At 39.5% G+C, this 54,003-nt stretch carries 48 protein-coding genes, 4 tRNA genes and 2 riboswitches; of the genes, 22 read left to right on the forward strand and 30 right to left on the reverse strand.

The features are described from left to right. The first annotated feature begins 150 nt into the window (after positions 1-150). A complete protein-coding gene (locus tag C9J45_RS18870; RefSeq protein ID WP_107205820.1) occupies positions 151-627 on the forward strand; it encodes an N-acetyltransferase in 477 nt (158 codons plus the stop codon). A 354-nt stretch (positions 628-981) separates the two neighbouring features. Further along, positions 982-1,428 (forward strand): GyrI-like domain-containing protein, encoded by a 447-nt coding sequence (locus tag C9J45_RS18875; RefSeq protein WP_107205821.1) that lies wholly within the window; start codon positions 982-984, stop codon positions 1,426-1,428. Between the two features lie 260 nt (positions 1,429-1,688). Here C9J45_RS18875 and C9J45_RS18880 read toward each other — a convergent pair whose 3' ends face one another. Both C9J45_RS18880 and C9J45_RS18885 read right to left on the reverse strand, forming a co-directional pair. Continuing rightward, on the reverse strand, positions 1,689-2,342 hold the full coding sequence (locus C9J45_RS18880) for a nitroreductase family protein (RefSeq protein WP_107205822.1): 654 nt from the start codon (positions 2,340-2,342) through the stop codon (positions 1,689-1,691). Positions 2,343-2,486: 144 nt separating this feature from the next. Next, positions 2,487-2,867: a hypothetical protein gene (locus C9J45_RS18885; protein WP_005367304.1), complete on the reverse strand. Its 381-nt coding sequence runs from the start codon at positions 2,865-2,867 to the stop codon at positions 2,487-2,489. Between the two features lie 213 nt (positions 2,868-3,080). Here C9J45_RS18885 and C9J45_RS18890 point away from each other — a divergent pair, with 213 nt between their 5' ends. Then, positions 3,081-3,362, forward strand: a complete 282-nt coding sequence (locus C9J45_RS18890) for a hypothetical protein (RefSeq protein WP_005367305.1) — start codon at positions 3,081-3,083, stop codon at positions 3,360-3,362. A gap of 43 nt (positions 3,363-3,405) precedes the next feature. Here C9J45_RS18890 and C9J45_RS18895 read toward each other — a convergent pair whose 3' ends face one another. The 4 genes from C9J45_RS18895 to C9J45_RS21850 all read right to left on the reverse strand — a co-directional run bounded on the left by C9J45_RS18895 (position 3,406) and on the right by C9J45_RS21850 (position 7,031). Continuing rightward, the gene (locus C9J45_RS18895) at positions 3,406-3,918 is read right to left on the reverse strand and encodes a hypothetical protein (protein WP_107205823.1); all 513 of its coding nucleotides are present in this window, start codon (positions 3,916-3,918) and stop codon (positions 3,406-3,408) included. After that, positions 3,915-5,030, reverse strand: coding sequence for a cytochrome-c peroxidase (locus tag C9J45_RS18900; RefSeq protein WP_107292870.1), 1,116 nt, complete (start codon positions 5,028-5,030; stop codon positions 3,915-3,917). The genes C9J45_RS18895 and C9J45_RS18900 overlap by 4 nt, the downstream gene beginning before the upstream one ends. A gap of 168 nt (positions 5,031-5,198) precedes the next feature. Beyond that, the gene (locus C9J45_RS18905) at positions 5,199-6,668 is read right to left on the reverse strand and encodes a C69 family dipeptidase (RefSeq protein ID WP_107260723.1); all 1,470 of its coding nucleotides are present in this window, start codon (positions 6,666-6,668) and stop codon (positions 5,199-5,201) included. A gap of 231 nt (positions 6,669-6,899) precedes the next feature. Then, entirely contained in the window at positions 6,900-7,031 is a 132-nt protein-coding gene (locus C9J45_RS21850; protein ID WP_255418466.1) for a hypothetical protein, read from the reverse strand. A gap of 165 nt (positions 7,032-7,196) precedes the next feature. On the opposite strand from C9J45_RS21850, the gene C9J45_RS18910 reads away from it, so the two are divergent. Further along, the gene (locus C9J45_RS18910) at positions 7,197-7,673 is read left to right on the forward strand and encodes a GNAT family N-acetyltransferase (protein WP_107292871.1); all 477 of its coding nucleotides are present in this window, start codon (positions 7,197-7,199) and stop codon (positions 7,671-7,673) included. Between the two features lie 97 nt (positions 7,674-7,770). Further along, positions 7,771-8,247 carry a GNAT family N-acetyltransferase gene (locus C9J45_RS18915; RefSeq protein ID WP_107292872.1) on the forward strand — a complete coding sequence of 159 codons (477 nt, stop codon included), beginning with the start codon at positions 7,771-7,773 and terminating at the stop codon, positions 8,245-8,247. Between the two features lie 240 nt (positions 8,248-8,487). On the opposite strand, the gene C9J45_RS18920 is transcribed toward C9J45_RS18915, so the two are convergent. Next, positions 8,488-8,823 carry a hypothetical protein gene (locus tag C9J45_RS18920; RefSeq protein ID WP_107290381.1) on the reverse strand — a complete coding sequence of 112 codons (336 nt, stop codon included), beginning with the start codon at positions 8,821-8,823 and terminating at the stop codon, positions 8,488-8,490. Positions 8,824-9,082: 259 nt separating this feature from the next. Here C9J45_RS18920 and C9J45_RS18925 point away from each other — a divergent pair, with 259 nt between their 5' ends. The 3 genes from C9J45_RS18925 to C9J45_RS18935 all read left to right on the forward strand — a co-directional run bounded on the left by C9J45_RS18925 (position 9,083) and on the right by C9J45_RS18935 (position 19,351). Beyond that, entirely contained in the window at positions 9,083-13,711 is a 4,629-nt protein-coding gene (locus C9J45_RS18925; protein WP_107292873.1) for an alpha-2-macroglobulin, read from the forward strand. Then, positions 13,701-15,935 (forward strand): penicillin-binding protein 1C, encoded by a 2,235-nt coding sequence (gene pbpC / locus C9J45_RS18930; protein WP_107292874.1) that lies wholly within the window; start codon positions 13,701-13,703, stop codon positions 15,933-15,935. Before C9J45_RS18925 ends, pbpC begins: the two co-directional genes overlap by 11 nt. Before the next feature lie 155 nt (positions 15,936-16,090). Next, the gene (locus C9J45_RS18935) at positions 16,091-19,351 is read left to right on the forward strand and encodes a M66 family metalloprotease (protein WP_107292875.1); all 3,261 of its coding nucleotides are present in this window, start codon (positions 16,091-16,093) and stop codon (positions 19,349-19,351) included. Positions 19,352-19,432: 81 nt separating this feature from the next. Here C9J45_RS18935 and thiD read toward each other — a convergent pair whose 3' ends face one another. From thiD to C9J45_RS18995, 12 genes are all read right to left on the reverse strand, one after another. Then, entirely contained in the window at positions 19,433-20,278 is an 846-nt protein-coding gene (gene thiD / locus C9J45_RS18940; RefSeq protein WP_107260710.1) for a bifunctional hydroxymethylpyrimidine kinase/phosphomethylpyrimidine kinase, read from the reverse strand. Positions 20,279-20,377: 99 nt separating this feature from the next. Next, a riboswitch (TPP riboswitch) is annotated at positions 20,378-20,478 on the reverse strand. A gap of 266 nt (positions 20,479-20,744) precedes the next feature. Beyond that, positions 20,745-20,821 (reverse strand) — tRNA-Val (locus C9J45_RS18945). 40 nt (positions 20,822-20,861) lie between these two features. Further along, positions 20,862-20,938, reverse strand: a tRNA-Val gene (locus C9J45_RS18950). Between the two features lie 40 nt (positions 20,939-20,978). Further along, a tRNA-Val gene (locus C9J45_RS18955) sits at positions 20,979-21,055 on the reverse strand. A gap of 38 nt (positions 21,056-21,093) precedes the next feature. Then, positions 21,094-21,170: transfer RNA gene (locus tag C9J45_RS18960), tRNA-Val, on the reverse strand. 219 nt (positions 21,171-21,389) lie between these two features. Continuing rightward, entirely contained in the window at positions 21,390-21,650 is a 261-nt protein-coding gene (locus C9J45_RS18965; RefSeq protein ID WP_005367367.1) for a DUF5062 family protein, read from the reverse strand. 131 nt (positions 21,651-21,781) lie between these two features. Then, a complete protein-coding gene (locus C9J45_RS18970) occupies positions 21,782-22,864 on the reverse strand; it encodes a DUF3080 domain-containing protein (protein WP_107292876.1) in 1,083 nt (360 codons plus the stop codon). Between the two features lie 92 nt (positions 22,865-22,956). After that, the gene (locus C9J45_RS18975) at positions 22,957-24,327 is read right to left on the reverse strand and encodes an MATE family efflux transporter (RefSeq protein ID WP_107205844.1); all 1,371 of its coding nucleotides are present in this window, start codon (positions 24,325-24,327) and stop codon (positions 22,957-22,959) included. A 225-nt stretch (positions 24,328-24,552) separates the two neighbouring features. Next, on the reverse strand, positions 24,553-25,707 hold the full coding sequence (locus C9J45_RS18980; protein WP_107245340.1) for a hypothetical protein: 1,155 nt from the start codon (positions 25,705-25,707) through the stop codon (positions 24,553-24,555). Continuing rightward, the gene (locus C9J45_RS18985; protein WP_005367375.1) at positions 25,704-26,084 is read right to left on the reverse strand and encodes a GtrA family protein; all 381 of its coding nucleotides are present in this window, start codon (positions 26,082-26,084) and stop codon (positions 25,704-25,706) included. The genes C9J45_RS18980 and C9J45_RS18985 overlap by 4 nt, the downstream gene beginning before the upstream one ends. Further along, positions 26,077-27,099 (reverse strand): glycosyltransferase family 2 protein, encoded by a 1,023-nt coding sequence (locus C9J45_RS18990; protein WP_107205846.1) that lies wholly within the window; start codon positions 27,097-27,099, stop codon positions 26,077-26,079. Before C9J45_RS18990 ends, C9J45_RS18985 begins: the two co-directional genes overlap by 8 nt. A 14-nt stretch (positions 27,100-27,113) precedes the next feature. Further along, positions 27,114-27,749: a riboflavin synthase subunit alpha gene (locus tag C9J45_RS18995; protein WP_107292877.1), complete on the reverse strand. Its 636-nt coding sequence runs from the start codon at positions 27,747-27,749 to the stop codon at positions 27,114-27,116. A 294-nt stretch (positions 27,750-28,043) separates the two neighbouring features. Here C9J45_RS18995 and C9J45_RS19000 point away from each other — a divergent pair, with 294 nt between their 5' ends. Continuing rightward, on the forward strand, positions 28,044-28,652 hold the full coding sequence (locus tag C9J45_RS19000) for a riboflavin synthase subunit alpha (RefSeq protein WP_107205847.1): 609 nt from the start codon (positions 28,044-28,046) through the stop codon (positions 28,650-28,652). 61 nt (positions 28,653-28,713) lie between these two features. Here C9J45_RS19000 and C9J45_RS19005 read toward each other — a convergent pair whose 3' ends face one another. Further along, positions 28,714-28,917, reverse strand: coding sequence for a CPXCG motif-containing cysteine-rich protein (locus tag C9J45_RS19005; protein ID WP_107205848.1), 204 nt, complete (start codon positions 28,915-28,917; stop codon positions 28,714-28,716). A 230-nt stretch (positions 28,918-29,147) separates the two neighbouring features. Continuing rightward, positions 29,148-30,017, reverse strand: a complete 870-nt coding sequence (locus C9J45_RS19010; RefSeq protein WP_107205849.1) for a fructosamine kinase family protein — start codon at positions 30,015-30,017, stop codon at positions 29,148-29,150. A gap of 358 nt (positions 30,018-30,375) precedes the next feature. On the opposite strand from C9J45_RS19010, the gene yqfB reads away from it, so the two are divergent. From yqfB to rplT, 5 genes are all read left to right on the forward strand, one after another. Further along, on the forward strand, positions 30,376-30,702 hold the full coding sequence (yqfB, locus tag C9J45_RS19015; protein WP_107205850.1) for a N(4)-acetylcytidine aminohydrolase: 327 nt from the start codon (positions 30,376-30,378) through the stop codon (positions 30,700-30,702). Between the two features lie 201 nt (positions 30,703-30,903). Next, on the forward strand, positions 30,904-32,835 hold the full coding sequence (gene thrS, locus C9J45_RS19025) for a threonine--tRNA ligase (protein ID WP_107260677.1): 1,932 nt from the start codon (positions 30,904-30,906) through the stop codon (positions 32,833-32,835). A 3-nt stretch (positions 32,836-32,838) separates the two neighbouring features. Next, on the forward strand, positions 32,839-33,390 hold the full coding sequence (gene infC, locus C9J45_RS19030; protein ID WP_107205852.1) for a translation initiation factor IF-3: 552 nt from the start codon (positions 32,839-32,841) through the stop codon (positions 33,388-33,390). Between the two features lie 99 nt (positions 33,391-33,489). Beyond that, a complete protein-coding gene (gene rpmI / locus C9J45_RS19035; protein WP_005367387.1) occupies positions 33,490-33,684 on the forward strand; it encodes a 50S ribosomal protein L35 in 195 nt (64 codons plus the stop codon). Between the two features lie 44 nt (positions 33,685-33,728). Next, positions 33,729-34,082: a 50S ribosomal protein L20 gene (gene rplT / locus C9J45_RS19040; RefSeq protein ID WP_005367388.1), complete on the forward strand. Its 354-nt coding sequence runs from the start codon at positions 33,729-33,731 to the stop codon at positions 34,080-34,082. A 99-nt stretch (positions 34,083-34,181) separates the two neighbouring features. On the opposite strand, the gene C9J45_RS19045 is transcribed toward rplT, so the two are convergent. The 3 genes from C9J45_RS19045 to C9J45_RS19055 all read right to left on the reverse strand — a co-directional run bounded on the left by C9J45_RS19045 (position 34,182) and on the right by C9J45_RS19055 (position 35,294). Beyond that, positions 34,182-34,631: a hypothetical protein gene (locus C9J45_RS19045; protein WP_107292878.1), complete on the reverse strand. Its 450-nt coding sequence runs from the start codon at positions 34,629-34,631 to the stop codon at positions 34,182-34,184. 14 nt (positions 34,632-34,645) lie between these two features. Continuing rightward, positions 34,646-34,903, reverse strand: a complete 258-nt coding sequence (locus C9J45_RS19050; RefSeq protein WP_107205854.1) for a YiaA/YiaB family inner membrane protein — start codon at positions 34,901-34,903, stop codon at positions 34,646-34,648. A 145-nt stretch (positions 34,904-35,048) separates the two neighbouring features. Further along, positions 35,049-35,294 (reverse strand): phenylalanyl-tRNA synthetase subunit alpha, encoded by a 246-nt coding sequence (locus C9J45_RS19055; RefSeq protein ID WP_107205855.1) that lies wholly within the window; start codon positions 35,292-35,294, stop codon positions 35,049-35,051. A gap of 745 nt (positions 35,295-36,039) precedes the next feature. Here C9J45_RS19055 and pheS point away from each other — a divergent pair. From pheS to rlmC, 7 genes are all read left to right on the forward strand, one after another. Further along, positions 36,040-37,023, forward strand: a complete 984-nt coding sequence (gene pheS, locus C9J45_RS19060; protein WP_005367402.1) for a phenylalanine--tRNA ligase subunit alpha — start codon at positions 36,040-36,042, stop codon at positions 37,021-37,023. 20 nt (positions 37,024-37,043) lie between these two features. Further along, the gene (pheT, locus tag C9J45_RS19065; protein ID WP_107245333.1) at positions 37,044-39,431 is read left to right on the forward strand and encodes a phenylalanine--tRNA ligase subunit beta; all 2,388 of its coding nucleotides are present in this window, start codon (positions 37,044-37,046) and stop codon (positions 39,429-39,431) included. 488 nt (positions 39,432-39,919) lie between these two features. Further along, positions 39,920-40,216 (forward strand): integration host factor subunit alpha, encoded by a 297-nt coding sequence (ihfA, locus tag C9J45_RS19070; RefSeq protein ID WP_005367406.1) that lies wholly within the window; start codon positions 39,920-39,922, stop codon positions 40,214-40,216. 203 nt (positions 40,217-40,419) lie between these two features. Next, positions 40,420-41,463, forward strand: coding sequence for a succinylglutamate desuccinylase (gene astE / locus C9J45_RS19075; RefSeq protein WP_107292879.1), 1,044 nt, complete (start codon positions 40,420-40,422; stop codon positions 41,461-41,463). Between the two features lie 100 nt (positions 41,464-41,563). Further along, the gene (gene btuC / locus C9J45_RS19080; protein WP_199186998.1) at positions 41,564-42,556 is read left to right on the forward strand and encodes a vitamin B12 ABC transporter permease BtuC; all 993 of its coding nucleotides are present in this window, start codon (positions 41,564-41,566) and stop codon (positions 42,554-42,556) included. Positions 42,557-42,560: 4 nt separating this feature from the next. After that, positions 42,561-43,319 carry a vitamin B12 ABC transporter ATP-binding protein BtuD gene (gene btuD, locus C9J45_RS19085; protein ID WP_107205859.1) on the forward strand — a complete coding sequence of 253 codons (759 nt, stop codon included), beginning with the start codon at positions 42,561-42,563 and terminating at the stop codon, positions 43,317-43,319. Positions 43,320-43,470: 151 nt separating this feature from the next. Further along, entirely contained in the window at positions 43,471-44,616 is a 1,146-nt protein-coding gene (gene rlmC / locus C9J45_RS19090) for a 23S rRNA (uracil(747)-C(5))-methyltransferase RlmC (RefSeq protein ID WP_107286968.1), read from the forward strand. A 40-nt stretch (positions 44,617-44,656) separates the two neighbouring features. Here rlmC and C9J45_RS19095 read toward each other — a convergent pair whose 3' ends face one another. The 3 genes from C9J45_RS19095 to C9J45_RS19105 form a co-directional block, all read right to left on the reverse strand. Further along, a complete protein-coding gene (locus tag C9J45_RS19095) occupies positions 44,657-45,697 on the reverse strand; it encodes an FUSC family protein (RefSeq protein ID WP_107292880.1) in 1,041 nt (346 codons plus the stop codon). Positions 45,698-45,875: 178 nt separating this feature from the next. Continuing rightward, positions 45,876-47,561 (reverse strand): methyl-accepting chemotaxis protein, encoded by a 1,686-nt coding sequence (locus C9J45_RS19100; protein WP_107245694.1) that lies wholly within the window; start codon positions 47,559-47,561, stop codon positions 45,876-45,878. A 242-nt stretch (positions 47,562-47,803) separates the two neighbouring features. Further along, complete coding sequence (locus C9J45_RS19105) at positions 47,804-48,430, reverse strand: thiol:disulfide interchange protein DsbA/DsbL (RefSeq protein ID WP_107205863.1); 627 nt, start codon at positions 48,428-48,430, stop codon at positions 47,804-47,806. Positions 48,431-48,639: 209 nt separating this feature from the next. Between C9J45_RS19105 and yegD the strand changes: the two genes are divergently transcribed. Continuing rightward, positions 48,640-49,992, forward strand: a complete 1,353-nt coding sequence (gene yegD, locus C9J45_RS19110; RefSeq protein WP_107205864.1) for a molecular chaperone — start codon at positions 48,640-48,642, stop codon at positions 49,990-49,992. A gap of 53 nt (positions 49,993-50,045) precedes the next feature. Here the strand turns inward: yegD and C9J45_RS19115 are convergent, their stop codons facing one another. From C9J45_RS19115 to C9J45_RS19125, 3 genes are all read right to left on the reverse strand, one after another. After that, a complete protein-coding gene (locus C9J45_RS19115) occupies positions 50,046-50,354 on the reverse strand; it encodes a high-potential iron-sulfur protein (RefSeq protein WP_107205865.1) in 309 nt (102 codons plus the stop codon). A 258-nt stretch (positions 50,355-50,612) separates the two neighbouring features. Continuing rightward, positions 50,613-52,007 (reverse strand): sodium:alanine symporter family protein, encoded by a 1,395-nt coding sequence (locus tag C9J45_RS19120; RefSeq protein ID WP_107205866.1) that lies wholly within the window; start codon positions 52,005-52,007, stop codon positions 50,613-50,615. A 77-nt stretch (positions 52,008-52,084) separates the two neighbouring features. Then, positions 52,085-52,177, reverse strand: a riboswitch (glycine riboswitch). Between the two features lie 365 nt (positions 52,178-52,542). Beyond that, positions 52,543-53,868, reverse strand: a complete 1,326-nt coding sequence (locus C9J45_RS19125; protein ID WP_107292881.1) for a glycoside hydrolase family 18 protein — start codon at positions 53,866-53,868, stop codon at positions 52,543-52,545. Positions 53,869-54,003: the final 135 nt, after the last annotated feature.

The raw sequence follows: 54,003 nt of genomic DNA on the forward strand, positions 1-54,003 counted from the left end.
ACATATCGGGTGGATGCTAATTTTTGCGATTAAGGTAATGAAAATAAATGTTTTTATTTATTAGAATGTTGAATATTTGCTGTATTAATAAAGCGTAAAAGTAAGAATGCTTATTAATATACTGTTAGGTGCTTGAAGGAAAAGGTAAGTATGGAAATTGCTTTTCAGCAGATAAACATTGATGATTTCGAATTGTGCGTAGCTGCGAGAAAAGATGCATACTTTTGTAGTTTTGGGCATTACGATGGTTTCGACGACTTCATCAGTGGTTATCGTGAACGAGTATTAGACCGGCTAGCAACATCAGGATGGTTCTATATCCATATATTTGTGGATGGTCAGTTTGCAGGGCAGTTAGAGTTTCGTAGCTTTTCACCCGAGCCGGAGACTGGCTATGTGCATCTCATTTACTTAAAACCGAATTTTCGTGGTTCAGGACTCGCTGCAAAATTGCAGGATTATATTGTAAGCGTATTGAGTACAGCGGGTTGTTTGCGTGCTGTACTTTTAGTAAGCCGAACTAACCATAGAGCTCTCACATTCTACAAGCGCCATGGTTGGGAGTTCGTGCGCAAGAATCCCAAGCACGATGAAACCGACTTTTACCAACTTTGGCTACGCACCTAACAAATAAGGATATGTGTCGCGTAGCCGACACCTATCCGAAGTGTTGGACAAGCCCAAGCTACCTTATATAAGTAAATATTGGAAATAGCATGAAGGGTGATGCCAAAAAGAATTCGAGCATTATCCTTGGTGTGAACCAATAATATTAATGCCCTTGTTTATAATAAAATCCTCTTTAATTATGAAGCGAGAAAGCTATTATCCTTATTATTGAACGTCGGTTATTTGGGTCGAAATATTCCCGTTAATTGCATGACATGTTGGCAGTAGGGGCAAAAGGGTTGGGCTTTTATACGTATCGTTTTATTCGGTGAGGACGCCCGTTATGCTAACGCTATATAAATGGAGTAAAAAATGGAAGTTGTTGAAGTAAAAGGTTTTGAAATCGAAGGTTTAGTTCTAAGAACTCGCAATGAAATTGAGATGAATCCTGAAACGGCGAATATCCCAAAACATGTTGCATACGTTGACTCGAACTTAGTCATCAACTATCAATCGGGGGCAAGGGCTTATAGTGTCTACTGCAATTACGAGTCAGATGTTGATGGCTACTTTGATGTTTTGATGGGGTCAAACGAAATATCTTCTTCAAATGTTGCGCTGTCATCGGTATCTGTTCTTCCTGGCTCTTACCTTAAGTTTGAATCCGAAGGTGAGTTTCCTGCTGCTGTTATCGCCGCGTGGCAGTCAGTTTGGTCGTACTTTGCTTCTTCTAATTGTGCGCATGAAAGAGCTTATACAACAGATTTTGAGCACTACGAAAGTGCTAGTAAAGTTAGCGTCTACATTGCGCTGAAATAATTGACATAACAAATAGCTAAAGCGTGATTCGCACGCGTGGCACATTTACTATGCGTAACGTTTGGTGGTTACAATGGTTTTATATTGTATCGAGAGTTCAAAGCCTGTCTCTCCGCCAAGTTTTAAAAGAAAAAACCACTAATTAATCAGTGGCTTTTTTATAGTTACTAGATTCTCAACCATCGACTGGTTGAAGAATGTCATTAGTGTGTTGGCTTATTATTTAAGTTTCACCTATCACTTTATCATTCCACATGCTGTTAGATTTTATGAACAACGGTTTCTAATGGCATACGAGATTTAGGTAAGCGAGCGTTAAAATCAGACTCATCATGGTAGCCAATCGCGAGTGCGACAGGGCATGAAAATCCATCTAACTCTTGGCTGAATTCTTTCTCAACACGCTTTACGTCAATACCTTCAAGAGGTGTTGAATCTATTTTTAATCGTGCAAGAACGTGCAGAATATTACCGAAAGCCAGATACAGTTGTGCTTTTGTCCAATTAGCATTGTAGCCACTCGGCTCGGTGTATAAGTCTGCAAAGCTAAATTTGCTCACAGCATCATCTTTTTTCTCTGGTTTAATGCGGCCATCAAGAATATTTTTATCAATCACGGCTTCAAAATCTTCAATCGAATAATGAGGGTTGTGAGTAAATAAAATGATATGACTGGCGTTAGTTGCGTGAGGTTTATTGGCTAAAAACTTAGTCTCAAAGGTATTGCTAAATCGTTGTTTAGCATCATCTGATTCTAAAATAATAAAGCGCCATGGCTGCGAGTTGATTGATGATGCTGATAAGCGTAGTGCTTCTGAAATGATGGCAATATTTTCTGTTGAGATGGTTTTATTAGGATCGTAACTCTTGGTGGTATAACGCCAATTTAAGTCATCTAAAATAGGGCTGTTCATCTTACTTTTGCTCTTATTATTAATTGTCGTATTAATAAAATGGGGCTAGTCAGCACAATTTCAAGGTTTAGGCGGTATGTTGAGGCGAGAGGGGGGAATATGACTATGGCATACATCGCGTACACCATAGTAAATAGTATGGAATTATGCGTCAGGGCAGCAAGCAGTGCAGCCTTGTAGCGCAATGTCATGCTCAAGCTCAATCATGCCATCAGCATTCTTGTTTGCTTTGATTTCTTTTTCAATTTCAACAAGGTCGTCTGGATCTACACCTGTTGTTTGCATTTCTTCTTCTGAATAAGCGAAGGCATTTAACAATAGGTAATACTTAGCTTCATCAACAGAACAGGTGATAGTGGTAACAAGATCATCAGGGTAATCATTGCTCGCTGTAATAATGGTATTTACTTGCGCAAGAACCGCTTCATGCATAGCAGGGGTTAGCCAACCTAAGCTTGCTTCTGCTTTTTGTTGACGGCAATCGAAACAAGGTAAAAGGGCGGTATAAAGATTAAAATTGCTCATGGTGAATCCTAAAAATAGCTCTAGCGATGAAGGTTATATTAGCAACGATCATAAACGTATTTGAACCATGCGTATATTAGGAAATTATCCTATTCACGTCTAATCAATAATGAGGCTTTGAATCAGTATCATGTTTATACTAAAACATAAGTAAGAGATGATGTGATATTGTATGTCAAATCATTGAGATAAAGTTGAAATAAAGGATTTTTGATGAAAAAGCAGGTGTTATTTTCACTGATTGCATTTGGGCTAGTGGGTTGCGCTGGAACGCCATCAAATAGCTACACATTAAAAAATGCAGCGGGTGTATCGTCATGGGAACTATGTAAAAACATTGGCTATCATGAGTTTTTTAATCGCACAGAGAAAGCGGCGGAGCTTAAGCAATATGTGACGGAGCGTGGTGATATTGCGCCAGAGTCTTGTGCGGCGGCGGCACAAAAAGGCAAAGAATTTGCTGAGCAAGAATACCACCGCAACACAGGTTTATAAGTTTGAAACAATAAGCCTAAGCAATGATTGCTCAGGCTTGTTTCTACTTATCTGTTGTGATGATTTGTACTTTCACCAACTGGTTTGGCTTACCTGTCAGTTTCAGGGTATAGCTTCCCCATTCGTGGGTGTTTAAGTGGGTCAGGTATTGTGATGGCTCGGCACATTGCAAGTTAACAATATCTGCGCCTTGAATATCAGCTCCCGCCATCGATACGTGGGTTTTTGGTGTGACACCGACGATAAACTTTTCATTCCATTCTTTGATCGCCAATTGAATATAAGCTTCACCTTGGGAATTTAGTTGGGTGGATAAGCCTAATTCTTTATCTAAAATAAATTCTTGTTGGCTGGCCTCTTCAAGTGTTGAAGCTGTCGCAATGTGTTTTGTTGGCAAGTTACATAGTGGCTGATAACTTTTGGCAAAATAATCATTCCGCCCTTTATGTTCAGGGTTAATGTCGGTGTTTGCGCTTACGGCCATTGATTGGCTTAGTAAGGCGCTTAATGTCATTAACTTAATCGTCTTTTTCATGGTCTTGTTTATGGTCTTCATGACTTCACTTTAAAAGGTGGAAGACAGTTCGGGCTGTCTTTTTTATTTTTTAATGGGACTAACTGGCAAAAAGGATCTTGGTGTTGCTGTGTTGGTAGTCGAGTTATGGCTAAGCTATTGAGAAAGGCAACGAGCGCTTTTTTCTCTTTATTCGATAAACTAAAACCTGAGATCTTGTTGTCTTTATTGAGATGATAACGACCATCTCCTGCATTTTTACCTATCGTCAGTATTCGTCCACCGGCGGCATAATGTTCAATATACTGCTCGAGTGATTGTACGCTGCCATCATGTCCCCAAGGTGCTGTTTCGCTCACATTGATCAATGAAGGGATACGGTATTTTCCGTCGTCAGTTTCTTTATGGCTAAAACTGGCTTTGCCACGTTCATTTTCAGGGTATAAGTATTTGCCATCTTTATTTTTTATGCCGTACAAACCTGTGCTGACATAAAGTGGATCGGCGTTGTTTTTAGGGGTATTTAATAGCTCACCACCATGGCACTGGGAGCATTTTAGGCGATCACTATTGAACAGAGCTAATCCTAGCTGTTGCTCTTTATTTAGCGCATCAGTATCACCGGATAAATAACGGTGATAGGGGGTATCAACACTTTGAATTGTTTCTACATACTTCGCTAATGCGTTAATGACTTTTTGGGTTGTGAAATCTGCTGATTGATAACTGGCTTCAAATAGTGGGGTGTAGATATCAGACGCTTGTTGTAAGCGTTGCAGTAATAACGGCTCTGTCATCCCCATTTCTGTTGGGGCTGTGCCAAATAAAGGTAACAAAATAGCTTGTTCTAATGTCTGTAATCCTTCACGACTTTGCATGAATTGATCATAGTGGGCAACATTGAGTAATGCTGGCGTGTTTAGCGTTGTTGGATTGCCATGGATATCTGGCACTTTGCTAAATCGATTGGTCCAACCTAGATCGACGGCATGACAAAGGGCACAACTGCGATTGCCGAGCTTTGACAAGCGAACATCATTAAATAAATAGCGACCTAAGGTGATCTGAGCTTGCTGCTCACTGGTTGTTGCCAATGCAAAATGAGGAACTAAGACAACAAAAATAAGGCTAAGAAAGGTGAGTAGTGGACGCATTGTCGAGAGTGCTCTTAACAGAATGAGCAAATGATATAAGATACGGAAAAAGAATAGGAATAAATATTGTTTCAAAGTGCGACATTAAAAGATAAAACGAGAAATAACCTTTAATTTTATAACCTTGGGCTATCTCTCGTTTATTACTAATGCTGATGTGTTAGCAACTTAAGCGCCTTCAAAGTGATACAGCATATCGGTGTTGTGGGTCATTTTGGTCAATAAGGTATTGGTTAATTTATTGGTTAATGCCAATGCGTTATCAACTGTTTTTTGTTCAAATTGATTAATTAATGCTTGTGCTTTTTTAGGTTGCGTTTTGTATATCGCAAGGTACTGCTTTTCAAGCTCTTGTTGTTTAACGGCTGTTTGTTGCTCAAATTGTTGATAGGCTTTTTGAACAATGGGTGAGAACTCATTCCAGTTGGTCATGGCAATGGTTTGTAACTTACGGAATTGCCAGTTAGCAGATAGATTGTCTGCTTTATCTGTACCAATCGTTAATGCTTTAGGCACTTCTGTCATGCCTTGATAATAAGGAATATAAACGCTAAGTGCTGTCATCCCATACGCCATGTATTCGGTTTCACCGATAGCGATAGGCAGATTAGGACGAACTTGCAATATGTGTGATTCTTGGGTTCTAAATACAGATATTGGTCGGTATGGTTCTTTCGGATTGCTATTCGCGTATGGGTCGTGTGACGTACCTTGGTAGTGATTTCGTAGCCCTTGTTCAACATCTGCAACCGATAATTTATGGCTTGGTTTTAAAAAGACAGGGAAACTCTCACCTTGCGTTATCTTGGTATTTAAGCCTTTTGTATACATGTGTTGTAACGTCCAAACACGGGGGTAATTGTACGTTTGATCATTCTTGGTATCTTGCGAGTAAGCTTTGTGGAAATTGAAAGCCTCTCCTGTAACTGGAGTATATAAAGCATGTTGTTCGGCAAAGCTAACTAGCGTAGGAGAAGCTAAATAATCGGGATTATGCAGTTTATAGGTAGTTAATCGACCTTGGTTAGCTGAAACGAAATATTTATCAGCTGGGATTTTTTGTGCCATCCATTGGTGACCACTGCCGGTTTCTAAATACCAAATACCGGTTTTATCAACGAAGGCAACGCCAAAGCCTTCAGATGCGCCTTGTTTTTCAATGATCTTACCTAACAGTTCAACGCCTTCTTTGGCTGTTTTTACACGTGGCAAAATGACATTTTCAATCGCATCTTCACCAATACCAGTCTTGGTTACATACGGATCCGCCGCGAGTGCTTGAGTACCGTTATAAATGGTTTCGGTTGCAGACATACCAACCCCAGCAGAGTTAAATCCAGCTTCACCCATACTGGTACCATGGGTGTCAAAATCTGACAATGACGTGTATTCCAGTGCATTTTTTGCTGCAGGGTAAGTAAAGTCATTGGCGTTAGATTTGAAATCAGCTTTTTGTTTTGCTTCAGCGGGGTGGTAGATAAACTGTTTTGCATTAGTGGCTTGATAGTCTTCATTACGCGCGACAATAAACGATCCATCAGTTGTTGCTTGGTTACCCACTAAAATCGTAGTGCAGGCAAATGCTGGTACACTAATAGCTGAAGTAATAAGTGCAGAAAGTAATGTAATATTTTTCATTAATTATCGTTAAGTTATTGGCATTGGACGAATATTCTTGCAGTTGAATGAAATATAAAACGTGATATTTGTCATATATTTTTTTTAGCTTGATGCACACTAATATTGCATGGATTGCGGGAGTAAAAATGCGTAATTATTTTGTATAGCGTGACTATGATTTAATGATACATGGCAAATAAAAAGGAGAAAAATAATTAAATACTTTCTCCTTTTTATATAAAGTTGAACCTAAAAAATTATTGTTTTTTTTTCTTCGTTTTCACGATGAATATAACCACCTATCTCTTCATCATGATGATTAATCGACATATTGCTTGCGCGAGTTTGCGGGTTAATTTCATAAATTTGAGAAGTATTCATCAAATCGCGTTGGCTTGTGTGAATGTCAACGTTCGTTGAATTTCTAGAGAATTCAACGTCAATAATAATGATTATATCGCGTATGATAAAGAAAAACTCATAGGTCTTTTTTGCGTGATAAGAATGACTATTAATACATTGGCATAAGTGATTAGAAGGGGTTACGTGTTTACAATTAATAAAGCTAATGATTCTGATTTTGAATCGCTATACGATTTGATCTATCAAAATATGTATCAACTACAATCCGAGCTTGGCTTACCTTGGAATGCCGAGGGTATAAAGCGCCATTATAGGGCTAAAGATAATTGGGTAATTAAAAGTGGCGATATTATTGTTGCTGGATTTTCAATTGAAGCTAATGAAAAGTGTTTATTTATACATTCGCTACAAATTACAAAGTCAGAGCAAGGCGGTTTATTAGGCTATCGGGCATTTAAACACATAGTGAAAGAGGCTACATCACTTCGCGTTCCGTACATCAAGTGTTGTGTGTTTAGCAATAATAAGGCTAAAGAAATGTATAGTGTAGTTGGTTTTCAGAAGTTAAGTGAGTCGAAAGGAATATTGGAGCTTCAGCTTGATTTGAATGACAGGAGTAATCTATTTTTGCGTAGGTTGAGAACAGAAAAAATTGTTTAAGAGGGATTAACAACGCATAGCATTTTCACTATGCGCGGCTTTGGTATTTCGTTGCTCACATCTAAGCGAGCGTTATACGATCAAGGAGAGAAGATAAATGAAGCCTGATTTACAAGGAAATAGAATTGTTTTAAGGTCAATTCAACCGAATGATTCTGATGATTTGTTTGAAATTTATGGCGATATTCAAACAATGGAATTTGCTTCAGACCCCGTTTTCACATCAAAAGATCTGATAGTTCAGATGCTAGAAAGCGTCGTCCGGCTAGAGAAGTCAGGTGAATCATTGGAATGGGCGGTTATGGAGCAAACGACAAACAAAGTTATTGGAACCTGCGGCTTACATAGCTTTAGTGATAACGGTGATTCTTGTGAGGTCGGATGCTTACTAAATTCATCGTACTGGCGACAAGGGTATATGTCGGAAGCTCTTAGTTTATTATTTTTTCATGCTAAATCTTTGGGCATTGAAAAATTGTATGCGGATATTGATGAGGGTAACTTTCGGTCTAAAGCTTTGTTTAACAAATTAGGTTTCAAAGCTAAAAATGGGCAGTTTAAGCGTTTGTTGTGATGCATCGTAAACAAAATGTTCAATGAGGAAGCGTAACGCGTGGCATTTTTACTTTGGTTTAATTTATTAATCACTTGATCCCAAACTCACTTTTCCTCAGTGACAAAATCACAATTAATGAATGTACTAACAACGTGTAAGATTGATAAGATCTAACGGTTAAAGGTGTAAAAAACCGCTTGCTCAAAGCTAATTATCAGCAAGGAGATTTTTGTCTGTACGATATTTATCAATATGGACTCAGCGATTAAGCATAATCACGATCGCGATAATTGTAATGAGAGCAATGACATTGAGTACGCTATATAAGATAGTTTTAGGCATACTAAAAGTCAGGTGGTTAAAGTCGTATTTTGTTCCAATAGAGGTAACAGCAAGAGGGAGCATAACCAGTAAGCCGAACAGCCAACGAATATTGTTAGTCATTAAATAACCAACCTGAACTTCTGCAATAATAAAACCAATTACGGCTAATACTAATGTCGTGATAGATACGGCGAACGTACGATTGTATGAGTCCATTAATTCCGCGAATGCTTTATATTCTTCATCAGTAAAATTAGGTTGATTAGCCATATTGTCGCTACACCTGTAGGTAATATCTTTAAAAAAGTGATGATGATTATAACGGATAATGACACCAAGATAAAAAGGACAATTGCCTGTGTATACAGCTAGCCATGAAGAAATGGCGAAATATATTATTAATTTTATTAGAAAATTTAGAATGTTTTAGAAAACATATAGCGATGTTCGGATGAATATATCTGCTTTTCTGTATAGAATTACACCGTATGCAGTGCATAGAGTTGAGTGGTTCTTAAAGGGGAAAGTGATGCGAATAATGGGATCAGAACGATCGGTAGCGGGATTATATTTAATAGCGTTATTTTTTAGTTTTATGTTGTTTGGCACCGCTTACGCTAATCAAGAGAAAGATCCCATTCGTCAGCCACCGATGGTGGAAGTGATTGGTAATGGCCCTTTAGTTCCGCAATCTCACCACCAATCAATTCCAATTAACTTTATGAATCTTGATAAAGTTGATGTTGAAATTTTACATATAACTGATCCCGACACCTTTTTAAATGACAGTTACCTATTAGATAACCTAAGCCCTTATGGTTTAGAGCGTTTACAACACGCTTATGAAAGTGTTTATGCTGATCGTTTTACACTGCCACCAAGCAAGTTAAATCAACAAACTGCAGCACGTATCCCTCTTTCACATCATTTGCCGTCAGGTTGGTATGTTGTGGTGTTAAAGGCACCTGGCGCGTTTGATGAGCTAAAAGTTAAACATGTGTTATTAACAGATATTGGTATTCAAGCACGGTTAAATACCCACCAAGCGAGTTTTTCTGTGTCACGTTTATCAACGGGTGACGCTGTTACTTCAGGTAGCGTTGATATTTATCGCGATCATAAACTGTTTAGAACAGCACCCATCGACCATAAAGGTGAAGCTAACTTTGATATTGTGGCGAAAAACACCGATATCGTTATTGCTCGTACTAATAAAACAACAGCAGAACGCCAACTCGCTCCTTCATTACAACATAAGTCACAACAAGAGATCGGTATTTTACCTCTGCGTGAAGCGCCCTTAGATTTATCGGATAGCAAAGTAGGAGGGCGAGCTTATCAACCTTATGAAGCGTTTATTTACAGCAACCGTGATTTGGTTAAGCCGGGTGAATCATTACCGTTAAATATTTTGCTGCGTGATCAAGACGGTCTGGCGATTAAAGATCAGCCGATCACATTAACGGTATTAGATCCACGTAATGATGTTGTGTTATCTGAGCAACTCTCTCCGCAAGCAGCGAGTTTTTATTCTAAGCAACTGAACACGACATCTAGTTGGCGTACGGGGCGCTATACCGTTGAAGTAAGGCTCGATCCTGAAGCGCAAAAGCCGATCAGCCAATATTTTTTCGAATTGGAAGAGTTTGTTCCTGAGCGAATGGATTTAACCTTTTCCGATCCTGCAAAGCTTGTTATGGCGGGCAGTCAAACCAAGGTTGAACTAAATGGGCGCTATCTATTTGGTAGCCCAGCGGCAGGTAATAAAGTTACTGCCGAGGTTATGTATAACTCAACGTCGAGCTTTAGCGGTAAATACAGTGATTATCGAGTCGGTAAGCGATTTTCATTGGCTAGCCGTTATCAGCAATTAGATAAGCAAACATTATCAGCAGAAGGGAAAGCAGAGATAGTTTTACCGACACCTTCTGCTGCTAAAATTCAATCACCAGTTAATGCGGTCGTTAATTTCAGTTTATTAGAAACGGGTGGGGCCGCTGTACAACGGGATTTACGTTACACGGTGTGGAAAGATAGTCCAATAGCTGGAGTAAAGCCGCTGCAAAAAAGTGTCGGTTATGATGCTAACCCTCAATTTGATATCGCACTATTAAGCCATGATGGTCAACATCGTCTTGCTGGTGATTTGACCGTAAAAGTGGATTACGATCAGGGGCCTTATTATTGGTTATATGAGCAAGGTGTTGGTTGGCAGCGTAAGAAACAAGCGCGTTGGAAATCGATCTCTTCGCAAACTATTCATGTTGAAGCAGGTAAAAGTCATCGATTATCTTTTGCGACTAAATGGGGTCAGTACCGTATTACAGTGACTGATCAAGCGAGTAAAACCGTTACTGAATATCAATTCTATGCCGGTTGGTATGATGGTTATCAGCAAATAAAAGCCAAGCCTGAACATCTTGATATTGCTTTTGATCAATCACGTTATCACGTAGGTGAAAATATCCGTTCAGCGATCACCGCACCAATTGCAGGTAGCTTATTAGTGACGCTAGAAACAGATAAAGTGATTTGGTCGCAACGCACTAAGATAACGAAAGGCAAACAAGATATTGAGATCCCACTGCCACAGGGACTAAATCGTCACGATATTTATTTAACCGCTACGCTAACAGGTAATGTTGATAATGCGCCGAAACGTTATTTTGGCATTAAGCCAGTTAAGCTTAATCGTGAGGCGCGAAAACTCTCAATCAAAGCGACAATGCCGCCAATTATTCGTCCGTTAACGACCTTAGATATCCCAATTACTGTTGCTGGTATTGAGAAGCAACAAAATGATAATACTTGGGTAACGGTTTCGCTGGTGGATAAGGGCATTATTAACCTCAGCCGTTTTAAACCACAAGATCCATTTAACTACTTCTTTGCACAGCGTCGTTATAGCGCGGATGTGGTTGATCTGTATTCACGTCTTTATGATTTACGTCCTAATCCCTTTGCTCAATCGCGTTTCGGTAGTGATAGCGTTACGCGTACTGATAATAAAAATGACGATTTAGTTGAAAGTAAAACCGTAATTTTAATGTCCAATCCGATAATGGTTAAAAACGGCAAGGCGAATGTGAAATTAGCTATCCCTGATTACAATGGTGAAGGGCAGTTAATCATTACGACATTTAACGATTCGCAAGTGGGTCGAAGTGTATCAAGTAATAAAATTGCAGCACCCGTTGTTGCTGAATTAAGTATTCCTCGTTTTCTCGTAGCGGGAGACAAATCGAGTGTTACGGTAGATATTCACAATATTAGTGGAACAGCGCAGACGTTATCACTGGCATTGAGCGCTAACAAAGGCGTGAACTTAGCGATTGCACTCCTGCCTGCTAAGGTGACATTACAAGATGGCGAGCATATAAGTTACAACGTCCCGTTTACGGTTGACTCACCAATAGTTGTTAACCGTGCAGAGTTCAAACTGCAAGCACACTCGCTGTCACAAAACAGCAACAACAAGATCCATATTGATCGTTCATGGAAAACGCCGATCAAGTCAGTAATGCCGTGGGTTTATAAGATGCATTCGGATCTGTTAGAGCCGCAACAAAAGCTGACAGTGACATCATCATTGTGGCAAGGACTTGATACGATTCCAGATCAATTAGGCTTTGCTTATATCAGCCAAACACCGATGCTAAGCGTGATAGAGCAAGCAAGAGATCTTTATCAATATCCTTATGGCTGTGCAGAGCAAATAACCAGTAAAGCATTACCGTATTTATATGATTTACCAGAATTAACCCGCTTTAAAAAAGCCGCGTTTGAGCAGCGATTGAAAGCGCAAGGAAAAGCACCGAATGCTGAAGCGATGCCATCTGATAGGGATATGATTTATCAAGCGATAATGAATTTGAAACCGATGCAAACATCACAAGGTGGTTTTTCGTTATGGCCAAGTGATGGCTATAGCAGTCGTGTTAACGATCAGCCTTGGTTAACCGTTTATGTGACGGACTTTTTGCTACGTGCTGATAAAAAATTTCCCAATATAGTACCGAAAGCCATGTTGACACGGGCACAGGACGAGATCCTCGAATATGTGAAGAACCCAACACGGATGAAACAATGGGCGTATAACCAACAAAATGCGGATAGTGCATTAACCTATGCGGCATATGTGTTGTCTCAACAAGGGCTGATCCAGTGGAGCGATATTGATAATTTAGGGCTTAAACTCTTCCCATCTGGACTAAGTGAACTACAACTTGCGGCAAGTTATGCCAATGTCGGCGATAGCGATAAGGCACTAGCACTGTTGAATAATTACCATACGGTTAAACGTTACAGCAGTTATTTTCAAGATTATGGCTCTAATCTGCGTGATAGCGCCTTGTCTGTATTGATTTTGCAGCAGCTAAAATCAAATAGTATGTTGGCTCATAAAGCGGCGGAAATTCAAAAGCAGTTATTAGAACAACTTGTAGCAGAGTCAGGCGATAAATTGTGGTTGAGCACCCAAGAGCGTGGTGCATTGTTACAAGCTGCGATATTGACCCAAAGATTGAATAAAGATCAGCCGTTTGATGTGACAATTAATGGTCATGATCAGCAGCATACCGGTCCATTTTCGGTACCATTAACGGAAGGGTTAACAATTACTAACCATAATACCAAACCGCTGTACGTTAAATTACAAGGTGAGGGGTATCAGCAACGTAATAAAGCGGTATCAAATAGTGATAATCCGTTGAATACATTAAAAGTGAATACGCTTTCACGCTCTGTCTATCAATTAGACGGCAAGCCATTTACTGGTAATACAGTAAAAGTTGGTCAACGGTTATTGGTTATATTGAATGTTAATCTCAACCAGCGAATCAATGAAGGCTTACTGTCTAAGATGATCCCAGCAGGTTTTGTGTTAGAAAACCCTGCACTTAATCAAGGGCTTGATGTAGCAGCATTAGCACCCAAAGGTGTGACATTAAGTTCACCAGAGCATAGTGAATATCGTAATGATCGTTATGTAATTTCTCAGTCATTTGATAAGGATAAAACCTATTCATTTGCGTATTTACTTCGTGCTGAAGTACCGGGAACCTTTACCATTCCGCCAATTTTCATGGAGTCGATGTACCAGCCATCACAACATGCTGTGTACTGGCCTAAGCAAGACATGGTAACCATTGAAAAGTAATCATTCTGCTCAACAGCCTGCATCACGCTATAAAACGTGGTTGCAGGCGTGTTGTATAACCATTGTGTTATTTGCAGCTGGTGGTGTGGCGCTTAATTATGCATTTCCATTACCGCCACTCTATCCGAATGGCTCTGCGGTTGTTATTAAAAGCCAAGAGGGAGAAGTGCTGCGCGCTTTTGCAGATAAGCAAGGGGTGCGTCGAACACAATTAATTTCACCGGAGCAAGTTGATCCTTTTTATCGACAAGCGTTATTAACCTATGAAGATCGATGGTTTTATTTCCATCCTGGGTTTAACCCTTTTTCGATCTTTCGTGCTGCATGGCAATGGGGGGTTAATGGGCATGTGGTCTCTGGTGGCTCAACATTAACCATGCAAGTTGCCCGTTTAATCTCACCGCATTCACGTTCATTATCAGGCAAACTAACCCAGTTATTTCGAGCGCTTCAATTAGAGTGGTTTTTTAGTAAAGAGCAGATCTTAACCTTGTATTTAAATCTTGCCCCGTTTGGCGGCAATATCGAAGGGGTTGAGGCTGCGGCGCAACGTTACTTTGGAAGGTCTGCGCAATTGCTCACAAAGTCAGAAGCGGCATTACTGGTGGTATTACCGCAAAAACCATCGTTATATCGCCCAGACCGTTTCCCTGAACGTGCAAAAGCGATGCGTAATAAAGTGCTTGAACGATTAGTGCGTTATAACAAGCTCGATCAATACAGTGCGAACTTTTTGCAACAGGAACCTGTCGTTGTTGCCCCTTATTTTCAACCACTGCAAGCGCCATTATTGAGCCGTATGCTACAGCAAGGTTATCCGCACCAAGCGGTGATTCAAACCACTATTCGAGCGGATATTCAAAAGCGAATTCAGCGACTGCTAACGACGGTTTCTCAACGCTTACCAGCTAAAAACTCTGCGGCTATCGTTGTGGTTGATAATGCGTCTGCCAGTGTTATTGCCTATCAAGGCTCGGCGGATTTTAATGATGTTAGCCGATTTTCTTATGTTGATATGGTGCAAGCGGTTCGATCACCAGGTTCAACGTTAAAACCATTCATTTATGGTACGGCTCTTGATCTTGGGATCATTCATTCTCAAAGTTTACTCAGTGATATTCCGTCATCGTTTTCAGGCTATAAGCCACAAAACTTAAATGGCAAATTTCAAGGCGCAGTGAGTATGAGTGAAGCATTAAAGCAGTCACTGAACATTCTTTTAATACAAGTTTTTAATAAAGAAACACCAGAGGTTTTTGATCAAAAACTGCAACAAGCTGGGATTCAATTACAGCATAAAAAATCAAATTTAGCGGTGGGATTAGGCGGGACAGGAACCAATTTAATTACACTGGCAGCTATGTACCGAACACTGGCAACGAATGGGCAATATCAGCCTTTACAACTGCTACAAAATGCCAAATCCGTTGTGAGTAAACCGCTCCTTTCACCGGCTTCAAGTTGGATTATTTTTAAAACACTGAGTGAAATAAGCGCGCCAGATAGAGTCGTACCATCGATAAGACGTCAAATTGCTTGGAAAACAGGAACTAGCTATGGTTATCGTGATTTTTGGTCGATAGGCGTTAGTCCAGATTTTACAGTTGGCGTGTGGATAGGTCGTCCAGACTCTAGCCCTGTTGTGGGTTATTTAGGCGCGACACAAGCCGCACCTATTATGTTTGATGCCTTTGATCAGTTACCCCGCGATCAACACCAACGAATAAAACCTAAAGACGTTGTGACAAAGACCATTTGTTGGCCGAGTGGGCGTGATAAGCAAATTACGCCTCGTGCACAATGTGTTTCGCAAAGAAAAGCCTATACCGTAAGAGGAATTACGCCACCCACGTTGGAAACTGATGGGCGTTTTTTACGTCCAAGTTTGGATACGGCTCAAACAACGTGGCCGAAACTTCTAGCAAACTGGCAACGGCAACGAGGGGGGATTTCAACGCCTAAAGGGAAAGATGATTCACATAAGGATAACGGAAATGTTGCGCCGTATATCAAGCAAATAGTGACAGGGCAGCATTACTATAAAGATCAATTAGACGTATTACCGCTACAAACGCTAGATGAAAACGTAAAGGTTGATTGGTATGTAAATAACCAACCATTTACTGGTAATGAAATTAAATTAGTGGATTACTCGGGTAAGGTGGGTATCACTGCTTGTATTAATGGAGTATGTGATAAACGTGAAATTGTTGTTCATCCGTAATCGAAAGCGTCAAGAAAACAGTGTTTATCAAGTGGTGTTTTTGACGGTTTATCTAATAATAAATTATTACAAATCAAATAGATAAATTAATTCTAAATTGTATTGTTATTGTTTATATTTCGCCAAATACATATTATTAACATTGTGCGAAAATAATGAAAAAGAAGTATTTAGTCAGCCTATTGCCAGTATTGCTTATGGCGCAATATGGACAAGCAGAAACAATCGGATCCACAGTACCAGAAACACTTTATTTTAATAAAAAAGCGTTGCCATCAGACACTCAAGGCACACTGCAAGGTAGTGTTAGTGTTGCTCAAAGCGTGATCATGCAAACGAGCAATAAGATTGAAAATGATCGCCAACCACATCTTGTTTCTCTTCGTCGTACATTGGTGCTGTTTGAACCTCACGCAGATATGTTAGAGCAAGACGAAGTTGTCACTGTTACTGCTAAAAATAAACAAAACGACGTGGTTTATCACACGGTGATGCGTCAACCACAACAGTTGCCACAAGTGGCGGGTAAGCTTGACAAGTATGTTGAGATAACGAAGCCATCGCAGTTCTCTCTAACTATTACTAGCAATAGCGATCTTCATGACATCTCTGGCGAAGCGGGTACAACACATTTTAAAGCACTACTTGATCAGCACGATACAGTTTTAGTTAAAACTGGAGATGGTCATTGGGCGGGGCATTTTATTTTGCCTGATGATAAAAGCTTTAATAATAAGAAGATCACCTTTATTTCAGATGCTGGCTACAACTCTCAAATTGAATATACACAAGGCAGAGATACGATCAGCCGTGGTAACCAATTTACCTATCAGAATATTGATGGTGTTTGGTATGGTGAGTCGGATATGGCAATCAGCCGAATTTCATATAGCGATAAAGCTTACTCTGCCGTACTTCCAGCAGAAGCCGTTAAACTGGGTTTAAGCTTAACTTTCACCAGTGGAAATAAGAAAGAAGGGACGGTTTCAGATATTAAGATCGGTGCTAATACCAGTATGATCTTAAATACAATCGATATTGGTTTATTAACAGAGCCAAGAGATCAATTTATCTTTATCGATGATCCAGAATTACACCGTCAATATTTCCAAAGTCTTCAGATCAGTAAATTGATCGTTAACCCTTATGAAGCCGTGCATCTTAAAGAGATCATTTTGCCTGATGGTCGCTTACTTCAAGGTGTTGATCCTAGTGATGCAGACGGTTACGGCAGTGATTCACATTACCGTATTGCACGTGAACTGATCTCTTCAGGTATTAACAGTGCTAACTATGGTGTGAATTCATCAAAAGTACGTCCTGCAAGTCAGTGGAACATTGAAGCGCCATACCATGCAACGCAAGTGACTGTGAATAACTCAATTGGTAATTATACTGATGGTTTAATTGCACACGGTATGTTGGGCTCTTACGCAGGTGTAGCTTCTGTCGTGAGTTCAACGGGTAACGAATTTAGTCATGAAGTAGGTCACGAATTAGGAGTCGGTGCACATTATCCTGGTGGCTTTACGGGAGCAATTCACAAAAGTTCTACTGAAGTGAACTCTACATGGGGGTGGGATGTTTATAAAAATATCTTTATTCCTAATTTCACTAAAGGGGTGACGAATCAAGAGTCATGCTACGAAGGGGAATGTGTTGCACCTTTTGAAGGACACAGTTTTGGTTTTGGTACCATGTCTGGCGGTCAACCGCTTTACCCTAAATACAATGCATACACATTACATGCACCGTATGAGCTGAGTGTGTTTCAAGATTTCGTAGAAAATAAAGCGAATTTTGATCCAGAGTCCCCAACAGGTTATAGCAAGTGGGATCATGTAGAACAAGTGATGAAGCCATGGACGCATTCAGTGGTTGATGATTTAGCGATCTCTGTTGTTGTTAGTCCGAATGAAAGCTTAGGGCCTGATGAATTTGGTCCAGAAAGTCACAAGTTTTATGAGCTATTTGAAAAAAATGATCTTGTTTATGTCTTAGTGAAAAACCACGCATGGATTGGTAATGTTCACCTGCCAAGCGATATAGCGTTTGAAGGTAAAACAGCACTTGTTCAAGTGACATCGCTATGGAATACCAATATTCATTATAATGATCAAAGTTTTACATTAGAGCGTGACAAAAAATATGCGTTCACTTACGCCAATGGACAGTGGGTATTAGAAGAAAACTCAACACTGGGCGGTAATATTGATCTTATCCCATACAAGCAAGGCGTACAGGTAACAACCTTGGTAGGGTATTACGATCCACAGAAAACACTACCAAGCTACATCTACCCAGCTCTGCATGGTGCATACGGTAATGTTTACCTTGATAACTTCACGGCTTCAACATGTCAGTTGGATGTGTTGACGCAAAACGGTGGCACCAAAACGTTTAACCTGTATAACCGTCGTTTGCAAGATGGTCACATGAACCGTTTTCACATCAATATTGAAAGTGCACTGAAACCATACCGCGCAGAAGTTAGCTGTGGTGGTGAAGTATTAAATACAATGGATATAGTGCCGGCAAAAGCGTCGTTAAAAGCAAGTATTGTGACAACGGAGGCAGGAAAAGCACCCGTTATCACAGGTGTTGACGATATTGTTGTTGCACATGGTGATTTATTTGCGCCACTTGCAGGAGTAACAGCGACAGATGATTACGATGGTGATGTCACTGCCTCTATCGTGGTTGAAGGTACTGTTGATACCAATAAAGTGGGTCATTACACGCTAACTTACAAAGCTTATGACAGTGCTTTAAGTGAATCTGTTGTTGCGCGTAAAGTTGAAGTGTTTAGTGCAAAACCTGTGTTAGAAGGGATTAGCGATACGACTATTCAACTCGGTGATACCTTTGATGCAAAAACAGGTATTACCGCAAAAGATGCAGAAGATGGCGACATAACGGCCAATATTATTATCAAAGGTGAAGTCAATACGAGCCTAGCTGGTAACTACACTTTGAATTACCGTATTACTGACAGCGCACAACAAACCACAGAAGCGCAACGTGTTGTGACGGTTGAAGGTAGCGCAGTGTGCGAAAACACATGGAGTGCACAAAGTATTTATGTTGCAGGAGATGAAGTCAGCCACAACGGTGTGGTATGGCTAGCAGGTTGGTGGACAAAAGGTGAAGAGCCGGGAACAACGGGTGAGTGGGGTGTTTGGAAACAAATTGCAACCGAAGGTTGTACCTCAGTCAAACCAGAAGTGACGCCACCTGCGCCGGGAGAATATCCAACGTATCAAGCGGGCACAGTTTACCAACAAGGGGATATTGTTCGTGCTAGCGATGAGCAGTTATATCAATGTAAACCGTGGCCTAATTCAGGTTGGTGCTCAAGTGCTTCTTATGCCCCAGCAAGCAGTGCTTATTGGCAAGATGCTTGGACAAAACTGTAATCACATAATATTTACTATATAAATCAAAGCGGTGAGTAAAATCACCGCTTTTTTATATCAGGCTATATGATATTCCACTTATTACGCTCTATTTGGATCATGAGTGAAAAAATGATTCACAGGGCCATGACCACGACCAATATTGAGCTGATCAGCGGCTGAAATGGCAGAGGTAATATATTCTTTGCCACGCTGTGTTGCTTGTTCGATCGAATGACCTTGAGCAAGGTAAGAAGCAATAGCTGAAGAGAGGGTACAGCCAGTACCATGGGTATTGTGGGTATCAATACGTTTTGTTTTTAGCTCGATAATATCGTCACTTAATATCAATAAATCATTACTTTCTGAATCACTTTCTAGGTGCCCACCTTTAAGCAGTATGGCTTTTGTTTGTATGTCACGCAGTTTGCTGACTAATCCCAACATATCTGTATGATTGTGTGGGATCTCGCTGTTTGTCAGCGCAGCGGCTTCAGGTAAATTAGGCGTGATGAGATCAGCTAATGGAAGTAGTTTTTGTTTTAATGTACTAATGGCTGACTGTTGTAATAATAAGTCACCACTGGTGGCAACCATAACGGGATCAATCACAAGATAGCGTGGCTTGTACTCTTTTATTTTGTTCGCAACTAGCGTGATGATGTCACTATCGGCAAGCATGCCTATTTTAACGGCTTGAATGTTGAGATCGGTAAAAACAGCATCTAACTGTTGTTCTATCATCACAAGAGGAATAGGAAGAATACCACTAACACCTTGGGTGTTTTGCGCCGTAATTGCAGTGATCACCGAACAAGCATAGCCACCAGTTGCTGAAATAGCTTTGATATCGGCTTGAATACCCGCGCCACCACTACTGTCAGAGCCAGCAATAGTTAAAACGATAGGCGTTGTAACATGGGATGTATTATTGGTGTGTGATGACATAACAGATTCCTAATTACGCGTTAGGAACCGGTGCCAAGTCTGAAAGGATCGGTTGATGTGAAGTGATGAGATCCAGTGATAACTTGGCTAAACAATACGAATATTGTTTATTTAGTTCCCTCCGCCAGTGTTAACTGGTTCAGGTTCAACGGGTCCCACTTAAATTGTGATCTCAGCATAATGCCCCCCGACTAACTCTCAAATCCTAATAGATAAACGTTTTGTTGTCACGTACTTATAAAATAAGGGGTTACATCAGCTTATAACCGAAAATGTACTCGTATGAGGTATTGTGTTTTGAATACATAAATTACGTGGTTTGGTTTACTTTTTAGTTATGAAATAGCGGTGGAAAGTCGGCGTTGTTTTAGTGGGTAATAACGAAATGGGAACAAGTTTAAAAAAGAATAGACTTTATATTTGAGGACAAAAAAACCTGCTTTTAAGCAGGCTTTTTGTTTAAATTTGGTGCGTCTGAGTGGACTCGAACCACCGACCCCTACCATGTCAAGGTAGTACTCTAACCAGCTGAGCTACAGACGCAAATCGTGTTAATTAATGATTACTGGTTTAAATCATTAATTGGTACGAACGAGTGGACTCGAACCACCGACCTCTACCATGTCAAGGTAGCGCTCTAACCAGCTGAGCTACGCTCGTATAAGATGAACTGATTAAGTGTGAATCACTTCATAATATTTGGTGCGTCTGAGTGGACTCGAACCACCGACCCCTACCATGTCAAGGTAGTACTCTAACCAGCTGAGCTACAGACGCAAATTGTATATTTATGATTTCTGGTTTTAATCATAAATTGGTACGAACGAGTGGACTCGAACCACCGACCTCTACCATGTCAAGGTAGCGCTCTAACCAGCTGAGCTACGCTCGTAATATGTTCTACTGAACGACAAGCATATTAGCGAGTCACTTGTAACGAGGCAAGTATTAAAGTTGGATTTTTTAGTAAATTCAGTGCGTTTGCTTGCACAATAGCCAGTTTTAATAAAATTATGGTGATGAAATAGTCGAAGTCATATTTTTAAGTAGGGCATTGCCAATTAAATGTAATGTGTAGCGCAACAGAATGTGCGCTACACAAGCAGATAGGTTAGTTTAAAAGTTCGTGATCGGGCGGAAGTAAGCGGCTGATCCATAAAACCAGCTTATGTTTCATATGAACGCCGTCCTCTTGATCCACGGCAAGAGGAGTGATTTGTTTACAATCAACCAGTAAGCGATAAATACACTCAACACGGTCGGTAGAGCCAACACTGCGGTCTAAATCGCCAAAACCTTGTTTTTTCGCGAATGCAAAGCCTATTTCTAATGCTTTTTTGAGAAGTTTTGCTTCATTCTTGGTTTTCTTCATGCGTATCTCCTATATCCCTTAGCGAAAATATATACAAATTTATTGTCTTCGCGACTGTAGAAGCTGAGTTTAAATTTTAGTTTAAAGCTCAAATTTTTGAAGCAAAGTTATTCTATCAAATTAGAATAAAGTTATTGTCCAACTTTGAATTTACATTGTTTAAACAGACGTTGCCAGAATTTAACGTGCGCTAATGTGGCTTCATGAAATTGCTGATACAGATCGCCATCAACATAGAATGCTATATAGGTTTGCATCGGTGAGGAGAGGTGAATATTCGGTTGATTCAATTGTTGAAGTATCTGCTGTAAAACGGGCTGTATTTGTCGATATTGTGAATCAAGTGTTGATAAATAAGGCTGGATAGTTGGAACATAAAACTTATAGAAAACATTACGAAGATATTGTGCTTTTTGCTGATTCATATTTTTGCCACACAAAATTGCATCTTGTGACTGAGTAAGTTGTTCTGTAATTGTGTTCAGCAATGTTGTGGTGCGCTGCATTGAATAGAAAAGATCACCAATATATCGGCTATTATAAATTTGTTGTTGGTGCTCAAAAAGATCCTGATATTTATCCTTGTTAGAATAAGGTGCAGTGATGTTATTTGAGCGTTTGATGCTATTTGAAAGTAAATTATTGATATAGCTAAATGCGCTTAGGCTAGCGTTAAATTGAGTGGTTTGATTACTTTCAAGTAGATGATGGCCTAGCGTTAACTGTTTACGCCATTCTTCTCCAGTAAAAAGCGTGTTCCAAAAAACCAATGGGAGCTGCTGTTTCTTTTGCTGATAAATAGGTGCTAGCTCGGTTAATAAATCAGAGTCTTTAGGCAGTGTTTCTAAACAATACTGTAGCCCATCTAATAGTAAAAGTTCATAGCGGAGACCGCGGGTTTTATCTTGAACTTTACCCAAAATCGAATTTCGCTCTGCAATCAATTGGAATAAGCCACATTGCCGTAATTCATAGGCATCAAGTAGACCAATTCTAATATCCGCTAAAGGCTGAATAAGCTCTCGTTTCGCGGGTAAAAGTTGTAAGGGCGTTTCAGGAAAGGGGGTTTTGTCTATATCGAGTACATTAGCCAGACGCTGATGATAGGTATCAAAGGCGTCTTCATTGTTATTGTTTTTACAGCTTATCAACAATATTGAGATGATCAGTAGTAGAGACAGTCTATGAAGGAAAGTAGAGATAGATAAAGGCATAGGCGTCTCTTAAAGCATTAAGTGAATATTCATCATACTGATTATTATCAATATTAGATCAAAAAAGGCGATCTGATGATCGCCTTTTTGTGTTATCGGTATGACATTTCAAGTTGCTTTTCAGCATCAAGTTTATGCACATGGTGTATTCGCCAACCAAGCATAATGGCTGCCGCAGTTAAGCCGAGAATAAAACCAATCCAAAAACCTTGCGGGCCCATTGCTGGCACAATCCAGTTTGTTAGGCCTAAGACGTAACCTGATGGTAGTCCTATTAGCCAGTAAGCGATGAATGTACAAAAGAAAATGGCACGCATATCTTTATAACCACGTAACGCACCTGCAGCAACAACCTGAACGGCATCACTGCATTGATAGATCGCTGCAAGTAGTAATAATTGCCCAGCAAGCACGATGACTTGTGGATTATGAGTATAGAGCTCGGCAATGTCTTCGCGGAAAATAACCGTCATCATAGCGGTACAAATAGCTAAAGCCGTACCGACAATTAAACCGCAATGGCTTGCAATACGTGCACCATCAATATCTTGTTGTCCCATTTTGTGGCCAACACGAATGCTCACCGCTGCACCAATACTCATTGGCAGCATATACACCAGTGATGAGAAGTTCATCGCTATCTGATGCGACGCTACTTTATTTGGGCCTAATGGTGAAATCAGTAAGGCAATAACAGCAAACAGTGAAACTTCAAAGAATAGCGAAGCTGCAACGGGAAAGCCTAGTTTAAATAAACGTGAAAGCGCTTTTAATTGAGGGCGATAAAATGTGCTAAATACCCCAACACTCTTTAACCGTTTATTAATTAAGACATACGCTAGTAACGCAAAAAACATGAACCAATAGACGATAGCTGTTGCCACACCACAGCCGATCCCGCCTAATTCAGGCGCTCCAAACTTTCCGTAAACGAAAACCCAGTTTAGTGGGATATTGGCCAGTAAGCCTAAAAAGCCGATCACCATGCCTGGAATGGTAAAAGATAAACCTTCAGAAAAACTCTTTAGAGTTTGGAAGAACAAAAAAGCAGGTACAGCAAAAAGTACGGCATATAAGTAACCGACCGTTTTTTCTGCTAATACAGGCTCTACATTCATGTAATGGATTAAAGAACCCGCGTTATACAATATCAACATGGTTGGGATGGATATTAAGATCGCAAGGTAGAAGCCATGTTGAACTTCAAACGGAATACGCTCTTTTTTACCTGAGCCGCTAAGTTGTGCCACCACGGGCACAAGTGCCATAAGTAAACCAACACCAAATAAGATAGAAGGTAACCAAATACTTGCAGCAACAGCAACGGCTGCCATGTCAGTCGCACTGACACTACCCGCCATCACTGTGTCAACAAAGCCCATCGATGTTTGTGCAACAGAGGCAATGAGCACAGGCACGGCAAGCTTTATAAGCTGCGCGGTTTCTTTTTTATAGTTATGCACTATTTTTGGCTCCAAAAAGAGGAATATAAAGGGGAGGAGTCAAGTATTAAAATGCTTCTATGGCATTCTATTTTGTACTGCCAATGATTTTTCAGGATTATATAAACAAAAGGCGTATAACCAAAACAGAATATTGGCAATTTACATAATTATTGCTTTGGGGTGGGAATAACAGCAGCTTAGTAGATAGTGTTTACTCATTAAGCTGCTGTTTTATCGAGAAAGTTAAACCGTAAACATCATATGGCTGTAAAAGCCAATCGCGATAAAAGTACTTGCTGCACTAAAGACACATAGCATTGGTGTTTTAATATTCGGATAACGTTCAATAAGTAAAAGTAAGCCAAAAAAGGTTGGATACAACCCAAACGCATAACGAGGCATCGCATTTAAATTTGATGACAGCGGTAATATCAAACAAATGAACATAAATATGGCTTCAGCGTAGTATTTACGCGCGACCAAATAGATATTTAGTATAAACGCGAGTATCGCCATGATGGCTAAGTAAAGCTTAGGGCCGCCTGTTTCAAAACCATAGAGGAGCCAGTGAAACGGATTGGTTAATTGACGTCCCCATGCAATTTGGATGTGTCCAAAAGCCAGCGCATCACCTACATGAAAGTAGAGATAAGCCATATAGGTGAAAAAGCCGAAAGGGATCACCCATATGGCTGAAATTGCTTTCAGTGCCGGGGTTTTTAAGCGAAAAAAGCTATTTATACCGTAGTGTTGAATCGCAATAATGAGTACAGGAAAAACCAAGAACACTCCAAGGTTACGGGTAATAGCGGCTAATAGACCTAAAATAGCGACCCATCCCCATTGTTGGCGATAACTAAACAGGAATACACCAGTCACGAAAACAATGAAGAGCGGTTCGGTATAGCCTGCAGTTGAATACACAGTATAAGGTGAAAAGCACAATAACCAGATAGCAGCAGACTGCGTTGCTTTGCTGAAATTAAGCTGCTTTAACGCCATTAAAATAATCGGCAGGCTGAATAAAAACGCTAAGTTTGACGCTATGACTAAACCTAAGCGGGCATTGTTAATTGGGTTTTCAAAAAAGAAAAATTTTGAAAAAATCCAACCAATAAAGGGCTGTAGAGGCATAAATGCCCAGTTAGCCGCATTCTTTTGACTTAGCCATTGTGGCACTAAATCATAGCCATTTTCGATGATCCGATAAAACCAGACACAGTCAAAGCGACAAATAGTTTGCAATAAAGGCTGTTCAGCATAATGTCCAGAAGCAAACTCGGCTACTCCCCATAAACCTAAACAGTAGATAACGGTGCGACTCACAATAACGGCAAATATAATGGTCAGCCATTCTTGTTGACTAATTTTGATTGAAGGTAAGCTTAATGTAGTCATTTAAACACCCAAAATTTAGCCAAGATGAAGGTAATTACAGGTACGCAAAGGGTTGATATTGTTACCGCCAGCCAACCTGAGAACATTGCAGATTTCAACAATGAAGCAAGGATTAAATTGTTAATAAAAAAGCCCATCAATGATACGGCCAAAAATTTTAAAAATGATCCTTTCTGTCCAAACGTAAAGTGGCGATGTCCAAAGTAAGACACTAAAAAAGCAATACTAAAACCGATCACGTTGGCACTGTATTCTGATGGATCTTGGATTTGGAAAAAATATAGTCTAACAACAGACAAGTGTACGGCTGTTGCAAGTAAGCCAATAATTGCAAATCGATTTAATTGCCAAAAGTGCTTTAAAAATGACTCATTCATTGATGGTTTCTAACTCTTTTTCTGTCTCTGTAACAAGAGGTTGTGTGTTTTTTTCACTATATTTCCCATAGACACCTTCAACAAGGTAAATAGGGCGCTGCTTTAGTTCGGTATAAATGCGGCTGATATAGCCACCAATTACGCCTAATGAAATTAATTGAATCCCCCCAAGGAACAGAACAACGGAAATGGTTGATGCGTACCCTGGTGTATGAATACCAAAGAAAACAGTACTGACTAATACATACATTAAAAAGGTAAAAGATAAACACGAGATACCAAAACCAACAAACCCCCAGACACGTAGAGGCCAAGCAGTAAAACTTGTAATACCATCCATTGCGAAGTTCCATAACTTCCAATAGTTGAATTTAGTATCACCAACATTTCGCTCAGGACGCTGAAAATCGACGCCGATTGAGCGGAATGAAGACCAAGCCAATAAACCTTTCATAAAGCGGTTACGTTCAGGTAATTGTTTTACTGCTTCAATAACACATCGGTCAATGAGACGAAAATCACCGACATTTTCGGGTAAGATTGTTTCTGCAGATAAAAAGTTGAAGAAACGATAGAAACCGCCTGCAGTCACACGCTTTAACAAAGTATCTTGTGAACGGTCAACACGAACACCATAAACTGTATCGTATTCCCCTGTTTGCCATAATTGGACAAATTCAAGGATCAGTTCTGGTGGGTCTTGTAAATCAACATCTAAAATCACAGCAGCATCACCTTTTACGTAATTAAGGCCTGCGGTCATGGCTGCTTCCTTGCCAAAATTACGAGCGAAGTTGATTAAGCTAATTGAATCATCTTTGGCTATTTGAGCTTCAATTACAGACTGTGTTTTATCTTTACTACCGTCATTAATGAAAACAATATCAATATGTGAGCGGATGGAGGAAAGCTTATTATTGATTTCGTTAATAAATGGCTCAATAGCGACTTCTTCGTTATATACAGGAACGATAAGTGACAGGGTATAGTCTGTATTTTTAAGGTTATTATTCATATTATTTACCTTAGTTATTGATCATTAAAAGGTGACGCGATTGTTGCTTGATGACTATCATTTTTAGATAAAAAGGCAAAGTCCACCAACTTAAATGCCAACGGTGTTAATGCCTTTATCTGCAATGTTTGTAATGTATCGCCAGACTTAAATGCAGATGCTGGGATAATGGCATCAAACACATTAGATTGTTTTGTTGGTGCAAAAACGCCATGCCATTGGTTTACTGAAAAGTGCAATGGTGAGGATAGTGAAGATGCTAATGTGATACTGACTTTAACCTTTTGCTTTACCTTATGCGGAAGCGTGAAATAAAACCCGCCAGTACTTGTTAGTAATCGAGCACCATTATCAGCGTCTTCATTCCATCCTGCGCGTGATAAATAGGGAACTTTTGTTGAAAGTTCTAGCGCTGATGGAATCTTTAGAGCAAGGTTAGGCTCTTTAGGCTGCCAAAAGAGAGTCTGAGTTTTAATGTAATACGCCTTATACGCAATACTTACGTTCGGGGTTACTGCTTTATATAAAACCCAAAGATAATAACACGATAAGATCGTAATTAACGTTATTAGCGTAATACGTAATGTTGTACAAGAATGGTTTTTTTTAGTGTTTATTGGCATGGCATCATTAGCGACATCAATAGTCATAATATACCTATATTATTTTGTATTCGTTATCTTATTGCTGTAAGAATACACTTTATAACTTTATTCCCAGAAGGGATATGGATTTCATTGCCAAGTTGTTTTTTTGACAATTAATTGTCATTGGTAAATAACATAGAAAAGGTTAATCAATGCTGTATAAGAAAAGTAAAAGTAAGACATTGAATACTCATTTTTAAATATTGGCTTATTTGATGGTTTTTCTATAAAAAAGAGCTATAAAATCAAGATATTGATTAACAGCCTAAGTTAATTATTAACTCAGTTAGGAGCGTTATGTTTACGGGAATTGTACAGGGAACAGCAGAAATTATTTCGATTAGTAAGAAACAAGATTTTCAAACTCACGTAATACGTATGCCTGCTAATTTATTAAGTAATGTAGAGCTAGGGGCTTCGGTTGCTCACAACGGCTGTTGTCTGACAGTGGCGGAGATTAATGATGATTTGTGGTCATTTGATTTGATGCAAGAGACACTAAATATCACTAATCTTGGTTTAGTTAAAGAAGGTGATGTCGTCAATGTTGAGCGTGCAGCAAAGTTTGGCGATGAAATCGGTGGGCACTCTATGTCTGGACATATTATGTGTACAGCAGAAGTATCTAATGTTGTTACATCAGAAAATAATCACCAGATCTGGTTTACTTTACCGCAAGCACAGATGAAGTATGTATTCACTAAAGGCTATATAGGGATTGATGGTATAAGCCTCACCATAGGTGATGTGGTCGAAAATCGTTTCAATGTGAATTTAATCCCTGAAACATTACAGCGTACAAATTTAAAAAGTCGTGTTATTGGTGATGTGATTAATATTGAAATAGATCCTCAAACCCAAGCGATAGTTGATACTGTTGAGCGTGTAATGGCAGCAAAATCATAAACGAGAGATTAACTAGACCGCTTAGCGTAACTGGTCTAGTTAATTGATCATGGAATTAGTATTAAAAAATTTGCTCGTCATCAGCATCGATAAATAAATTAATGGTTTTGTGGAGATCATCAACCTGCATATTGATATGAATCGGATTACAGCATGCAGAGCAATCATCATAAAACTCTTGGCTACCAGCGCTTGCATCTAATTCAATGCGTATGATTTGTCCACAATGGGGACAGCTAACGCTTTGTTCTGAATAGTTTTTCATTATTGCACTCCTTCACTCGCAGTCAGTTATCAGCAGCAAATTTAATTTAGGTTATGTTGATAATATTCGCTATAACTAAAAATACTATTGATAGCCTAGACGCTGGCAAAAGCGTTTGCAGGTAAACTTATTTTACTGTGGTGATAATAGCTATCAATGAAAACTAATGTACGACGAAAGATATGCAAAAGCTTATACATACCTTACGTCGACACATACATAGAATTTAATTACTCATCTAATAGATTAAGCTTGGCTATAATGTATTCAGCTTGGCCCATATATTCGCCACCAAAGAGTATGCAGTGATTAAGAATATGATAAAGGTTATAAAGCTCTTTACGCTCTTGATACTCGGGGGGAAGAGGATAGACTGAATTGTAACCCTTATAAAAGCTGTTTGGGAAACCACCGAACAGTTCTGTCATAGCAATATCACATTCGCGATCCCCCCAGTATGTGGCGGGATCAAAAATAATTGGGCCAGATACAGTTAGAGCAGTATTGCCATGCCATAAATCGCCATGTAATAAAGAAGGCTTTGGCTGGTGGTTAACTAAGTGTTTAATGACATTGCTAGTAATAATGTCAATATTACCAAATATAATGCCTCTTTCTTCACATAGTTGTAATTGCCATGCGATACGTTGCTCTGCAAAAAAACGACACCACCGGCGATGCCAACGGTTAGGTTGTGGCGTTAAACCAACATAATTATCAAAATCAAAACCGTATTCAGCTTGCTCACCCCATAAATGCAGTTTTGCTAATTGCTGACCTAATTGATAACCAGCATTATCATCGACTTTTTTTGTTGGTAAATAATTCAGTGTGAGGAAGGATTTATCGCGGCATGTACCAACATGGATATACTGAGGTACTTGAACACAATTGGCTTCATTAAGAATACGTAAACTTTCTGATTCAGTTTCAAAGACAACGAGCTGTTCTTTATCATTGAGTTTGAGAAAAAAACGTTGATCACCATCGCTAACGCAATAGCATTCATTGACATCGCCCCCTTCAAGCGTTTGTCGCTCAATAATCTTAAATGGTCGACCTAGTACATCTGACAGTTGGTGAGAAATGGCTTGCCACATAATCATCCTCCGCACTGAAACTTATGTATACAACTTGTCTATCAACATCTTAGACTATATATCGAGTGAAGAAATGTGAACTCAGTGTGATTTTAGTTACTGTTTTTAAAAACTTAGAATTCAGACGATAGAAAGAACAACAAAAACAAAGTATTAAAATAAACCACCGCATAAAATATATGTTCTTCTTTTTTAAATAAAAAATAATCACATCGTAAAAATATGCGTAAATCTTAGATGGCGATTCAATAAAAAGTAATTAGACACTAATTGATAAAGATACTTACAAAACAAAATGTATTCACGTTGAGAATGCAGGTAATCTACAGCACATTACTTTTAGGAAAAGATATAAAATATGAACCAGAAAATCATACCAACAGACATGACATTTTTTGAACGTTTTGAAGCCGATATTCTTTCAGGAAAAAAGACAATCACTATTCGTGATGAGTCTGAAAGTCATTATGTTCCAGGTTCACAAGTAAAAGTCTCCACATTTGAAGATGGCCGTGAATTTTGTACCTTACAAATCGATAGGGTAGAGCCTATCTTGTTTTCTGAACTAAATGATTTTCATGCTAAACAAGAAAATATGACACTCGATGTGCTTAAAAGCGTTATACAAGATATCTATCCTGGGATAGAAAAACTGTACGTTGTTAGTTACACCCTCGTTGACTAAATTATTGTTATTAATTTAAGAGGATTCTTTGCAATCCTTTTAATCCGTTTGCTATAGTACAGCCTCGCTTTTCTTTTAGTGTGCCGCTCAGTATTGCGGTATCGAAAGTAAGGCGTTTTTTATTCGTAAAAGCTTCTGAAAGCTTTATAAATTCAACATGTGCTACTTGGTGTGTGGCACCACTGTTAAAGGACATTATTCATGCCTGTAATTACTCTTCCTGACGGTAGTCAACGTCAATTCGACGCGCCTGTATCAACTATGGACGTGGCACTTTCAATCGGTCCTGGTCTTGCTAAAGCAACGATCGCAGGGCGTGTTGATGGTGTACGCGTAGATGCATGTGATCTAATTGAAAACGACGCAAGCCTTGAAATCATCACTGCAAAAGATGAAGTCGATGGTTTAGAGATTGTACGTCACTCATGTGCTCACCTATTAGGCCATGCAATTAAGCAGCTTTACCCAGATGCGAAAATGGCTATTGGTCCTACAATCGATAACGGTTTCTACTACGATATCGACTTAGAGCAATCACTAACTCAAGAAGATCTTGAAGTGATTGAGAAGCGCATGGTTGAGCTTGCTAAAACCAAATACCAGGTTGTTAAGAAAAAAGTAAGCTGGCAAGAAGCTCGTGATGCATTTAATGCACGCGGCGAAACTTACAAAATTGAAATTCTTGATGAGAACGTAGCGCGTGATGACCGTCCAGGTCTTTACCACCACGAAGAATACATTGATATGTGTCGTGGTCCACACGTACCTCACATGGGCTTCTGTCAAAACTTCAAACTATTAAGCGTTGCGGGTGCATACTGGCGTGGTAATAGCGACAATAAGATGCTTCAACGTATCTACGGTACTGCATTCCACGATAAAAAAGCATTAAAAGCACACCTTACTCGTTTAGAAGAAGCGGCTAAGCGTGATCACCGTAAAATCGGCAAGCAACTTGATCTGTTCCATATGCAGCAAGAAGCACCGGGTATGGTGTTCTGGCATCACAACGGTTGGACTATCTTCCGTGAGCTAGAAGTATTCATTCGTGAAAAACTAAATGAATACGATTACCAAGAAGTTAAAGGTCCTCTAATGATGGATCGTGTGCTTTGGGAACGTTCTGGTCACTGGGATAAGTACGCAGATGCGATGTTCACAACAAGTTCTGAGAACCGTGAATACGCTATCAAGCCAATGAACTGCCCAGGTCACGTACAGATCTTTAATCAAGGTCTGAAATCATACCGTGATCTTCCATTGCGTATGGCTGAGTTTGGCTCATGTCACCGTAACGAACCATCAGGTTCACTTCACGGCATTATGCGTGTACGTGGTTTCACCCAAGATGATGCGCATATTTTCTGTACAGAAGCTCAAGTACAACAAGAAGTTACATCTTGCATCGAAATGGTGTATGATACTTACAAGACATTCGGTTTCGACAACATTGTTGTTAAATTATCAACACGTCCTGAAAAACGTGTAGGTTCTGATGCAATGTGGGATAAAGCTGAATCAGACTTAATTACCGCGCTTGAATCAATGGAAATTCCATTTGAAATTCAAGAAGGTGAGGGTGCGTTCTACGGTCCTAAGATCGAGTTCACTCTTCACGATTGCCTTGATCGCGCATGGCAGTGTGGCACCGTTCAGCTAGATTTTGCATTACCAGAGCGTTTAGGCGCTACTTATGTAGGTGAAGATAATGAACGTCACACACCGGTTATGATTCACCGTGCAATTCTTGGCTCACTAGAGCGTTTCATCGGTATTCTTATCGAAGATTATGCAGGCTTCTTCCCAACATGGTTAGCGCCTCAACAAGCTGTAGTGATGAATATTACTGATGCTCAGTCAGAATATGTGCAAGAAATTGTAGAAAAATTGAAAAAATGTGGAATTAGAGTCAATGCGGACTTGAGAAATGAGAAGATTGGCTTTAAAATCCGCGAACATACTTTGAAGCGAGTACCTTTCATGCTGGTTTGTGGCGACAAAGAAGTCGAAGCAGGCGTTGTAGCAGTTCGTACTCGCAAGGGTAAAGATTTGGGTAAATTCAAGATTGATGAACTTGTTGCATTTATGCAAGAAGAAATTAGCAGTCGTAAGCTCAATATTGTGGAGGAATAAGGTATTAAAGGCGGAAAAAGAACCCAAGCACCAGTTAAGCAAAACGCGCATCGTCTAAATGAAGAAATTCGTGGCGTACGTGAAGTTCGCCTGACTGGCCTTGATGGCGAATCAGTTGGTGTTGTTTCACTTGATGAAGCAATGGAAGTTGCTCTAGACGCTGGTGTGGATCTAGTTGAAATTAGCCCTAATGCCGAGCCACCAGTTTGTCGTGTGATGGACTATGGCAAGTACCTGTTCGAGAAGAGCAAGGCTGCTAAAGAGCAAAAGAAAAACCAGAAACAAATCCAGATCAAGGAAGTTAAATTCCGACCTGGTACAGACGAAGGCGACTATCAGGTAAAACTACGCAACCTGACTCGCTTTTTAGAAGAGGGCAACAAGGGTAAAGTAACGCTACGTTTCCGTGGTCGTGAAATGGCCCACCAAGGCATTGGTATTGAACTTCTAAATCGTATTAAGAGTGAGCTTGAAGAAATCGCGGTTTGTGAAAGCTTCCCTAATCGAGTAGAAGGTCGTCAAATGACCATGATGCTTGCCCCAAAGAAGAAGTAATAAAGGCATTCAAGTAGCTAAAAGCGCTGCTTAAGCAGCGCTTTTTGTTCGCCCTATTACTGTGATTATTAACTATCAACAATGCGGAGTTATCATCTCATGCCAAAGATGAAAACAAATCGTGGCGCAGCTAAGCGCTTCAAAAAAACAGCTGGTGGCTTTAAGTTTAAGCACGCTACTAAGCGTCACATCCTGACTAAACGTACTACTAAGAACAAACGTCAGCTTCGTCCAAATGCAATCCTTCCTAAGTGTGAAGTGGCTGCAGTTGCTCGTATGCTTCCGTTCGCTTAATCGTTTTTAGTTTTATATTTTATTATTTTAGTTAGGAGTCTCCTATGCCTCGCGTAAAACGTGGTGTACAAGCGCGTGCACGTCACAAGAAAGTTCTTAAACAAGCTAAAGGCTATTACGGTGCACGTTCACGTGTTTACCGCGTAGCTTTCCAAGCTGTTACTAAAGCTGGTCAATACGCTTACCGTGACCGTCGTCAGAAGAAACGTACTTTCCGTCAACTTTGGATTGCACGTATCAACGCTGCTGCACGTCAAAATGGTATGTCTTACAGCCGTCTAATCAACGGTCTGAAGAAAGCATCTATCGAAATCGATCGTAAGATCCTTGCAGATATCGCTGTATTCGACAAAGCTACTTTCACTGTTCTTGTGGAAAAGGCAAAAGCTGCACTGTAATTTCTCAGTTTAGTTTTTAAGTTAAAAGGAGAGCCTCGGCTCTCCTTTTTTCGTTGTATATCATACTTATTTCTTCTAAATATTCACTTCTCTATTGATTTATAGATGGCTTGCAAGTAATAGCTCTAACTGTAAACTCAATTGTTCTATTTGCATTCTATGCTCCATATCTAAGTAAGCTTCATTAGATATTGCTTTTTTAAAAAGAATTAAAAGACGTTTAGTCTTCTCCTTATATTTTTGTCGTTTGATGAGATCTTTGTTTAATTGTTGTTGCTGTTTACTTAATGCAAATAAAGCATGGTGAATAGGCTTTGTGCATTTAGGTTTTAATTGAGGGTTATCTTTTAATATTCTTGGTCTAGAAGGGTGAGGCTCTGGTAGTGGATTGTTAATAAGCATTAAGAAATGTTGATCAGCATCGGTAAGTTGCTGCTTGAGGCATTTTTCATCCTCAAGCAACTGACTCTTCTTTACTTCCAATGTTGTTATGGCTTGTTTTAATTGCGAATATTGAAAGTAGAGGTATTTGAAGGAAATATTCGTCATGGCTGATAGCTATGTTATTCATCGAGCTCATTAAGTAATTTAGCTGTTTTCGCTTCTTCTATTCGATTGATTAAACGATTTGATTCAGATTCATCACGAATAGCTTTACTTAAAGTGATCGTTGCACTGACAAGAAATAAGCTACAAATACTGTAATAGCCTTTCACGATTAAATCGCCCGGTAATTTGACGATACTAATGATCATTGCGATGGTCGCAATGACAAAAGTAGCCTTAGCATACGTTAACCAATAGTTATCTTGTTTTTTCATGTTATATCCTAATTAAATAAAACAGTGTTCGATTATGGTATGTGATATTGCTAAATAATTCAACAGTGTATTTTATTTTTATCAGATATAAAAAAACCAGCACTTTAGAAAGAGGTGCTGGTTTAAAAATTAAAGAAAATAAAACTTATGCTTTAATCATACGACGCTGCTTGTTTGCGCGAGCACGAGTTTTAAATAGAAACGCAAGGAATGGAACTAAAAGAGCGTTAAGACCAATGAAGAATACAAGGTTAACAATGTTAAATCCTGCAGCTGAGTTAATAGGCATTGAATGCGCTAGGCCGTAGTTACCAAGAGCAAGTAATGCGGTGCAAAGGATCATTGCAATTGTTGATATTTTTAATAGTGCAGCTAGATCTTTATTGTTCATCAGAGACTTCCTAACTTTGATTTTGATCATAATTTACACTGAAAAATGTAATTTTAAAACAGGTTTGATAATTAATTTCACTATTTATCGTCAGAAGTATAAAAAAAGCGACGATAATGATTGCGTATCTATATTGATATTTTGTTATCAATTTTGGCTTTTATTTAACAAATAAAAGGGTCTCAATGTTGCTGAATATAGTTTTTGGTCTGTGTTTTAGTGTGTTTAAAACTCATTAATAAAGAGATGAGAAATCCCACAAAGAAACCATTAAAAGCAAAGTAATACAGCACATGTATAGAGTTTATATAAAACTGAGTTATTAACGGTTCTTAAACCATAATAGGCATGCTAGAGAACATACCCATATTGGCCATGATTATGAGGGCAATACAAAGCAGTAATGTGACTCTTAAGATTTTTAATAGTGCTGTGAAATCTTTAATGTCCACTGTTATTCCCTCAAAAAAGACGTAATAAAATTACTCTCAGTAGAGAAAGTTTGATACGTAAAAAATGATAAATAGGAATGCTCATACAATGTAATGATTTTCTTATTGTTAGGCGCTAATTGATTGAAATCCTCAATTTTTGCCGTTCAACTGATAAAGACGTTTTTTTTTCGTCCAAACTTGCGCTTTTAGTACGATTCAATTTGGATTTAGACGCTGCTTTCTTTAGTATGTATCAATACGCGATTTTATATCTCCCTTAAGGACGCCACCTGTGGGTGGATGAGGATACGATGCAACATCTAGACGAGATTATTGCCAACGCAACGGCAGCTATTGAGCAGGCTGATTCATTAGTCGCTCTGGACGAAGTCCGAGTTCAATTCCTAGGTAAGAAGGGTCACTTAACTCTTCAACTTCAAGCCCTAGGTAAATTACCACCAGAAGAACGTCGTACTGCTGGTCAAGAGATCAACAAAGCGAAACAAGCAGTGCAAACACTCCTTGTAGAGCGTAAAGATGGCCTACAACGTGCAGAGCTTGAAGCTAAGCTTGCGGCTGAGACTATCGATGTTTCTCTGCCTGGTCGTCGTATTGAAAATGGTGGCTTACACCCAGTAACACGTACCATTGAGCGTATTGAAAGTTTCTTTGGTGAGCTTGGTTTTACAACTGAAGCTGGCCCTGAAATCGAAGATGCTTTCCACAACTTCGATGCGCTAAATATTGCTGAAGATCATCCAGCACGTACCGACCACGATACGTTCTTCTTTAACCCAGATCTAATGCTACGTACGCACACATCAGGTGTTCAGATCCGTACAATGGAAAATGGTCAACCGCCATTCCGTTTCATTGCTCCTGGTCGTGTTTACCGTAATGACTACGATCAAACTCACACACCAATGTTCCACCAAGTGGAAGGTATGTTAGTTGATGAAAACGTAAACTTTGCGCAACTAAAAGGTATTCTTCACGATTTCCTTTGTAATTTCTTTGAAGAAGAAGTTGAAGTACGTTTCCGTCCTTCGTTCTTCCCATTTACAGAGCCTTCAGCTGAGGTTGATGTAAAAGGCAAGAATGGTAAGTGGTTAGAAGTATTAGGCTGCGGCATGGTACACCCTAATGTTCTACGTTCAGTTAACATCGATCCTGAGAAATACTCAGGCTTTGCATTTGGTATGGGCGTTGAGCGTCTAACTATGCTTCGTTACGGCGTTAACGATTTACGTGCGTTCTTTGAGAACGACTTACGTTTCCTAAAACAGTTTAAGTAAGCACTAGGGGCTAGAAATCTATGAAATTCTCTGAATCTTGGCTACGCGAGTGGGTTAATCCTGCAGTAAACAGCGAAGAGCTAGCTCACCAGATCACAATGGCTGGTCTGGAAGTTGACGGTATTGAAGCAGTTGCTGGTGAATTCACTGGCGTTAAAGTGGGTCAAGTGGTTGAGTGTGCACAACACCCAGACGCAGATAAACTTCGTGTTACAAAAGTGGATGTAGGTGCTGAAGAGCTTCTAGACATCGTTTGTGGCGCATCTAACTGCCGTCAAGGTATCAAGGTTGCGGTTGCAACGGTTGGTGCTGTGCTTCCTGGTGATTTTAAAATTAAGAAAGCAAAACTACGCGGTCAACCTTCTCACGGTATGCTTTGTTCATTCACTGAGCTAGGTATTGATGTTGAATCTGACGGCATCATGGAACTTGCAGAGGATGCAGTATTAGGTACTGACTTCCGTGAATTCCTAGGTCTTGACGATGTTACTATCGACGTTGATCTAACTGCTAACCGTGCTGACTGTCTAAGTATTGCAGGTCTTGCTCGTGAAGTTGGCGTACTTAACCGTGCTGAAGTCACTGAGCCTCAATTTGAGATCGTTGCACCTACAGCTGCTGACACTATTGCTATTGATGTTAAAGCACCTGCGGCATGTCCACGTTACCTTGGTCGTATTGTTCGTAATGTTAATGTTCAAGCTGAAACACCATTATGGATGCAAGAAAAACTACGTCGTTGTGGTACACGCTCAATTGATCCAATTGTAGATATCACTAACTACGTATTGCTTGAAATGGGTCAACCAATGCACGCATTCGATCTTGCTAAGATCGACGGTGGCATCGTTGTTCGTATGGCAGAGCAAGGTGAGAAACTAACACTTCTTGACGGTAACGAAGCTGAACTTAACGACAACACCCTAGTCATTGCTGATAACAAGCAAGCACTAGCGATTGCTGGTATCTTCGGTGGGGAGTTCTCTGGTGTTAACACTGAGACGAAAGACGTACTACTTGAGTGTGCATTCTTCGCTCCTGATGCTATCCGTGGTCGTGCTCGTAGCTATGGCCTACACACTGATTCTTCACACCGCTTTGAGCGTGGTGTTGATGCAACACTACAAATGAAGGCGATGGAGCGTGCAACAGCACTTATCGTTGAAATTTGTGGTGGTGAAGTTGCGCCAATCGTTGAAGCTGAATCAGAAGCTGATTTGCCAAAAGCTGCAACGATTGAACTTCGTCGCACTAAGTTAGACCGTCTATTAGGCCACTCAATTGCTTCTGAGGAAGTGGTTGAAATCCTAACACGTCTAGGCTGTGACGTTGAAACTACAGATGCTGGCTGGAAAGCAACAGCACCTGCGTGGCGTTTTGACATGGCAATTGAAGAAGATTTAGTGGAAGAAGTGGGTCGTATCTTCGGCTACAACAACATTCCAAATCAATCGCCAGTTGCTGCACTAAGCATGAACTTACACAAAGAAGCGAACCTTCCGCTTAAGCGTGTACGTGATCTGCTTGTTGATCGTGGTTACCAAGAAGCGATTACTTACAGCTTCGTTGAGCCTGAGCAACAAAAACTTATCGTGCCTGAAATTGAGCCATTGATTCTGCCTTTCCCAATTTCTGCAGATATGTCAGCAATGCGTTTAAGCTTGTGGACTGGCTTACTAAATACAGTTGTGTTCAACCAGAAGCGTCAGCAACCACGTGTTCGTCTATTTGAAGCGGGCTTACGTTTTGTTCCTGAGCAATCAGCAGAAAACGGTATGCGTCAAGAAATGATGCTTGCTGGTGTGATTGCAGGTAACCGTAGTGATGAGCACTGGGATATTGCAACTAACACTGTAGATTTCTTTGATCTTAAAGGTGACGTAGAAGCCGTACTTGAGCTAACAGCTAATGAAGCAGCATTTAGTTTCAAAGCCGCTAAACACCCAGCACTTCACCCTGGCCAATCAGCAGCAATCGTTGTTGACGGCAAAGAAGTTGGTTTCATTGGTACTGTACACCCAGAGCTAGAGCGTAAGTTCGGTTTGAATGGTCGTACAATCATGTTTGAAATCGAGTGGGCGGCAATTAACACTCGTATGCTTCCTGAAGCGGTAGTTGTATCTAAGTTCCCTGCAAACCGTCGTGATATCGCCGTTGTGGTAAACGAAGATGTATTAGCTGGTGATGTTGTTGCTGCTTGTCGTGAAAACGGTGGCGAGCTACTGACAGATGTTAACCTATTTGACGTTTACACGGGTAAAGGCGTTGAAGAAGGTAACAAGAGCCTTGCAATCGCACTAACGCTACAATCAGCGGAGCGCACATTAGAAGAAGCCGATATTGCATCAGCAGTAGAAGCTATTGTTGCTGCACTTGCTGAAAAGTTCGGTGCATCACTACGTGACTAAGACTCGTCAATAAAAGTTAATAGCGTTAATTACAAAATATTGACGCGTTTAACTCCTTGTTTTTTAAAAGCAGCCAGCAACGGCTGCTTTTTTTTTGATCTTTCTCCAAAAAATTAATAAGACTCTGATTAATAGATATTTTTTACTTTTTCTATGTTTTATAAAATATATAAGATGATAACTGTTTGTTTTTAAATGATTTTATTGTTGGTCTGTTTTGTTTTTATTTCAACTGATTGCACAATGGAAAGTGTGTGAAGCAAAAATATATTAAGAAATTAACGTGAAGTTTACGTAAAAAAGTTGGCGGAAATCAGCAAGTTGGCTTAGACTTGACTCTAGTTGATAAGGAAGTTGAGATGTTAATCTCTTCAAGCACCAACTATAGGTGTTATTAGCCTTATTAACGTAACCTTATTCACAGTAACAAATTGGAATGATGCCAGTGTTGTTACTATACATTCAACATAGTCTTGAGGGAGTTATCTATGGCGCTCACAAAAGCCGATTTGGCTGAGAACCTGTTTGAGAATGTTGGATTAAGCAAACGGGACGCCAAGGATACGGTGGAAGTCTTCTTTGAAGAAGTTAGGAAGGCTCTAGAAAATGGCGAACAAGTAAAACTGTCTGGTTTTGGTAATTTTGACTTACGAGACAAAAACGAGAGACCAGGGCGTAACCCGAAAACTGGCGAAGATATTCCAATTTCTGCGCGTCGTGTAGTCACTTTCCGTCCAGGTCAGAAACTAAAAGCACGTGTAGAAACATTAGAAGTACCTAAATAAGCCCGTTTAACGCTTAGTCAAATCGAAACCCAAGTGAATTTATTCTCTTGGGTTTTTTATTACCTCTTGCTGAGATAAGTGAACCTTCATGAGGCTGTGGGTTGTCATTATGTTGCTATTGTGTTTAAAGTTTGGTGTTTTATACTGGAGGTTAAAGCTATTGGGCGATTGTATTTCATAACGTTTATGTACATGGAGGTAATATGACGTTTGTTGATGAAGTGAAAAAAGGCCGTTTTTTATCGGCAACTTGTGATTTATCATTACCATTCACGGTCGGCGAATGGATATTGGAATCTGGTATTCATTGTAAATTGTTGCAGCGTGGTGTACTACAAATCACGCCGGTAGAGCAAATGAGTACGGCAAAAGATATTGTTTTATCTTCTGGTGTGCATGGTAATGAAACGGCGCCAATAGAATTAATACAACAGTTAGCGGAAGGTATTTTACTTGGGCATATTGAACCGGTTCATCGGTTACTGTTAATTATTGCTCACCCTGAAGCTATTAATAACAAAACACGCTTCATTGATGAAAATATGAATCGTTTATTCAAAGTTCGGAATCAAGAAAGGAACATTGACTGTACGATTGCAAATCAACTGCAAGAGGCTGTAAATAGCTTTTATGGTTCTTCTACAGCTATTCAACCAGAAAAGTGGCATCTTGACCTTCACTGTGCAATTCGACGCTCAGAACACTATACCTTTGCGATTAGTCCATATAGCCATAAGTTATCACGTAGCAATAGTCTGTTTAGTTTTATTCAGCATGCAAAAATAGAAGCGGTGTTATTGGCAAACGATCCTTCTTCTACTTTTAGTTGGTTTAGTGCGGAATATCATGGCGCACAAGCGCTGACGATTGAACTGGGTAAAGTTGCAGATTTTGGCAATAACAATTTAGCGCTATTGGCGCATTTTAGTAGAGCGATGATGAAGTTGGTGACTGAAAGCTCCTTGCCTATTACATGGAATAATGATGTCGAGGTCTACCGCGTTAGCCGCACTCTGCTGAAGCAATCTGACGATTTCAATTTCTCTTTTCCGAATGACTTGCCAAATTTTACATTTTTCGAAGAAGGCACCTATTTAGGTAGCGATAAAGAACAAGAGTTTATTGCGGATGAAAAAGGAGAGGCTGTTGTTTTTCCTAATGCGAATGTAGCTTTAGGCCAACGAGCAGCATTAATGGTAAAAAAAGCACATATCGTCTTTGATGAGCAGATACGGTTATGTGGTTAAGTTTTAAAAAATCATGTTTTTCATTATTACAATCTCATACTTTTGTTCTTTTACGAAGGTTGTAGGGTAGGGGTCTTTTACCATTTTGACGATGGATCGTATGTCTCTTAATGCATTATTAGCCCGTCAGCAATCACGCTGGCGGTTTAGTTTTTGGCTAATAGTTTTACTACTTATTCTTGTTTGTTTTTTTTCCTTATCCGTTGGGGAGTTGTGGATCACACCATGGGCACCTGAAGGCGGCTTAGAACAACAATTACTCCTACAGTTACGTCTGCCTCGGTTATTAGCTGCTCTGGCTATAGGGGCTGCTTTAGCAAGTTCTGGTGCCGTTCTGCAAGTATTACTTGGTAATCCATTAGCAGAGCCGGGTGTATTGGGTATCTCCGGTGGTGCAAGTTTAGCACTAGTTGCAGTATTATTCTTTTTGCCATTTGCACCATCTCCAATGCTTACCATGTTTACAGCGATGGGAGGCGCATTATTATTTACATTAATTCTCGTAGGGCTCTCACGTCGACGTAGTGTTTCAATGACTCGTTTATTACTGATTGGTGTCGCGTTGGGTATTTTGTCTAGTGCTGTTATTACTTGGGCATTTTATTTTAGTGATGATCTTAATATGCGACAGTTAATGTACTGGCTTATGGGAAGCCTTGGTGGGGTTAATTGGCAGCAACTCTCTTTGCTATTTTTTATTGTTCCTGTGTTAGCTGTTTTATGTTGTCAGGGGAAAAAACTCGATATTTTAATGTTGGGAGAGCTCCATGCGCGGCAACTTGGCTTGAACGTAGCGACTCTACGTTGGAAATTGATCTTAATGGTATCGTTATTAGTCGGTAGTGCTGTCGCGTTAGCTGGGATTATTGGCTTTATTGGGCTTGTTGTTCCGCATTTGATACGTTTGATGTTAGGCACAGAAAATCGTTTTTTGTTGCCGTTATCTGCTTTAGCTGGAGGGGTATTATTAGCCTTCGCCGATACGTTATCACGTATTTTACTGCCTTCTGCTGATCTTCCTGTTGGCGTTGTGACTACATCACTGGGTGCACCAGTGTTTATTTGGATGCTTATGCGAGCACAACTGGATTAATAATATGTTAATGATTAATCGTATTGCTGCTGAACATCGATTAGAGCCTTTAACCTTTTCTGTTGATAGCGGTGAGATCGTGCATTTTATTGGTCCTAATGGTAGTGGCAAAAGTACCGCAATAGGGCTTATTTCTGGGTTATTTTCTGCGGCTGGCAATGTCACTTTGGAAGGAATTGATCTAATGGATTATGATCTTGCTTCATTAGCGCGTGTGCGTAGTTATATGTCTCAGCAAGATAAGCCAAATTTTGCCATTCCTGTATACCAGTATCTTCTAATGTCTTTTACGGCGTTGGGTGAAGTAAAAGACGTGATTAAACAAGCTGCAATTGATGAAGTGTGTGGGTATTTAGGTATTGTTGATAAATTATCGCGAAGTATACAAACACTTTCTGGTGGTGAGTGGCAGAGAGTCAGATTAGCTTCCGCTTGTTTACAAGTTTGGCCTGCATTAAATCCCGACGCTAAATTTCTATTACTTGATGAACCCGCTGCATCTTTAGATATTGGCCAAGAAGCGTCTATGTATAAATTGATACGGAAGATTGCGTCACAAGGGATCGCAGTGATTATGGCTAACCATGATTTGAATCGGACATTACGCGAAGCCGACAAAGTGGTATTGCTAGAAGCAGGCCATTGTTTTGCTGTTGGTAGGACGCAGGAGGTAATGATTGTTTCACAGTTAGAGAAGGTATTTAGTACTGGGATTGTAAAAGTGAATTATCAAGGCATTGAAAATTTAGTATTTGTTGATTAGGCAAATGGTATTGATTTATTGATGATATGCAGTAATAAAATGCGACATTTAAATGGGTGATAAAAATTTTTAATTATGATGATTTGTAATCTAAATAGTCATTTTTATTTCACAGGTTAGACTACCATTTTTTCCTGTAAACGTTTGAACTATGCATTGTCCATTCTCACTTCAAGGGGTATGCCAATCGTGCCCTTTAGCTTCGCTTTCATATCCGCAGCAGATTAAACAAAAAGATGATGTGTTACGTAGTTTGTTTTCAGAACATCACCCACAGCAATGGTTAGCACCAGTAGAAAGTGCCATTTCTGGCTATCGTAATAAAGCCAAAATGGTGGTGCTGGGCGCAGCTCATGAACCATGTTTAGGTATTCAAAAGCAGACTGAGGATTCAACGGCAGGATCTAAACCGATTAGTTTGTGTACTTGTCCTTTGTATCCCGCAGATATGCAAGCGTTGTTGATCTATATTGAGCGTTGGATTCGTTGTGCTGGTATTCCACCTTATAACGTAAAGAAAAAGAAAGGTGAGCTGAAATTTGTGTTATTAACACGCAGTGATAGTCGAGGTGAGTTTATGCTTCGATTTGTATTGAGAAGCCATGAGGCTATCGCTCGTATTGTTAATAATTTACCTGAACTAATGGCGGCATTTCCTACGGTAAAAGTTGTATCGGTGAATATTCAGCCTGTACACATGGCACGCTTAGAAGGGGAAGAAGAAATTTTCTTAACCTCTGATCATTATTTATTAGAACAATTTAATCATGTTCCATTAGTTGTAAGACCTAAAAGCTTTTTTCAAACCAATCCAAAAGTGGCAGAGAGCCTTTATGCAACAGCAAAACGTTGGGTTAGTGAGATAAAGCCAGCTTCTATGTGGGATTTATTCTGTGGTGTTGGTGGTTTTGCGTTACATTGCGCTGAAGAGGTAGAGCATGTTACTGGTATCGAAATAGAGCCAGAAGCCATTGAGAGTGCTAAACATTCTGCTGAAATTATGGGGGTGACGAATTTACGGTTTGCAGCTTTAGATTCAACCAGTTTTTCGCAATCAAATAAAAGTGCGCCAGAATTAGTATTGGTGAATCCACCGAGGCGGGGGATTGGTGAACAACTGTGCCAACAACTAAATGATTTCGCACCAAAACATATTATTTATTCAAGTTGTAACCCTTATACGCTAGAGCAAGACTTAGCGAGGTTATCAGGATATAAGGTAATGAAGTTACAATGGTTTGATATGTTCCCGCACACAGAGCATGTTGAAGTTATGGTGCTACTTGAACATATTTAATGTTTATAAGGTAAAAGGGCATAAAGTTATGCCCTTATTTTTATTTGTTATTCAAGTGAGAGTAGTATTCACTTAATAAATGAGTAAGCACTGAAAATTGGCGAGCTATCTCACGGTTAAGCCATAAATAACCATAATAACTAATATTACTGGCATCACTTTGCTCATGGTTTTCTGCCGGAGGTAAAAGTGAGAGCATTTTTATTTCTTCTTGTTTAACAGGTAAAATATGTTGGTCTTCTATTTGAATAGCTAGACGTGAGAATCGGTCTGCTAATTGCTCTTTTGCCTCCATTAGACCAGGCATGTCGTTAATTTTATTCTGTCCTAACTGTTTATCCCACCTTGTGTGTAGCATTGATCCCATCATGGTAAATATTTGTTCTTCTGTCAGCATGATCTCAGTTAAGAGCTGTTTACTGGCAATATTCTCATTTTTAGTATGCGGCTGAAGGCTGGTTTGTTTATCAAGGATGTTTGATAGGGGATTGATATCTATAGGTTGAAAATTTTCTGCCGCTATCTGCTGGTTATGCTGATGATAATAATTGCAGCAGGTTTTGATGAACTGTTGCGTGTAATTAAGATAATGATCCGTCGCACGAGCAGGAAAAATATAGAGGCTACAACAAATAGCAACGATAGCGGCCCAAAATACATTAATTGTACGCCACATTGCTGCATGTAAATCCTCAGGGCCACCGCCAGCAACCACAACAACAGTAATAGCAACAACAAGTGCCGCATAAGAATACTTACCTTGTGTATAGTAAATTGCTGTAACCACCGTAGTGATTAAAATAATGTGGTGGAGCCAACTGTATGAAGTGGGTATTAAATAGAGAGATAAACCTATAATCGCCCCTAATATAGTTCCTGTTATTCGTTGATTAGCTTTGGATAAAACACCACCAAGAAAGTGAATACTGCCCATGATTGTTACTGTAGTAATCAGTGCCCATGAGCCATAAGGTAAGCTAAATATCTGAATAATAAAGACAATAATACTAAGTGCAACAAACACCCTAAACACAAGTAGTTGGCGGAAATATTTGATTGCAAATCGAGAATAATTCTTCATACACAACATTCGTTTAAATTTTCTAAATCATACAAAAAATGTGATTAAAGTCACTATTTAATTATGAGGATTGAACTCGTCATTTACCTGAAACATGTGTCAGGTTGGTGAACGTTTGATAAAAATAAAGGCACTATAGAGTGCCTTTAGTCGGTTTTATTATTAGCTTGAATGGCAATTATTGTGTTTTAAATTGTCCTACCAGTTGCTGCAATTTATGACCCGCATCATCCAGTTGACTTACGATAAGTTCAGAGTTTTTATTTTCTCGAATCAAGTCGGTCACAATATTTTGGATAGAACCCATGTTGCCGCTTATCTCACCTGTTACTGCATTTTGCTCGGTAGAGGCCGCTGCAATTTGATTAATCTTACCATTTATTTCAGTCACAGCTTCTGTGACTGAAATAAGGTTATTTGAAATTTGATTCGTCGAACTTACCGCATCATTACAAGACGTCTGACTTTTATCCATGGCTTGAACGGCTTGTGTAACCAAGTTATGTAATTGGTCTAACATCTCATTAATTTCTAATGTACTGCTTTGAGTACGACTAGCAAGCCCGCGAACTTCATCGGCAACAACGGCAAAACCACGACCTTGTTCACCAGCACGCGCAGCTTCAATAGCGGCATTCAATGCAAGTAGGTTAGTTTGCTCAGCAATATCGCCAATCACTTTTAGTACATTATTAATATTATGCGATTGCTGATTCAGTGCATCAATGTAGCCAGAGGCTTGGGTTACTTCATCTACTAATGTATTTATTGATACTAATGATGTATCCACTTGTTGTTGAGCGATAAGCGCAACATCACTCATTTTTTCAGTACCAGAAGCAACATCGTTTGTGTTCTCTGCTATCTCATTTGCAGCTAGGCTCATTTGTTCAACGGCAGCAACGACTTGTTCAGTCTCGCAATTATGCTCGTTCAGTTTAGCAGTTAAGGCATTAGTTTGATTATGTACATTATGCGCCGTTGTTGTCAGGCTATCTGTCGTCGCTGAAACTTGGGAAATAATGCTTTGTAGTTTATTAGCAAAACGGTTAAATGCTTTTCCAAGTTGTGCAATTTCGTCATTACCTTCAACCACCAGACGTTTGGTTAGATCACCTTCACCATCTGCAATATCATTAAGTGTTTTAACCATACGCTCAACTGGTTTAATGATACGGCTTGTGATCAATAAAATAATCATGGCAGAAATTACGGCTAAAATGATCGAAATAAAAGCGACGGTATTGATACGATCTTTCATATCAGCATGAATCTGTGCTGTGTATTGTTCAACACTGTTATCTATGTCATCTAGATATAAGCCTGTACCAATAAACCATTTATTGTTATTAAGTGTAATCGCATAACTTTCTTTTGGTTGGGCTGGCTGGTTCGCTTTTTTAGGAAAGCTGTATTTAACAAACTGTCCATTATTTTTAGCCGCATTAATTAATACTTTGATGTACGCAACGCCGTTAGCATCCGTCGCGCCAATTTGATCAGTACCTTGAATTGAAGGCTTAAGAGGGTGAGCAACATTTACTCCCTCCATTGTGTAGATAAAAAAGTAACCTGCATCATTGGCTGCAAATCGAATAGGCGTAATAAGTTGGCGGATTTCTACAAGCTGTGTTGCTTCATCACTGTTTTTAGAAATGATATTTTCAATGGCGTGCTTGGTAATAATAACCGCGTCTTTGAGTTCTTGTTGTCTTTCTGAAATAAGCTCTTGCTTATAATGTGCCACATTTTTTGTTAGAGATTGGTTCTCTAAATAGATGACGATACACATCGCTATACCGAGAATAGCGATCATAGGCAATAAGCTTAGTAGTAATAATTTGTGCTTAAGTGTGTTGATCATAATTCCATTTGCCTTATCCATTATTAATCACTGATATGCATACGAGAGCGTTTGCTGTGTAGTATTCACATATAAGTTTATGTAATGATAAGAGAAAAAAATTACTGATAGATGTATCTTTGATATTTATTCAATTAATAGTGCGGTTGTTGCAGACTTTTACATTGGGGGGAATAAAAATGAGGGTTGCATCGATAAAAAAATACCTACCAATGAGGTAGGTATTTTTTTAGAGCATGTATTTATTTTTTGTTTTTAAGGTATGTAATTGTGTTTGCCATATCTTGTAAGCTGTCGTGAGCACTTGTATTTACAAGATATTTGCCATTAATCAGGAATGCGGGCACTGATTGTAATGCAGCATTGCGAACGGTATCTTCAGATTGTTGGAGTAGCTTAAAGATTTCAGCTTGTTGTTGTTTTGTTAATTCATACGGACTTTTTAAACCGTTATCATGGAAGATTTTCGATAATGCGACTTTACGTTGCGCATCTGTCATATCTTTTGGTGAGTCTTGTACGAAAGAAAATAACGCTTCTACTAGTTTATGGCTAGGTTCGTTATTCGTTTGAATCATTGCTGCGTAGAAAATAAAAGCCGCTTTTTGCGCGCTTTCATTGAAAGTCACGTGTACTTGATTGATGTTTTTAGTGTTTGTTAATTTTTGAATTTCTGGCAGCATACCTTCCATATTACGGCAGTGCCCACAAGACAGTGAAAAAATCTCTGTGACAGCGGGCATGTTAGGCATAGGGGTTGGAATTATTGAATACTTATCGCCTTCTTGGGGTGTTTTAGAATCAGAACATGCTGTTAATGTTAGTGCTGCTAATAGTACAACGAAGAAAGATTGGTAAATACGTTTCATTGTGGTCTTCTTTATAGAATTAAATAAAGAGTATTATGGCGATAATTAAATAACATTGCATCGTAAAGTTACAAAATAACACCAAATTGTCTAATGTTAGCGTTATTTTGTTGATGAATAAACGTAAAGAAATAGTGTGAATAACTCAGTGAAAAGCCTATGTTGATGGGGTATTATTGCTGGCTTTATTATTGCTTTGAGTGCTTCAAATGTTTATTGGATTTGATTATGGGACGGCAAATTGTTCAGTCGCAAGAATGGTAAATGGTAACCCCGAACTGTTACCGCTAGAACACAATAATCATTTTATTCCATCAACGTTGTGTGCCCCTACACGAGAGGCGGTATCAGAGTATCTATACCGTTTTATGGGGATATCCCCAACAGACAGTGTTGGAGAGCAAGTATTACGTCGCGCAATGGCTGTTAACCGTGAAGAAGATATTGAAATTTTCCGTGGTGATTTACAGTTTGGTGAAGCTGCACTAAATACCTATTTGTCTGATCCTGAAGAAGTCTATTACGTTAAATCTCCTAAATCTTTTCTTGGTGCCAATGGCTTACGTGACGCGCAGATCAGTTTTTTTGAAGATCTTGTTTGCGCTATGATGGCGAATATTAAACATAATGCAGAGCAGCATCTTCAATCAGATATTACACAAACCGTGATTGGTCGTCCGATCAACTTTCAAGGGACAGGGGGGGAAGCTGCAAATATTCAGGCTGAAAAAATTCTCTCTCAAGCAGCGAAACGCGCAGGTTTTAAAGATGTTTCGTTTCAGTTCGAACCCGTTGCAGCTGGTTTAGAGTTTGAATCAACATTAACTGAGAATAAGACAGTACTTGTGGTTGATATCGGTGGTGGTACTACAGACTGCTCACTCATAGAAATGGGGCCTAAATGGATTAATGAGCAAGATAGAACACAGTCTCTACTTGCACATAGCGGACAGCGTGTGGGTGGGAATGATTTAGACATTCATCTTGCTTTTAAGCAATTGATGCCAGAATTTGGTTTAGGGAGCAGAACTGCACGAGGCATTGATATGCCGTTTAATCAATTTTGGAATCCTATCGCGATTAATAATGTTGCGGCACAAACTGAGTTTTATTCTGAAGCCAATTTACGCGCGTTAGAAAAGTTACGTTATGACGCTGCAGATCCTGCAAAACTAAGCCGCCTTATTCATGTTTATCATGAGACCTTGGGATACCAAATTGTACGACGTGCAGAAGAAGCTAAAATAGCGTTATCTGAGCAAAATAAATATCGTGTTGATATGGCAATAATCAACGACGTATTTGCAGTCGATATTACTGTTAAGCAATTTGCAGAAGCGATCGCAACCCCGACAGATAAGATGCGTGATCTTATCGTGGAAGTGCTAGCACAGAGTAATAAAAAACCAGATGTGGTGTTTATGACGGGAGGAACCGCACGTTCTCCAATTTTGAGGCAGTGTATTGAGCTGCAGTTGCCAGATATTCCTATTGTAAGTGGTAATTTTTTTGGTTCAGTTACTGCTGGATTAGCACGTTGGGCTGAACGTTGTTACCGTTAATTCTAATAAAGTGATAAAAAGGCCTTTGATATGGCCTTTTTATTTGAAAAGAGCTAGGCAGGTTTAGGGGCGTAAGCAGAACACCATCCCTTAGCATTAACAAGCTTACCAGGGAATATTTTACATGGGCGCCATGCCGCGCTTGCATCACCTTCAATAAGCATACAGCTATTACAATTACTGTCACCTTTAGTGGATTCGTTAACATATTTTAGTGCTTTTGCCTGTGGATCATCGGTAGACAAATGTGGAAGTTCAGCCGCTTGGGCCGGTTTTACTAATAGCTTGCTTCCAATACTCAGACCAATAATTCCACCAACAGTCAATTGTAAAAAGCGTCGACGTGAAGATTGATTTTTCATTGCAATGTCCTTTTTTAAGCATATGAGTTTCAACTCATTTAACTTATTAATTATTAAAGTAGGGGATAATCAATAAGTGACCTACGCATCATCTACTACTAATATAGACGAGTGATGGATAAAGCTGATTGTTTAATCTACTTATAGATTAAATCAATATTACGTAAGTAATGTCAAAAAAGATGATTTTTGCTGTGTAAAAGTAAGCAAAGAGTGAAGAATGGGCCTCACAATAGTGAGGCCCATAGATATTCTATTTTATAGTGCTGAAATAGGTTGGCTATTTTCTTGCTTTAATTTTGCGAAAAAAGCCTGTGTTTCAGCAATGACTACGTGGCGTAATACAACGAGACCAATAAGGTTAGGGATAGCCATTAAGCCATTAACAATATCTGCAATTACCCAAATCATATCTAGCTGCATGAAGGCGCCGCCAGCGATAAGTACAAGGAAAAATAACTTGTAAGGTAAAATTGCTTTCACACCGAAAAGGTAAGTAATACAACGTTCGCCATAGTAATTCCAACCTAAAATAGTGGTAAAGGCAAAGAACATTAAGCCAACAGAGACCATTAATGGACCGTAATAGCTCGAATGTAGACCTTCAGCAAAAGCATGGGTTGTCATTGCAGCACCAGCAAAATCAGAAGACCAAGCGCCAGTAACAATCAATGTTAGACCTGTCATCGTACAGATAATGACGGTATCAAAGAAAGTACCTGTCATAGAAATAAGGCCTTGGCGCACACAAGAATCAGTTTGTGCTGCAGCCGCTGCAATAGGTGCGCTACCTAAGCCAGATTCATTAGAGAATACCCCGCGCGCAATACCAGACTGAATAGCAAGCATGATCCCTGCGCCAACAAAACCACCTGTAGCGGCATGCCCTGTGAATGCAGATTCAATAACTAAGCTAATAGCATTTGGAATGGCGTCAAAATTACTCGCTAATACACTGATACAAGCAATGATGTAAAAACCAGCCATGAGTGGAACAACAGTACTTGCAACACTTGAAATGGATTTAATACCACCCAGTGTCACTGTCGCAACCAATACGGTTAAAATAACAACGGTGATTTCTTTCGGTATATTGAAAGAAAGCTGTGCGGCTTCAACGATGGCGTTCGCTTGTGGGAAAGTACCAATACCAAAACATGCAACACCAACAGCAAAAAGTGCGAACAGTTTCGCAAGCCACTTGCTACCCACACCTTTTTCGATGTAGTACATTGGGCCGCCTAAAATTTGGCCGTTACTGTCAACTTCGCGGTATTTTACCGCTAATAAACATTCTGCATATTTCGTTGCCATTCCTAGTACAGCAGCAAGCCACATCCAGAAAAGTGCACCAGGGCCACCAAGTTTAATTGCTGTGGCTACACCAACAATATTACCGGTACCAATTGTTGCAGAAAGGGCAGTACATAGTGCGGCGAAGCTAGAAACATCGCCTTCACCTTTACTATCAGCATCTTTTTTGCCACCAAATACATAGCGCAATGCCAGTGGTAGATAACGGACTTGGATAAAACCAAGACGGATGGTTAAGTACAAACCTGTACCGACTAGTAAGATCAGTAATGGCGGTCCCCAAACAAGACTGTCAAAGGCTTTAAGAAAATTAAAAATTGTATCGTGTAGTGGATTCATTATTCCTCCTTTAAACTTCAAAGGAAGAGATATAGAACAACATAAATGTTGGATGCAGATAATATCTGGTTGCTGCTCTTATCTCCTCTGTCCTTTTGCCTGAGAGTTTCACCCATATAGGGCTTGCTCCTTCGGCGCTCGATTTAACGAGTCTCTCCAGAGGCTCCTCCAACAACAGTCCATACCTATCGTAAAATACGACATGGTGCCTGAAAGATTTACGATTTAATAAATTGAGGGCTCAACTTATTAAAAACGCTTACTTCTTCGGCGGGCGTAAGAGATACCATCATGGTAATTTCTTTTGCCGCTCTCCTGCTGTCTTCATCGGAACTCATATTTCGGATTGCAATGTTAGGGGAATGAAATGTGATTGTCAGCAAAAAAAATGTGCAAACAGTGAAAAAAAGTCTAAATGTGAAAAAAATAAGCGGGTGATGGGGGCAGAAATTTGTTGGTGGACAAAAAACAAGCTTACTTATCGGGAAAGTAAGCTTATTAGTATGTGGGATCAGTTTATATAAACAAGACGTCGTTATTGTTTGAAGTTTTTACTGAGTAATTTTATTAACTCATGGTTGTTATCTGATGTAGCTTCCCAGCCAAAAACGCCACCGAGTTGATGTTTCTTCACATAATCAGCTTTAGCTTGTAACGAACGCTTATCTTCAAAACTAATGTATTCATTTTTCTTTGGGCTAAATAAGACGGCAGCTTCAGCTTTTTCGTCGTAATAGTACTGGTAACCCAATTTTTTATTATTTATTAGATATTTCATAATATCTGAGTAGTTAAAATAACCAGGGTCAGCAATATCTGAACCTTTCTCCATTGTTCCTTTACTACTTAGCCCTTCGAGTCTTTCAGCAGAAGCTTTGTCGACACCTTTCCATCCACGACCATAAAAGGGGCTGCCAATAATGATTTTTTGTCTGTCAACGCCTTGTTTTAATAAAGCGTTTACTTGGTTGTCAACTGACATGTCATCAGGCGTTAAAGGCGTACTATATAAATTGCTATGGTGACCAACCGTAGGACCCCAACTGCCTAAAAAGTCAAAGCTCATTAAGAATATTTGATCGAGATCTTGTGATACTTTTTTCCAATCAATACCGGGTAATGTTTTAGGTGCACCATTTACTGCCGCTGAAAGTTGGTAAGTGCGATTATTTTTTATAGCCAACGTATTTAATTGGGTACGAAGTTCATGAATTAACTTTGTGTATGCAAGACGTTCACTTTCCACATTATCATTGCCTAAGCCTGATAAACCATGTCCACCGGGGTATTCCCAATCGATTTGAATGCCGTCGAAGAAATCATATTTTTGGATTAATTTTATAGCACTATCAACAAATGTTTTTCTGTATTCATCGTTTAACGCGACTGTATGGAAAGGCTCTGATAATGTCCAGCCGCCAAAACTAGGAAGAATAGATAAATTTGGATTTTCGTCTGAAAGTAACTTTAGTTGACCGAAGTTACCACGGTAACTGACTTTACTTGATGTCTTACCTTTTAGTTTCATTTGAAGTGCGGCATAGTCATCTAAGACAATAGCGGTACCTATTGGTTTATCCTTACATTGGGTTTTCATTATTTTTTTTATGTTGTCGGGAGAGGCATCAACAGGTCCGCACACAGCAAGAAAGGCATAAATAACATGCGTTAAATCATTAACAGGAAGCATGTTGGCACTGTAGGGCGTTTTAGGAGTATATACTTTCCAATCTGGATAATAGGCTGCAATAACAGGTGACGAATGCGTTATTGACTGAGCTGCAGCTTGATTGGAAAAAAAACAACTAACAAGAGTTGCGGTAATAACGGAAAGATAATAATTCCGTGAGAAATAACGCATTGATAGATCCCTAATCGCGAAACATAAATTAATATCAAACAAGTATACTATCGTTGTTTGTTTTTATTGAGTTATGTGATTTGTTATATATTATGACAATGATCACAAAGATACACTAAAACGCAAATTTTATAT

It is taken from the genome of Photobacterium sp. GB-1, from assembly GCF_003026165.1.
Classification (GTDB): Bacteria; Pseudomonadota; Gammaproteobacteria; order Enterobacterales; family Vibrionaceae; genus Photobacterium.

Bases quoted from the DNA above. Each gene is read 5' to 3' on its own strand.
- C9J45_RS18870 (WP_107205820.1), top strand. From the start codon at position 151: ATGGAAATTGCTTTTCAGCAGATAAACATTGATGATTTCGAATTGTGC.
- C9J45_RS18875 (WP_107205821.1), top strand. From the start codon at position 982: ATGGAAGTTGTTGAAGTAAAAGGTTTTGAAATCGAAGGTTTAGTTCTA.
- C9J45_RS18880 (WP_107205822.1), bottom strand. From the start codon at position 2,342: ATGAACAGCCCTATTTTAGATGACTTAAATTGGCGTTATACCACCAAG.
- C9J45_RS18885 (WP_005367304.1), bottom strand. From the start codon at position 2,867: ATGAGCAATTTTAATCTTTATACCGCCCTTTTACCTTGTTTCGATTGC.
- C9J45_RS18890 (WP_005367305.1), top strand. From the start codon at position 3,081: ATGAAAAAGCAGGTGTTATTTTCACTGATTGCATTTGGGCTAGTGGGT.
- C9J45_RS18895 (WP_107205823.1), bottom strand. From the start codon at position 3,918: ATGAAGACCATAAACAAGACCATGAAAAAGACGATTAAGTTAATGACA.
- C9J45_RS18900 (WP_107292870.1), bottom strand. From the start codon at position 5,030: ATGCGTCCACTACTCACCTTTCTTAGCCTTATTTTTGTTGTCTTAGTT.
- C9J45_RS18905 (WP_107260723.1), bottom strand. From the start codon at position 6,668: ATGAAAAATATTACATTACTTTCTGCACTTATTACTTCAGCTATTAGT.
- C9J45_RS21850 (WP_255418466.1), bottom strand. From the start codon at position 7,031: ATGAATACTTCTCAAATTTATGAAATTAACCCGCAAACTCGCGCAAGC.
- C9J45_RS18915 (WP_107292872.1), top strand. From the start codon at position 7,771: ATGAAGCCTGATTTACAAGGAAATAGAATTGTTTTAAGGTCAATTCAA.
- C9J45_RS18920 (WP_107290381.1), bottom strand. From the start codon at position 8,823: ATGGCTAATCAACCTAATTTTACTGATGAAGAATATAAAGCATTCGCG.
- C9J45_RS18925 (WP_107292873.1), top strand. From the start codon at position 9,083: ATGCGAATAATGGGATCAGAACGATCGGTAGCGGGATTATATTTAATA.
- C9J45_RS18935 (WP_107292875.1), top strand. From the start codon at position 16,091: ATGAAAAAGAAGTATTTAGTCAGCCTATTGCCAGTATTGCTTATGGCG.
- thiD (WP_107260710.1), bottom strand. From the start codon at position 20,278: ATGTCATCACACACCAATAATACATCCCATGTTACAACGCCTATCGTT.
- C9J45_RS18965 (WP_005367367.1), bottom strand. From the start codon at position 21,650: ATGAAGAAAACCAAGAATGAAGCAAAACTTCTCAAAAAAGCATTAGAA.
- C9J45_RS18970 (WP_107292876.1), bottom strand. From the start codon at position 22,864: ATGCCTTTATCTATCTCTACTTTCCTTCATAGACTGTCTCTACTACTG.
- C9J45_RS18980 (WP_107245340.1), bottom strand. From the start codon at position 25,707: ATGACTACATTAAGCTTACCTTCAATCAAAATTAGTCAACAAGAATGG.
- C9J45_RS18985 (WP_005367375.1), bottom strand. From the start codon at position 26,084: ATGAATGAGTCATTTTTAAAGCACTTTTGGCAATTAAATCGATTTGCA.
- C9J45_RS18990 (WP_107205846.1), bottom strand. From the start codon at position 27,099: ATGAATAATAACCTTAAAAATACAGACTATACCCTGTCACTTATCGTT.
- C9J45_RS18995 (WP_107292877.1), bottom strand. From the start codon at position 27,749: ATGACTATTGATGTCGCTAATGATGCCATGCCAATAAACACTAAAAAA.
- C9J45_RS19000 (WP_107205847.1), top strand. From the start codon at position 28,044: ATGTTTACGGGAATTGTACAGGGAACAGCAGAAATTATTTCGATTAGT.
- C9J45_RS19005 (WP_107205848.1), bottom strand. From the start codon at position 28,917: ATGAAAAACTATTCAGAACAAAGCGTTAGCTGTCCCCATTGTGGACAA.
- C9J45_RS19010 (WP_107205849.1), bottom strand. From the start codon at position 30,017: ATGTGGCAAGCCATTTCTCACCAACTGTCAGATGTACTAGGTCGACCA.
- yqfB (WP_107205850.1), top strand. From the start codon at position 30,376: ATGAACCAGAAAATCATACCAACAGACATGACATTTTTTGAACGTTTT.
- thrS (WP_107260677.1), top strand. From the start codon at position 30,904: ATGCCTGTAATTACTCTTCCTGACGGTAGTCAACGTCAATTCGACGCG.
- rpmI (WP_005367387.1), top strand. From the start codon at position 33,490: ATGCCAAAGATGAAAACAAATCGTGGCGCAGCTAAGCGCTTCAAAAAA.
- rplT (WP_005367388.1), top strand. From the start codon at position 33,729: ATGCCTCGCGTAAAACGTGGTGTACAAGCGCGTGCACGTCACAAGAAA.
- C9J45_RS19045 (WP_107292878.1), bottom strand. From the start codon at position 34,631: ATGACGAATATTTCCTTCAAATACCTCTACTTTCAATATTCGCAATTA.
- C9J45_RS19050 (WP_107205854.1), bottom strand. From the start codon at position 34,903: ATGAAAAAACAAGATAACTATTGGTTAACGTATGCTAAGGCTACTTTT.
- C9J45_RS19055 (WP_107205855.1), bottom strand. From the start codon at position 35,294: ATGAACAATAAAGATCTAGCTGCACTATTAAAAATATCAACAATTGCA.
- pheS (WP_005367402.1), top strand. From the start codon at position 36,040: ATGCAACATCTAGACGAGATTATTGCCAACGCAACGGCAGCTATTGAG.
- pheT (WP_107245333.1), top strand. From the start codon at position 37,044: ATGAAATTCTCTGAATCTTGGCTACGCGAGTGGGTTAATCCTGCAGTA.
- ihfA (WP_005367406.1), top strand. From the start codon at position 39,920: ATGGCGCTCACAAAAGCCGATTTGGCTGAGAACCTGTTTGAGAATGTT.
- astE (WP_107292879.1), top strand. From the start codon at position 40,420: ATGACGTTTGTTGATGAAGTGAAAAAAGGCCGTTTTTTATCGGCAACT.
- btuC (WP_199186998.1), top strand. From the start codon at position 41,564: ATGTCTCTTAATGCATTATTAGCCCGTCAGCAATCACGCTGGCGGTTT.
- btuD (WP_107205859.1), top strand. From the start codon at position 42,561: ATGTTAATGATTAATCGTATTGCTGCTGAACATCGATTAGAGCCTTTA.
- rlmC (WP_107286968.1), top strand. From the start codon at position 43,471: ATGCATTGTCCATTCTCACTTCAAGGGGTATGCCAATCGTGCCCTTTA.
- C9J45_RS19095 (WP_107292880.1), bottom strand. From the start codon at position 45,697: ATGAAGAATTATTCTCGATTTGCAATCAAATATTTCCGCCAACTACTT.
- C9J45_RS19100 (WP_107245694.1), bottom strand. From the start codon at position 47,561: ATGATCAACACACTTAAGCACAAATTATTACTACTAAGCTTATTGCCT.
- C9J45_RS19105 (WP_107205863.1), bottom strand. From the start codon at position 48,430: ATGAAACGTATTTACCAATCTTTCTTCGTTGTACTATTAGCAGCACTA.
- yegD (WP_107205864.1), top strand. From the start codon at position 48,640: ATGTTTATTGGATTTGATTATGGGACGGCAAATTGTTCAGTCGCAAGA.
- C9J45_RS19115 (WP_107205865.1), bottom strand. From the start codon at position 50,354: ATGAAAAATCAATCTTCACGTCGACGCTTTTTACAATTGACTGTTGGT.
- C9J45_RS19120 (WP_107205866.1), bottom strand. From the start codon at position 52,007: ATGAATCCACTACACGATACAATTTTTAATTTTCTTAAAGCCTTTGAC.
- C9J45_RS19125 (WP_107292881.1), bottom strand. From the start codon at position 53,868: ATGCGTTATTTCTCACGGAATTATTATCTTTCCGTTATTACCGCAACT.